We start from the raw sequence: 57,671 nt of genomic DNA, 5'->3' as shown, positions 1-57,671 counted from the left end.
TTGGAATTTTGACCGAATGTTAGGCGGTTAGTCATGGCATGCCTCCTCTGCGATCACAGAAAAGACGCGGTCATTCTGGTTAAATAAAATCACTTCTTCACGTTCTAGTGAGATGTGAATTTCCTCGCCATCTTTAATGGTTGTGCGAGCTGGTGCTTTAACGATGATGGTTTGATCATTTGCGAGGCGGACATGGGTATAGGCTTCTGAACCAAGATGTTCAATCAGTTCTACCTTGCCGATAATGTCACCACCAGATTCGACGATGTGCATATGTTCTGGGCGCACGCCCATTACAACGCTATCAGGTAGCGGCCCGCGAGTTCGAGCAACAGGAAAGTCGATGCTGGCATTGAGCAGTTGTAGATGTAAGGTATCGTTTTCTCGAACCACATTATCTAACGCAATCAAGTTCATTTTTGGCGTACCAATGAACTCTGCCACAAAGCGGCTGTTTGGTGAGCGGTACAGCTCTAAGGGAGTGCCCACTTGCTCAATTTGGCCAGCGTTTAAAATCACCACACGATCGGCCAAGGTCATGGCTTCTATTTGATCGTGGGTTACATAAATCATCGTGGTGCCGAGCTTCTTATGCAGGCGCGCAAGCTCTAAGCGCATTTGTACACGAAGGGCAGCGTCTAGGTTTGAAAGCGGCTCGTCAAATAGGAAGACTTTCGGTTGACGAACAATGGCGCGGCCGATCGCCACACGTTGGCGCTGACCACCAGAGAGCTCTTTAGGTTTACGCTCTAACAGTTTGTCCAATTGTAAAGAAGCGGAGACTGATTTGACCTTCTCATCAATTACACTTTGCTCTTCTTTTGCTAACCTTAAGGCAAAGCTCAGATTATCAGCCACAGACATATGGGGGTACAGCGCATAGGACTGAAACACCATGGCCAAATCACGTTTTGAAGAAGCCAGTTCGGTAATATCGCGACCGTCCAACTCGATGTTGCCACCAGTGCTGGATTCTAAGCCGGCAATGGTGCGAAGTAGAGTGGATTTACCACACCCAGATGGCCCCACAAAGACTATAAATTCGCCTTCCTCAATTGCCAAGTTGATACCACGTAACGCGTGGTAATTATCGTAGTGTTTCTGCAGATCGGTAATGTTTAAGTAAGCCATTATTGTTATTCCTATAGACTATTTCACAGCGCCAAATGTAAGGCCTTGTACCAGTTGCTTTTGGCAGAACCAGCCAAAAATGACGATTGGGGCACAGGCAAGCGTTGAGGCAGCAGACAGTTTTGCCCAGAACAAGCCTTCAGGGCTTGAGTAAGAGGCAATCATCGCCGTTAATGGTGCGGCTTCTGACGCCGTTAAATTGAGTGACCAGAAGGCTTCATTCCAGCATAAAACGATGGACAATAAGCCCGTTGAGGCAATGCCACCAACGGACAGGGGTAACACGACTTTGATCATTTCATCCCATGGTGTCGCGCCGTCCATACGGGCCGCTTCTAGGATTTCTTTAGGCAAATCTTTGAAGTAGGAGAACAGCATCCAAACAATGATTGGCAGGTTCATTAGAGTAAAGATGATCACGAGTCCTAGCTTTGAATCCAACAGACCGTAATCACGAGACAAAATGTAAATCGGCACCAGAACCCCAACCGCAGGAAGCATCTTGGTGGATAACATCCACAGTAAGATGTCTTTGGTACGTTTGCCCGGGAAAAATGCCATGGAGTATGCCGCGGGAATAGCGATGATCAGCGCTAGAATCGTCGCGCCAAATGAGGTGACGACTGAGTTCCATGCGTGTTTTAGGTAGTCACTGCGCTCTTGTACCACGGTAAAGTTTTCAAGCGTTGGTTCAAAAAACAGCTGTGGTGGAACGGAAATGGCCTGCAATTCCGTTTTAAAGGATGTGATAAACATCCAGAAAATTGGAAAGAACAGCAGTAATGCAACGCACCAAGATGCTAATCCGACCAGAAGGGTTTTGAGTTTACGTTGTTGCGTTAAAGTCATAATAATTACCTCACACTGTTAGGTTTTTGCCGACAGCGCGGATTAAGAAAAAGGCAACGATGTTGGCCAACAGTACGGCGAATAGACCACCTGCTGAGGCGACGCCCACGTCGTATTGCAATAAAGCTTGGTTGTAAATTAAGTAAGCTAAGTTGGTGCTGTCGTAACCTGGGCCACCCCCGGTAGAAACATAGATCTCTGCGAAAACGGCCAATAAGAAAATCGTCTCGATCATGACCACTACGGCAATAGGGCGAGCCAAATGAGGTACCGTTAAATAGCGGAAGATATGCCAACCATTAGCGCCATCCATTTGTGCTGCTTCTTTTTGTTCCGTGTCTTGAGATTGAAGCGCGGTGACAAATACTAAAATGGCGAACGGTAGCCACTGCCAACTCACCATAATAATGATCGACATAAGAGGGTAGTCAGACAGCCAATCGATGGGCTCTAACCCTAAAGATTGAGAGATCCAAGCGAAGATTCCATAGACCGGATTCATCATCATATTCTTCCAGATCAATGCATTGACGGTTGGCATGATGAAGAAGGGGGAAATCAATAAGACGCGGACAACGTTTCGTCCAAAGAACGGCTTATCAATCAGTGCCGATAAGGCGACTCCGAGCACCACGGTAATCAGCAGTACTGAAATCAACAGAATGAGCGTATTGGAAATGGCAATCCAGAAACCTGGGTCGGTAATAAAAAACTCAAAGTTCATCCAGCCAACGAAGTTATTACGACCTGGGTACAATAGGTTGTAATTGATGGTGGAAAAATAAATGGTCATGGACAATGGCACCAGCATCCATGCTAAGAGCAGTAGCACAGAGGGGGCCATTAGTAAGCGAGTAATGGAACGCTTCATAGGATTTTCTCTCGTTATTATAGCTTTATGAGCGCGTCTCACGACGGAGGATCTACACCGAAAGGTTAATAACCTTTCGGTGTAGAGGCTCTACTTTGCGAGTTTAGTAGTAACCGGCTTGACGCATTTGACGATCAGCAGAACGATTAGCGGATTCCAGTGCTTTATCGACAGATAAGCTGCCAGCTAAGGCTCCGGAGATCATTTGTCCTGTTGTTGTACCAATCGCTTGGAATTCAGGAATGGCCGCAAATTGAACACCGACGTAAGGTGAAGGTTCCAGCGTGCTGTCGTTTGGATTGGCTGAATTGATGGCCTTAAGTTCAGCTTCAGCAAACACGGCTGCGTCACGGAACTTAGGATTATCATAGGTTGATTGACGTGTGCCTGTTGGTACCGCGCCCCAGCCATTTTTTGCGCCGACAAGCTGAATGTACTCTTTGGAGGTGGCCCAGCGTACGAATTTTTGTGCGGCATCGGCATTTTTAGTCGCCGCTGGAATGCCTAGCGCCCAAGACCAAAGCCAGTTAGCACCTTTCTCTGTAACGGCATAAGGCGACTGAGCAAAACCAACTTGATCTGCAACTTTTGATTGTTTTGGATCGGTAACAAAAGAGGCGGCAATCGTGGCATCAATCCACATACCACACTTACCTTCATTGAACAGTGCTAAGTTTTCGTTGAAGCTGTTACCACTGGCGCCCGGTGGCCCATAGTTATCAAGCAAATCGACATAGAATGATACTGCACTTTTCCATTCGTCCGACGTTAGCTGCGGCTTCCAATCCATGTCAAACCAGCGAGCACCAAAGGAGTTGGCCATCGCGGAAAGGAATGCCATATTGTCCCCCCAGCCAGCTTTACCACGCAGACAAATACCGTACACGCCATTATCAGGATCGTTCATGGCCGCAGCGGCATCACGAATATGCTCCCAGCTATCGCGGTCGCTAATCGTTACGCCAGCTTTCTCAGCGAGGTCTTTACGATACATGACCATTGAGCTTTCCCCATAAAAAGGGGAGGCAAACATAGTGCCATCATAGGAAAGACCGCCACGGATAGAAGGTAAGATATCCTTTACATCATAAGAGCCGCTGGTATCAATGGGCTCTAACCAGCCACGCTCTCCCCAAATAGGTGCTTCGTACATACCTATGGTCATCACGTCATACAGGCCACTACCATTGGCAATGTCCTGCGTCACATTCTGGCGCAGCACGCCTTCTTCGAGTGTGACCCATTTTACTTTGATATCAGGGTATTGTTTTTCGAATTCAGGTGTCAGCTTTTGCATCTCGATCATGTGACCGTTATTTACCGTTGCAACGGTAATTTGTGTTTCAGCAAACGTATTAAAAGTGGCGAGCGTAACAGCGCAGGCGATGGCTGTTTTGGTAAGACTTTTCATAGGTTCTCCCATTTGGGTAAGTTTCTTTTTATTGTCGCACCTAAAAGGCTTGATCGATTGTTGATCAAGTAAGGTAAGAATAGGACAAGTCTTAATTGACTCACTAGTACATTAATAATGGATAGTGGTACTTTTTTGTTTCTTTAGTGGCTATATGTATAAAAATGTAGTCAAAATAATACTCTTTTGACTGTGCAGATTTTGCCGTCTAAATAAGCAAAATCTAAAGATTCATATCAAGAATGCATTACTTTGCTATGTCGGCTGGTTTGCCCAGACTAAGGGAGGGGCTATAATGGCGCCTCTATATTGGGGAGACCTTTCATGACTGATCAAATTGAATCGAAGGATTCACCAGGCTTTAAGCGTTTAAAATGGCAATGCCGCCGTGGAATGTTGGAGCTAGATGTATTATTTGAGCCTTTCTTAGAGGATGTGTTTTTATCACTAGAAGAAGAGGATAAGCAGCGTTTTTACAAGCTTATCGAATGTGAAGATCAAGAAATTTTTCCTTGGTTCATGCAGAAGGAAGTACCTGAAGATCCAGACTTAGCTCGTATAGTCCATGTGATTGTGACTCGTGTACAGCCAGAAAACTATCGCGCTTAAGCCTTCTAGGCTTGCTAAAGTAATCTCATTGCTATGGTTTATAGCTGTGACTGCTTTAGTAATTTTGTTGCAATGGTCAGCAGCGGCTCAATGCCTCTGCTGGTTAGTCTTAGCGGCTATATTTGTACGACAAATGCGTCAACCTGAGGTCATCGTCGAATGTTATGAAGACCGAGTGGAGTGGACTCAAAAGCAGGTTTCTGAATACTGTCAGTTACACTATCTGACGCAACATTGGATGGTTGTTAAAATTCCGATGGCGCAGAAAAACACTTTTTCTGAAAAGCTCATCACTATGATTAACCGCTATCGTTTGGTTTATAAAGACCAAATGACGACAGCGGATTACCGTTATTTACGTTCTAGGCTATGTGTGGACAAGCTGATGGGTTTTCCAGCTCAGAAGAGCGAATCCTCGGTTTTAAAATAGTCGGGGTACTGTTTTCGTGCTTGTCTGGATAGTCCAAGGTAAAGTGCAGACCACGGCTTTCTTTGCGGGCCATAGCTGACTGAATAATCAAATCTGCAACAACGGCAAGGTTTCGTAACTCAAGTAAGTCGGCCGAAACGCGGTAATTGGAGTAGAATTCTTCGATCTCGGAAAGCAGCAAGTCGACTCGGTGTTTAGCTCGCAATAAACGTTTATTGGTGCGCACAATTCCGACGTAATCCCACATGAAACGACGCAGCTCATGCCAGTTATGGGTGATCACGACGTCTTCATCGGAGTCGGTGACCTTTGAGGAGTCCCAATCAGGTATTTGATAATCTGCGCGAGGCTCGTTATCCGCCAGCATTTTTTGTGCTGCAGAGCGTGCGTAAACAATGCATTCAAGTAACGAATTGCTGGCAAGACGGTTAGCGCCATGCAAGCCAGTATAGGACGCTTCTCCAATCGCGTATAAATCGGTGACATCTGTTGTGCCATGTTGGTCTACTACCACACCACCGCAGGTGTAATGCGCTGCAGGAACAACAGGGATGGGGCCTTTGGTCATGTCGTGACCATAGTTTAGGCAGCGCTTATAGATGGTTGGGAAATGTTCCTTAATGAACTCAGGGTCCTTGTGGGAGATATCCAGCAATACGTGCTTAACGCCTAAGCGTTTCATTTCATGGTCAATGGCGCGCGCAACGATGTCGCGCGGTGCGAGTTCACCGCGCTCATCGAAATTAAACATGAAGCGAGTGCCATCGGGAAGCAACAAACGGCCTCCTTCGCCACGCACGGCTTCAGAGATTAAGAACGTTTTTGCCTTGGCGTCATACAGGCAAGTCGGGTGGAATTGGTTGAATTCCATATTGCCAACACGACAACCAGCACGCCACGCCATGGCGATCCCGTCACCAGAAGCCGTATCCGGGTTACTGGTGTATAAATATACTTTACTGCTGCCACCTGTCGCGAGGGCAACACGGTGAGCATGAAACACTTCTACTGTGTCTGTTTTTTGGTTCAGCGCATACAGACCGATCACTCGATTTTGTTCACTTAGTCCAAGCTTCTGAGTCGTAACCAGGTCGATCGCAACGCGATCTGGATAAAAATGAATGTTTGGATGAGCCAATGCATTTTTGACCAGTGTTTGTGATATCGCTAAACCGGTTGCATCCGCAGCGTGGATAATACGTCTATGACTGTGACCGCCTTCTTTAGTTAAGTGATAATCATCACTTTCGCCATTTCGAGTAAAGGGCACACCTTGGTCAATTAGCCAGTCGATGCTTGGTTTGGAGTTCTCTACCGTGAAGCGAATAGCGTCTTCGTTCCCCAATTCCGCCCCAGCATTAATGGTATCCTGAACATGGGAATCCACGGTATCTTTGTCAGACATGACCGCCGCAACACCACCTTGAGCGTACAACGTAGAGCCTTCTGAGATGTCGCCTTTCGTCAAAATTGCGACTTTATGCTCGTTAGCAAGCTCAAGTGCAAGGGTTAGACCGGCTGCGCCTGCGCCGATGATAACAATGTCGTGGTGAAGATGTTTGCTCATGTTGTTGTTCTAAATAGTGTTAAACGAAACTAATATTACACTTCTTTGGGGTCCCAATGAATACCCCAGTGCGACACTCAAATCGTACATCAGGTGAAATAAATAGAATACAATGCTTCTTAAAGGTACAAAATATCTTTTCATGGAACTCTCCAAACCGCACGTTGTCCATATATGCAACAACTTGGTGGGCACAGTATGTTAATGAATTATGAGGTGCCTATGCAGCACGAAACGTCCAGTGATGAGGCGTTAGTTAAGCGAGTTCAGAACGGAGATAAGCGTGCATTTGACTTGTTGGTATTGAAATATCAGCACAAAGTGGCCGCTTTGATATCCCGTTATATTCAGGACAAGCATGAAGTGCTGGATGTGGCTCAAGATAGTTTTATCAAAGCGTATCGGGCAATTGATAGCTTCCGAGGGGAAAGTGCGTTTTACACTTGGCTCTATCGTATCGCGGTGAATACAGCAAAAAATTACCTTGTTAGCCGCTCTCGTCGGCCCCCTTCTAGTGATGTCGAATTGGATAACGAAGACGTCCATGCAAACTATAGGGAGCTTTCCGACGGTGGTACGCCAGATGCAAACTTGAACCGTGACCGTTTAGAATCAGAGATTCAAAGTGCGATCAAAGATCTACCGGAGGAGTTACGAGGGGCATTAACCTTACGTGAGTTTGATGGTTTGAGTTACGAAGATATTGCTCAGGTCATGGATTGTCCTGTAGGTACTGTTAGATCGCGTATTTTTCGCGCCCGTGAAGCTGTGGAAAAACGTATTCGTCCCATTTTTGGGGGAGGAGAGTAGTTATGTCAAAATTCTATGACAAACACGGCTCGGGCAATGATGATAGTTTATCGGCATTTTTAGATGGTGAAGCCACACATGCTGATATTGATGTCTTGTTAGCGAAAGATAGGCAAGAGCTAGCAAGCCAAGTGGATCGTTATCACCGAATTCATCAAGCGATGCAGCCTGAGCAAGCGTTATTGATTGACGATGGGGGATCCTTCTTAGATCAAATGCATCGTAAATTAGACGAAGGGAAGCAAGACACAAATGTAGTGGCATTTCCAACGCAAGGCCAAGCTTTATCAAAGCCTGAAAAACTTGAACAAGTAACATTGCCCAACATGACGTCAGGATCAAGCCTGTCGAAACGTTCGGTATTTTCGGGGCTGGCGGTCGCCGCAAGCGTAGCGTTTGCTGTTGTCCTAGGTGGTAATATTTTATTGCAAGGTGACAATACGGCTCAAACACCAGTGTTTGCTGCGGCACCCTCTGTGCAGCAAATGCCTACTGAATCGTTTAATGCGCTCAGCGCTGAAGAGGCGCTGCAAAACAATGAGCGCCTGCAGAACTACTTACGTCAACATGCTCAGCAAGCCTCGATGACAGTAGGTCAAGGCATGATACCGATGGCGAGAGTCGTGGGTTATCCGCAAGGCAACACGCAATGATTCGTGGGTTAGTCCTTTCACTTTTGGTGCTGACAAGCAGCACTCTTTGGGCTGCCCAGTCCGGTGTGGATTGGCTGGCCCGCATGACGGAGTCGTTTGATTCTGTTGCCTACGATGGTGTGTTTGTCCATCAAGAAGCTGGCATGATGAACTCTATGCGTATTCGCCGGGGCTTAATTGGAGGCGTAGAGTACGAAAGTTTAGAGGATTTAGACGGTCAGCGTATTACGGTCATTCGAGTCGATGACAGTGTTATTTGTGTTTTTCCTGATAAAGAAGATTACGTCGCTGGATTTTTACCAGCCGAGCCGTTTCGACGCTTTCAAAAGCTGGATAAAGACCGCTTAACCCAAGCTTATGATATTGAAGTGGTGCATAAAAGTCAGCGTATTGCGTCGCGCAATGCGGTGAAATTGACGTTGATTCCAAAGGATGAATTTCGCTACGGGCATGAGTTTTGGGTAGATAAAGAGAATGGCTTTTTACTGAAGCATGATGTCTTAAGTTCAGATAACAAACTGCTCGAGCGAATTCAGTTTACTTCAGTTGAGTTCTCGCCTGACTTGAAAGAAAAAGACTTCACCCCCAGTGATGACTCCTACACCCAAAAATTTGTAGAAATTGAGCCTGAGGTTGTGCCCCGCCATTGGCACTTTGACTGGTTGCCCGATGGGTTTGATCTTGTCTGGAAGGATGCACGTCGTATGAATGACACCACCAACATGTTGTTGCTGTCCGATGGTATGAGTACGGTGTCAGTCTTTGTCGAACGCACCGATAAAAAGCGTCCGCAGACCCTAATGAATCTAGGTGCGACCATTGCGGGCGAAAAAAGTATTAAAGTGGGTGATCAAATGTTTCTTTTAACCCTTGTTGGTGAAGTGCCTGCGCAGACTATCCAACGTCTTATGACAGTAATGATGCCGGGTTCAAATAATGATTGAAGAAAATGGTACGGTGTTGTCTATTGAAGATGGCATTGCAGAAGTGGAAACCATTCGCACCAGTAGTTGTACCAGTTGTCGTGCGCGTCATGGGTGTGGTCATCATACGATTGCAAAAGTCTCTAACAGCAACCGTATGTTGATGAAAGCTATTGCTACGGATGATCTAAAAACCGGGCAAAGCGTGGTGGTTGGTATCCCAGAAGATACATTGTTGCAGGCCTCTTTGTGGATGTATGCCGTACCTCTACTTGGATTAGTGCTTGGCGCATCATTACCTTCACTGGTTACGGAACAAACGCTTGTTTCGGTTGTCGGAGCGATAAGTGGATTTGCTGGTGGTTTGTTGGCGGCGAAATGGAAGTCGTCTCAAGAAACTAAGAATCCAGATTACTATCCGCGAGTTCTGAGAATCAATACAAATCAGGCCCAGATCATTCCGGTGGTTCAAAAAGCCTGAAAAATCCCTCTTCACCTGACACTATAGCAACATACTAACTTTGGTACGTCTGAGGAGACCAATACATGAACAGATTGCTAAAACGTGTGAGCTGGGTCAGCATCAGCTTATTGATGCTGCTCTCTTCACTGGCAAATGCAGCGAACCTTCCTGATTTTACAGAGCTGGTAGAAGATGCTTCTCCAGCAGTGGTGAACATCAGTACCGAGCAAGCGCCTTCTTCTGACAAGCGTCAGTTAAGCCCTGATGCGCGTGAGCTGAACGAGTTTTTCCGTCACTTCTTTGGCCAACAACCCTTTGGTCAACAGCAGCAACAACCGCAACAGCCGCGTCAGCAACAACGTAGCTCACTTGGTTCAGGTTTTATCATCTCCCATGACGGTTATGTATTGACCAATAATCACGTCATTGATGGCGCGGATGTGATTCATGTACGGTTAAATGACCGTCGCGAATACGAAGCGACATTAGTGGGTACCGATGTCCGTACTGATTTAGCGTTGCTTAAGATTGAAGCGGACGATGACTTGCCGATTGTAGATATGGGTGATTCAGATGACCTGAAAGCAGGGCAATGGGTGTTAGCCATCGGCTCTCCTTTTGGCTTTGATTACACCGTCACGGCAGGGATTGTGAGTGCCATTGGGCGTAATTTACCTAGTGATAACTACGTGCCTTTCATTCAAACAGACGTTGCGATTAACCCAGGTAACTCAGGTGGTCCACTCTTTAACTTGGATGGCGAAGTAGTGGGTATTAACTCACAAATTTACACGCGCTCCGGTGGCTTTATGGGGGTGTCGTTTGCGATTCCATCAAATGTTGCCATGTCTGTAGTTGAACAGCTTAAGTCGGACGGTAAAGTTTCACGAGCTTGGCTAGGCGTGTTGATACAAGATGTGAACCGTGATCTTGCTGAATCGTTTAATCTAGATCGACCACATGGTGCGTTAGTCAGTCGTGTAATGCCGGATTCGCCAGCGGAAGAAGCAGGCTTGAAAGCAGGCGATATCATTATGGCATTCAATGGTAAGACCATTGAACACTCTTCTGAATTACCTTATTTGGTTGGCGAGCTGAAAGTTGGAACCGATGCCAAAGCGCAAGTATTCCGTGATGGTAAAGAGCAAACGATTACGATAGGTCTGGCTAAACGCCCTGATAACGCTCAAATTGCACAACAGAAAGCCGATGAGAATCGCTTGGGCATGACCGTCACTGAAGTGCCTGAAAACATGGATGTCGATGCCGGTGTTATGGTTCAGCAAGTCCTAGGTGGCGCTGCAGCACGTAATGGCCTCCAGCAAGGTGATGTGATTACAATGCTTAATGGCGAGACCATCGAAGGTGTGGCCGAGTTTAATCGTATTGCCCAGACTATTCCGGCGAACCGTTCCGTACCGATGCGTGTTATCCGTGATGGTTACCCAATGTTTATTCCGTTTAAAATAGTGGAATAACGAATTATTCAGAACCTAAAAGCCCGCTATTGGTAACAATAGCGGGCTTTTTTTTGCATAAAACTTGAATGTAAAGGTTAGTCGTGTAAGTATTTTTACGCATTGTTTTGCGTTTAATTGAGTCTGTCTCATGTTCACATTACATCTGGAGGGGTCGTGGAGACTGTTGAAAAGGGGATCTGCTTTCGCTTGGGAGAAGAGCGTTATATTCATCCGCTTCATTGTATAAAAGAAGTTCTTAGCTACCAATCTCCAGCACCTGCACTAGGCAGTAGTCCAGGCGTTGAGGGGATGATCGAGGTTCGCGGCAATATGGTGACGGTATTATACGGTTCGCACTTATTAGATATTAACCCTAACCAATGCGATCAAGAAGGTCATATTGTTGTGCTTGATTTGCCGACAGGTTACTTCGGCGTGCGCGTAGAAAGCGTTGAAAGAGTCATGGATCTCCCTGACTCGCTAGAAGTCGAGAGTATGGTGTATCGCTCTCATCAGTGTATACAGGGAACTATGCTGGAAGAAGGCGAGCTGTACATTATGGTCGATTTTTCAGATTATTGTTCGACGCTGAATTAACGTTAGCAATAGACCAGCGATATCGATACCGCTGGTCTGTGTGATTAAAACTAAAGCTTTTTCGCGAAAATCTTAGAGTTACGCTGATAATTATACAGTGCCTGTTTTTTCGCAGGCAGAGATTCTAAGCTGGTTTCCTTAAAGCCTCGCTCGATAAACCAATGTGCGGTCCGTGTTGTCAGTAGAAAGATGGTGTCCAAGTTTTGTTTCTTCGCTTCGGCTTCGATGCCTTTAAGTAAGCGTTCACCTCGGTTGGAGCCTCGGTACTCTGGAGAGACGGCTACGCAAGCTAGTTCTCCCGCACGCTCTTGTTCAAACGGATAGAGTGCGGCGCACGCGACAATCGCGCCATCGCGTTCAATCACAATAAAGCGCTCGATCTCATTCTCTAGTAGCTCACGGGAACGGCGGACCAAAATGCCTTTGTCTTCCAGTGGTGTTAGCAATTGCATCATGCCGCCCACATCTTCAATGGTCGCTAAGCGCAGTCGTTCATAGCTGTCTTCATCAATCATGGTGCCAGAGCCTTCACGTGTGAATAGCTCACTTAGTAGGCCACCGTTTTCATTGAATGAGATGATGTGCGAGCGTGGAACTTGTGCCCGTACGGCCATCAGGCAGGCTTCTAGAGCATTACGTGTTTCTGGCGAAAGACTACCTTGCGCCAAAATCGTGTCCGCTTGATGCGCCAATAACTCAGAAAACAACTCGTCTTTTTGGTCAAAAATACCCTCATCTTCGGTAAAGATGATGAGTTTGTCGGCTTTCAGTTGAATCGCTGCTTGGGTCGCGACGTCTTCTGCTTTGAGGTTGAATACTTCGCCTGTGGGTGAAAACCCTAAATGTGGCAAAAGCACCATGTTGTCATCTTCTAGAAGTCGGAAGATAGCGTCACGGTCAATGCGGCGCACTTCCCCCGAGTGGCCGTAGTCAATACCATCAACCACACCTAACGGTCGTGCCACAACGTAGTTGCCGCTGCAAACACGCAAGCCAGCGTTGGCCATCGGTGTATTCGATAGTCCCATCGACAACTGTGCTTCAAGCTGCACACGCACCGCTGAAGACGCTTGAATGACATCGATGAGCTGGTCTTGCGGCGTGACTCGATAGCCGTCTTCAATACGAGACGACAACCGTCGGTTACCCAGCGCTCGGTCAATTTGTGGTCGTGCACCCTGCACGAGCACCAGTCGAATGCCCAAAGAATCCAGCAGGGCTAGATCATGGATAATGTTGGAGAAGTTAGGGCTTTCAAACGCTTCACCAGGAATTAAAATCACCAGCGTTTTACCGCGGTGTGCATTGATGTAGGGTGAAGAGTGGCGAAACCAGTCTACGTAATTGAGCTCGTCAGACACGCGATGCCTCATTTTCTGTACTCGGGGTTAAACAATAGCGTTCCACTAATCCTTTGATGACGTGTTGCATGGGCGCGATTTGGTCGAGCGCCATAAACTCGTTTGGCTGGTGGGCTTGGTCGATGGATCCTGGGCCTAGTATTAATGTTTCCATACCTAATTGGTTCAAAAACGGTCCTTCTGTTGCAAAGGCTACTGTAGCGGCATCTTTTTGTGTGAGTCGCTCACACGCTTTAATAATATCGGACTCTTTCTGAGTTGAAAACGATGGCACATCTGGAAACAGGTGGTGCAACTCGATTTGAGTCCCCGTATTTTGCTGAATGCGAGGCAGTAAAGCGGCGATTTCTTGATACAAAGACTGATTATCCATCCCCGGTAAAGCGCGAATATCGAATTCTAATTCACAGCGCCCACAAATACGGTTGGGATTATCGCCGCCATGAATGCAACCAAAGTTCATGGTTGGATAATCAATCACAAAGTTGGCATCGCGGTAGGTTTGTTTTAAGCCGTTTCGGTAGATCATCAGTTCTGACATAACGGCGTGCATGGCATCCAATGCATTGCTACCCAGCGCCGGGTTTGAAGAGTGCCCCGCTTGGCCAGTGATACGAATTTTCTCCATCATGATGCCTTTATGAGCGTGAATAGGCGTCAATGACGTGGGTTCGCCAATCAGCGCATAGCGCGCTTTAGGGCGGCCTTCGCTGACCAAGGCACGAGCACCGTCCATGGAGCTTTCTTCATCCGCTGTCGCGAGAATGATCAAAGGTTGTTCAAGTTTGCTTAAATCCATGTCTTTGATGGTATCAATCACGATGGCAAAAAAACCTTTCATATCGCAGGTGCCTAGGCCGTAAAGCTTGTTATCGCGTTCATTCAGCTTAAATGGATCACTCTGCCAGCGGTCTTCATCGTACGGGACGGTGTCCGTATGCCCAGACAGCACTAATCCGCCAGCCCCTTGACCGATCGTAGCGATCAGGTTCACTTTGTCTGGTTGTCCTGGCAATGGCATGATTTCACATTGGAACCCCAGTCCTGACAGCCAGTCCTCCAATAATAAAATGACACCTTTATTTGACTGATCCCAACTTGCTTGGCTACAACTGATAGAGGGCGTGGCGATCAGTTGTGACATCATGCTCAGTAATGAGGGAAGTGAGGTCATTAAGAGACTCCTGTTGCGTACAGTGAAATTTATCTTACACACGTTCGCTTCTGGTAAACTTGCTTCTTTGCACAGTTGTTTCCGGCAAATCCGGAAGTTATGAGGTTACGAAATATGGCTACCGAGCTTGAACTAAAGTTAATGGTTCACCCCGAGTATCTCAAGTCTGCATGCGATTTTCTCGATGAATTTTGTGAAAAAAACGTCAGTTCAAGCAGTGCCCGCCAAGCGACGCTCGATTTAATGAATGGCTATTACGATACTGCAGATGGTTTGTTATTGGAAAACGGCATTGCTTTGCGTATCCGTGCTGTGAATCAAGCCTATATTCAAACAGTCAAAACACGCGGCAGTAGTCGTATCGGTATGCATGCCCGAGGTGAGTGGGAATGGTCTTTACCTTCTGACGCGTTAGATTTAACGCTATTGAAAGAGGTACCGTTGTCCGATGCTTTACAAGATATGGCATGGTCACGGGATTTAATAGAAGTCTTCCGTACCGATTTTAAACGTCATGTCTGGTTAATCCATTTTGAAGACGCCGTCATTGAGGCGGTTTGCGATGAAGGTGAAGTGTCCTCAACGTTTGGCCGAGACAGCATTTGTGAGTTGGAGTTAGAGCTTAAATCTGGCCCTGAGACCGCTTTGTATAGTTTCGCAAAATACATCGCCACAGATATTCCAGTTCAAGTCAGTATCGTGTCTAAAGCCCAAAAAGGCTCGCGCTTGAAACACCGTCGGATAGAGTTTCCGAAAAAACCGAATGCGCAAGCATCGATGATGAGCTTTGCAGAGTACTGGTACGAAACATGGTTAGTGTATTGGGAAGCTATGTTCTATCTAAAAGACGAAGCCTTGCTGCAACCCATTCGAACGGCCTTACAACAATTAAAACAATGTGTTCCTGCACAAATTTCCGAGCAGTTGGAATCGCTAGATCAACGATACGATACCTTTTTTAAAGCCAATGACGAGTCTTTGTTGTCGGGATTGGCAGGCACGCTAGAAACGGGAATAATAATGCTAGAGACGGGGCAGTGGCTGAACAAGCAGCTTGACTAAATCATGCCCGTCGCGTGAATAAAAATAAGGATGATAACTTGACGCTGACACCGATATCCCAAGTACATGCGCTCTTTACCCAAGAACAATTAGACATCAAAAACCAAGCCATTAGCGATGCAATTGCACGTCGCATGGGGCTGGAGGTGCCTAATGGTGTATTGAGTCAAGCTGAGCGAATTTGGCTGTTGAGCGAATACGTGCATAAACAGCTGACCCGTTTTCCTCACTGGCTGGAAAGTTTGCTAGAGCCGGCTCAAACATTAGCGCCGCCAACGGTTGAACAACTCTATGCCGGGGAAAAAGCCTGGGGGCAAGCCGTTAGCGAAGAGGTGCTGTTGCCCGATTGGGATGAAGCCATGCTGATGCAACAACTACGTCGTTATCGCCATTGGTGGATGACGCGCCTGATTACAAGCGATATTCAGCAAACAGTAGACTTGCAAACCCTGACGGCCCATTTAAGTAAGTTGGCTGACGTGGCGGTGAATGTTAGCCAACAATGGTCCATGCGTCAGTACCAAAACTTATACGGCCAAGCGCTCGACAGTGCTGGCGTGGCACAAAAACTGATCGTCATTGGTATGGGTAAACTCGGTGGTTATGAACTCAATCTATCTTCTGATATCGATTTGGTGTTTGCGTTCCGAGAACACGGCGAAACCCAAGGCGGGAAGAAGGCCATATCACATCAAGAATACTTCACCAAAATCGGTCAGAAACTGATTCAACATTTGGATCAAGTGAATGCGGAGGGTTTTGTCTTCCGCGTTGATATGCGCTTACGTCCGTTTGGTCAATCTGGTGCATTGGTCATGAGCATGGATTCTTTGGAAAACTACTACCAAGATCAAGGCCGTGATTGGGAACGTTATGCAATGATCAAAGCGCGTGTAATGGCGGGTGATGCGCAAGACGTGCGCGAGTTTGAATCGATTCGCCGTCCTTTTGTGTATCGCAAGTATCTTGATTTTGGTGCCATTGGTGCGTTGCGTGATTTGAAATCCATGATTGCCAAAGAAGTGCGCCGAAAAGGTATTGAACACAATATTAAACTTGGCGAAGGGGGCATTCGTGAAGTGGAGTTTATCGTGCAAGCATTGCAAATACTGCACGGTGGCCGAGATCAAAGCCTACAAAAGCCTGCCTTGTTTAAGGCGCTTCCAGTATTAGGTCAAGATGGCTATCTACCAGATGATCAGGTAAATAGCTTGTTATCTGCGTACCGTTATCTACGTCGTGTTGAGCATGCTCTTCAGGGCGCAGCGGATGAGCAGACTCAGTTGTTACCAGAAGAGGATCTGGCGCGCACTCGGTTAGCGTATCAAGTTGGCGAGCCAAGCTGGCAAGCGTTGTTGGATACGCTTTGGCAACATCGACACAAAGTACACGAATGCTTTCAAAATCTGATTGATGATGGTGAAGAAAACTCCAGTGACGAGTTGACGCAAGAAGCATGGCGGGTGATTTTGAAACAACCGCATGAGCAAACATTGATCGAAGAAGCGATCGATGCAATTGCATGGCAAGATGCAGAAGCCGTTGTTCAAGTGCTAGCTCAGTTCTTGGGGTCACGTGCCGTGGCTTACATGCAGCCGATTGGGCAGGAGCGATTAGCTGTCTTTTTAGCGGCGTTGATGACCTGCTTGGAAGAGGAAGCCTTTCCCGATGTGGTACTACAGCGCATCATTCCCATCATGGAAGCGGTGACTCGCCGAACCTCTTACCTTGTTTTGCTGTCGGAAAATCAAAGTGCCATCGTACATTTGATGGGGTTGTGTCGTGAAAGTGTTTGGTTTTCTGAGGCGATCTCAAACTCCCCCGCATTGTTAGATGAGTTATTAGACGCTAACACACTGTTTTCGCCACCCTCTAAGTCGGGTATGGCGCAAGAGCTACGACAGATCTTAGTTCGACTACCAGAAGAAGATGAAGAAGCACACATGGACGCCATGCGTCGTTTCCGTCGCTCGATAATCATGCGTATTGCCGCCTGTGACATCACCGGGATATTGCCACTTATGAAAGTAAGTGATCACTTAACTTGGCTGGCGGAAGTATTGTTAGAGCAAGTATTGCAGCAGTCTTGGCATTATTTAACACAGCGTCATGGCTATCCCATGCAAAATGGTGAGCCTGTAATGACACCTGAGTTAGTGATTGTCGGGTACGGAAAGTCGGGGGGTATTGAGCTTGGTTACGACTCGGATCTGGACTTGGTGTTTATTCACAATGCCCAGATAAAAAGCAGTACCAACGGCGAACGTAGTGTAGATAACTTGGTGTTTTATACACGTCTCGGTCAACGTATCATTCATTTGCTCACCAGTTTCACTTCGGCTGGACGCTTGTACGAAGTGGATATGCGTTTACGCCCATCAGGTAATTCAGGCTTATTGGTGGCCAGCTTAGAGTCTTTTCAAGATTATCAGCAGAACGAGGCGTGGTCATGGGAGCACCAAGCGCTATGTCGTTCACGTGTGTTAGCGGGTGATGCTCAATTGGCTCAGCAGTTTGATGAAACCCGAGCAGCGGTTCTGAGCCGAAAGCGTAATCGCCCTGAGCTGAAAGAAGAAGTCATCAAAATGCGTGAAAAAATGCGTTCGCATCTTGATACCAGTGGTCGTGACAAAGGCTTCGACCTTAAGCAAGGGGCGGGTGGTATTATTGATATTGAGTTTATGGTTCAGTATATGGTGCTGGCTTGGTCGTATAAGTACCCTAACTTAATAGAGTTCTCAGACAATATTCGCCAACTTGAAGCGGCGGCCGAAAATGGTTTATTAGCGGCGGACGTTGTCGCAAAAATGAAGGACGCCTATACCTTTTATCGTGCGACGGTACATCGACAAGCCCTGCAAAAGCAAGGGCGTTTAGTGCCGGTAGACACCTTAGAAGAAAACCAAGCTCTAATTTCCCAGTACTGGGATGATTTTTTAGAGCAGCCGTGCCAGTAAATAAAACACTAAAAACCCCCACCTGACATCAGGCGGGGATTTTAGTGATCACTAACTATTATTCGTTATACGGCCTCAATCAGAAAGCAACATTCACTTTCGCTTGATAGCGGCGGCCATCCAGAGTTTTTTCGTAAGTCTCTTGATCAATGGTTTTATCGAACAGGTTGTAAATACCCGCGTAGAACGTTACGTCATCCGTTGCTTTGTAGCTTAAGCCTGTATCAACGAGTGTGTAGTCTGGAATTTCAGCCTGCATGCTGGTACGGCCTAGTCCTTCGGTCGTTTCCCCAGTGTAGTTTGCTTCCCCCCAAATATTCAGCTTCTCTGTCGCATCCCAAGATAGGTTAGAGTGTACTCGGTGCTTTGGAATACGGTTTAGAGGCTTACCTTTGAATGCTCCCGACTTTTGTTCTGAGTCGGTAAATGTGTAGCCGATATCCCATGCAAGGGTGGTTGTGATGGGCATGGTGAAAGAGGCTTCAACCCCTTGAGTAACGACTTCGTCGACATTGTATCGAGTACTTACAAAGCTCCAATCTTCACCTCGATACGAGCAATCAAGCACACTTAAATCGCCACTATCACAAATGCGATCTTCAGTGATTTTATCATCAAATTTAGTGTAGAACGCCGTCAGTTCAGCCTGAGTGCCGCGGTGGTCAGTCCAAGCTATACCAATTTCGTGACTGACACTTTTTTCTGCTTCAAGCGCTGAGTTACCAAGCAGAATACCATTACCGCGCCCTGTAATTTGTCCCCAGCCGTCTGTGGCTTGGCGTAGGTCTGGCGAGCGATAACCTGCACTAATACCGCCTTTAAGAGTTATGTTTTCGGTAGTTTGCCAGACACCGTAAATACGAGGTGTAATGGCGCTGCCGTAGTTTTCATCTTCGTTATAGCGAAGCCCTGTGGTTAATGAGAAAGAGTCCGTCAGGTAGTACTCATCTTCTGCGAAGACTGCTCCTTGCCAGCGATCAAGATTGTCCACATCTGCATCTAGCTGGTTGCCAGAGTCGCTGAGTTGTTGGTTTTCAAACTGACCACCGATAGTTAAGGTATGGTTGTCGAAGAATAAGTGGCTTTGATGGTTCAGTACGGTCGACTCATACTGCATTTCACGAGACGTGTTATCGTTGTCTTCGTAGCTAAGATACGTTGTATGTTGTCCATTCTCGGTTTTTAACTCATTTGTTAAAGAGAAATGGTCGCGCTGATATTCGGTATTACTGACGGTTGCTGGGTTACCTGTGCGGTCGAGTAGGCTAACCGATTTACCCGGTGTGCTGTTACGGTCTTGAGTTTCTGTACCTGCTTCAAATTTAATAGACTGCTGATTATTGATTTTCCAGGTTACTTTACTGGTTAGATTTTCCATTGACTGTTCATTGTAGCCATCGACAAAGTTGTCTTCATCTCGTTCAGAGATTTGACCGAAAAGCTCCAAACCAAGCTTATCTTTTACAAGAGGGCCGGCTACATAAAAGTCACTTTGAAGGCTGTTGCCTGAGTCGCTGTCTTCTTGAATAACAGTGCCTAAGCTCATCTCACCATGCCAGTCGTCTTGGACTTTCTTGGTAATGATATTGATGACACCGCCTAATGCATCAGAGCCATAAAGTGATGACATAGGGCCACGAATAACCTCGATACGTTCGATGGCAGAAATCGGCGGTAACCAACCTTGTTCAATGCCAGGACCATCAGAGTTCGGGCGTGTTTCGCGACTACCTTGGCGCTTACCGTCGACCATGATAAGAGTATATTTGCCTTCCAATCCACGCATTGTAATGTCTGATGAAGATCCACCGCCTGTGACGAAGACGCCTGGCACCGCTGTAAGGGCATCGGTGACATCGCGATAGCTTTTTTTCTGAATGTCTTCAGCGTTAATAACGGTGATCGATGCTGCAGCGTCCTGTGTGCTTTGCTCATAGCCTGAGGCACTGACAACCAGCTCATCTAGGTTGATCGTTTCAGCGTGAACAGAGTGGGCAAAAGCGATGCTTGCAGCAATAAGCGAGAATGAAAACGAACGCATGAACTTAATCCTTCAAATATGTACAAATAATGCAAATTTAAATAGTAATCTTTATCATTTGTATTCTCTAATATTTGTGTAGGATTGTCTTGAGATGATGCGTTGCATATTTTACAACGGTGACAATGTAAGAGAGAGGGTCTGTGTACGATTTAAATGATTTGAAAAGCTTTGTATCTGTTGTGGAGTCAGGCAGTTTAAGCACCAGCGCGAAAGAATTAGAGGTTTCAAAGTCAACCTTAAGTCGACGTATCTCACATTTAGAAAATGTGATGCGGCAACCTCTGATGCGTCGCCAAGCAAATCGTATGATTATTAATGATGCTGGCAAAGCGTTTTTGCCATTTGCAAAGAGCATTTTAGAAACCGTAGGAAGAGCACATCGAACCGTCGATGAACTCAAGGAAAGTGTGTCGGGAAAGCTAACCTTTGCATTGTTTTCTGGGTTAGGGCGCTCTTGGGTGAACGGTCAGTTATTCCGTTATCTAGCTCAATATCCAGACATTAATGTAGACATGTATACCATTTCTCGAATTGATGAACTTAAGGCGGAAACAGATGTAGCGATTTGGATGGGAGGTCTTAGAGAAACGCCGTTTAAAACCGAACTATTAGGTGAAATGAGCTGCAGTTTGTATGCCAGTAAAGACTACATCGAAAAACAAGGTGAGCCAACAAATGTTGAAGAATTAGAGACCCATAATTGGGTCAATCTACACAGCTTTTATCCAAACGAAAGCAGCTTGTCTCTTTATCATCCTGAGATAGGCTACCATGACGTTTCCATGCCTTGCTCACGTTTGAGTACGGATCTATTAAGCTTTCAAATTGATGGCATTGTAAATGGCCATGGTATTGGTGTTATTCCAGACGAGGTGGTGGCGGCTAGAGCCAAGTATCACCCTGGCGATATGGTAAAAGTGCTGCCCTCATGGCAAGCACCAAGTATCCCATTATACTTATTATATTCTTATGGCCACCTGCCCAAACGGTGCCAAGTATTATTACAACAACTTAAAAAGGCCTACCTTAATCACGACTAAGCTTCAAAAAGTTATGAAAATGCCATGTCGCACTTGGCTTTTTTTGACGCTGCTGATGTTTTAGCTGTGACCGGTGCGCCACTCCGACGAACATTGATTAAGATCGGGGTGCCAGTACTCGGGTCATCGAGTAAGTCGCACTGAATGCCATAAAGTTCTTCGAGAATGCTTGGCTGAATCACTTCTTTTGGTGTGCCTTGAGCGATGATTTCACCGGACTTCATCGCAATTAAATAGTCTGAATAACGGGCTGCCATAGCCAGATCATGTACCACCATCACAATGGTTTTACCTTGTGAGGACAGTGCTCGAATTAATTCAAACACTTCGATTTGATGACCTAAATCTAGAGCAGAGGTTGGTTCATCCAGTAACAGCAGCGGCGTTTCTTGAGCCACGGACATCGCAATCCATGCTCGCTGACGTTGACCGCCCGAAAGCGTGTCTAACAGTCGCTCTCCTAAGTCTTCTAGATTGGCGGCTTTCAAGGCAAATTCAATCGCCGTGCGATCATCCATGCCCCATTGTTTCAAAAAACTTTGATGAGGGTGACGACCAAAACGAATCAACTCTCGAACGGTAATACCATCAGGCGCCGATGTTTCCTGTGGTAGCAGAGCCAATTTTTTTGCGACTTCCTTAGCTGGCATTGTATGGATGTCTTTGCTTTCAAGAATGATGTGCCCCGATGATGGACGGTGTACACGAGACAAACCATTCAGTAGAGTCGATTTACCACAGCCATTGGGCCCGACAATGGCGGTGACTTTCCCTTTTGGGAAGGTCACACTTAAGTCTTTAATGATCGTATGATCGGCATGTTTTAACGTGATAGTTTCTGTGCCTAATGGCGCTTGAGAAAGCTCGCTCATAGGGTGCTCCGCTTAGGTTTGCGAATTAAGATCCAGAGTAAGAATGGGCCACCAACGATAGCGGTGATCACACCAACAGGAATTTCAATGGGGCTAAATAGAGTACGTCCTGCTAAATCGGCTAACACCATCACAATAGCGCCACAAATAGCACTCGACAGTAGTGGTAGCCCTTTATGCCGAGCAAAGGCGCGTGCCATTTCTGGTCCAACCAGAGCAACCAAACCCACTGGACCTGCAAGAGCAACAGCGAAGCCAGTTAGCACTATGGCAATGACGACCGCCGCAAAACGTAATCGATTTGGTGTATGCCCTAAGGCTGTGATGACTGAGTCTGAGAACGCCATCAGTTGAAATCGATAGCAAAGTACTAGACCAGATAGCACGCCGATGAGCGTAATTAAGCCCATAACAGGAATTTGTTCTTCAGGACGACCAGATAAACTGCCTACCGTCCATGGATAGGCTTCGTTCGCGACATCAATATGCACTTGAGTTAATAGCAACTGCGACACTGCGGCTGACACAGAGCCAATGGCTAAACCCGCAACAATAAATCGATAGCCGCGGGTACCGCTACCGCCGCCGATCATAAAGGCCAAAGCCGTTGCCGTAGCTGCACCAGTAAGCGCCATGGCTGATGGAGCAAAGCTGACTCCAACACCCACTACGGAAGCAACAGCAAAGGCCATAGCAGCATTATCGATGCCAATAATGCCCGGTGTCGCCAGTCGATTACGTGCCACCGTTTGCATTAAACAGCCCGCTACGCTAAATGCAGCGCCGGTAAAAATACCAGCTAACAAACGATTCAGACGCAATTCGTTGATCACAAATTGCGTCATGCTGTCACCTTTGCCTAATAACGCGAGCAATACATCGTAAGGTGCGAGGGATAAGGTACCCATACCCAAACTGAGTACACTGATGGCGAGTAATGCCACAGAGAGAAGAGCGTTGCGCTGTATCGCTCGTTTGTCTATTAAGACACTGTAGCCGGCAATGGCGACTAGCCAATGACCCGTTGGAGCAGGTACGTAAGAACGAGAAGTCGAATCAAAAACAGACAAAAAGTGACTCCTAGGCCAAGGTGGGAAGACGCTTAGCGCGCACAATCATCATCAATACTGGCGCACCGATTATCGCGGTTAAAACGCCCAGCGGCATTTCAGTAGGTTGCGCGATTATACGTGTCAGAATGTCCGCACTAATGATCATCAAAGGGCCAATCGGTAAACACATGATCATCGTACGACGAATGTCAGGTCCGACTAACGCACGCGCGGCGAAGGGAACCACTAAACCTACGAACATAATAGGTCCTGCGATCGCCGTTGCTGAACCTGCTAGGAGTGCCACGCTGAGCATAACCAAGTAACGTATTGTTCGTGGATTGTGGCCTAAGCCAAGCGCGACTTTTTCACCCAAAGCCATGGACGCCAATGGGCGAGCAACATATAAAGTTAAGAGGGCGGCGATGACAAAGTAGGGCATGACCGCCATGAGATGATCGAGCGCGCGCCCAGCCACACTGCCTGTTACCCAGAAGCGAATTTCATCTGCAGCACGTTGGTCATACATTAGTAAAATAGACGTTAAAGCCGTTAATAATGAGCTCAGCGCCGCACCCGCTAAAATAAGGCGCACAGGATCTTTAAATTGACCTTGAAGGCGAGCCGCAGCCATAACAAAAAAACAGCCGATGAGTGCGCCAATTTGAGCAACGCCTGCCGCAAGGGTGGCCGCACTTGCGCCCAATAAAAGCGCTATAGCTACTGCAAACGATGCACCAGCACTGACGCCGAGTAAACCGGGTTCCGCCAGAGGGTTGCGAGCAACCGCTTGCATTAACGCCCCAGCAATACCGAGTGCCATGCCGACGACTAAGGCGACTAATGTCCTAGGGAAGCGTAACTCTCGGATGATAAAGGTGGCTTCCTCAGTGCCTTGCCCAATCAGCGCTTGCCATGATTGGCTGATATTGACACTGCCTGCCCCGATAAGAAGAGACAGTAGTATGCAAGTCAGCAATATAAGACAAATGAGCGTAAAGCAAACTGATAAAGGGCGCTGCGAAGGCGCCCTTTGAAAAAACTGAACGAGGAAGGGCATTATTGATGGCTATCCAATAACTGTTCGATGTCATCCAGTACCACTTGTGCTGCCAGCGGGCCAGATGTGCTGCTCCACACTTGACCATCCACCGTTTGTACGCGGTCTTGCTGTACTACGTTTAAACGTGAAAACGCGGCCGACTGCTTCGCGGCATCGTACGCTTTTTTACCATCTTGATTAAGGGTTGCCATAAATAGCCAGTCTTGATCGATCACAGCGATATTTTCTAAACTTAATATGCTGGAGTGTGGGCGGCCTTCTTTTAAAAGATCCCCGTCTTGCGGTTCAAACCCAGTTGATCTCAGTAAGCTACCCGTGAATAAGTCTTTAGACATGATCATTGGGCCTTGGGGCATCCAGCGTGTCACAAACACTTGACGCTGGTCGGCAGGAACCTGTTGCTCAACACGTTTTTTAAGCGTCGCCGCACGCTTATCTACCGCGTTGAGGGCACGCTCTACATCAGCACTGTGACCGACGGCTTTGCCGAACAGACGTGCTTCATTGCGCCATGCGTCAGGTGAGCTAAAACTCCACTCAGGCACAATAGTCGGAGCAATTTTTGATAAAATATCGTACTGCTCTTTTGATAGGGCGTTTGATGCAAGAATGACATCCGGGCGCTCTTTAATGACCGCTTCTAGGTTGGTTTCACGTGCCGTACCAACGATTTGAATACCGGGTTGCTTGTCTGCTAAGTAGTCCGATACTGTGTCGCTACCTCGAGTAGCGACTGAGCCCGCCACTGGGACGTCAATTGAAGACATCACGTCTAAGGCACCTTCATGCAGCGTTACGATACGTTTTACGTTGTCTTTAACGGTGACGGAGCCGTATTTAGTGTCGACGGTAACGTCTGCAAAGGCAGTGTTGGCAGACAAACCTAAAATGGCTGAGCACAACACAAGAGGGCGCATAATAGACATAATATCTCCTTAGTTAAAAATGAATCTCTAATATTAATGATAATGTTTATTATTAGTCTTTAATATGCAGTTGCACTGGATTTACTTAGTTATAAGGGCAATGAAGTGTTGCGAATTTTGCAACCTATTTGCGGGAACTAATAGAAAACCTGTTTGTTATTTTTTGTAAAACTGACCGTTTTTTCAGCGGTTTATGTAATTTTGCGTTAAAGTACTCTTATGCTTTGCCGTAAAGGTAGAGTGAGTAAAGCTCGGAGAGCTTTGCTTGTAGATACCAGACTTGGTAGGGATACCACCCAAAAAGAGGGTTGACTATGAACAGTGTCACTAATGTCAGCACGTCGTACGCGATGGAAATGATGGGTGTGGCGATGGCGAAAACGCAACAAGAGGAGCAAGGGCGTCAGGCTTTGCAACTACTTGATGGTGCTGCGTCGTCTTCCAAGCAAATTCAGTCTAGTGCGCCTGCTACTGGCAACCTTGGTCAAAACATCAACGTCAAAGCTTAGTATTTGATAGATGTTTAAAAAGCCGTTCACGTTTACCGTGAGCGGCTTTTTGCTTTTTAACGGCTTAAAGTTGGGGCCAATACCGTTTTTGCGGGTTGTCCGGGGATTTCTTTAGCCAATTTAGGCATCAAGTAGCCTGGTAATTTCTCTGCGACTTGCCCCATGAGTCGTTGCGCGAATGACACCGATAGATCAAAGTGCGCTCCCCCTTCAATGGGGTCAAAGGTGAACATGTAGTACGGTAAAATTCCGGCTGAAAATAAACGTTCGCTTAGGTCTACCTGCGCTTCAACCGAGTCGTTAACCCCTTTTAACAAGACACCTTGGTTTAATACGGTGACGCCTGCTTGTTTCAGTAAGGCTACTTTTTCCGCTACTGCTTGATCGATTTCATTGGCGTGGTTACTGTGCAGTACCAAGATAATGTCTAGACGGCTGTTATTGATCCACTCCAACAGTTCGTGGTTGATACGGCTAGGGATCACTATGGGTAAGCGGGAATGAATGCGTAGGCGTTTAAGTTGTGGCAAAGCGTTCAGCTTTTCAATGTGCGGGCCTAACTGACTGTCTTTGAGCATCAATGGATCACCGCCACTGAGGATTACTTCGTTTACTTCTGGGTGCTGCGTGAGGTAATCGATCACACTGTCCCATTCTTTTTGTGCCAATTGGTTATCCCCATAAGGGAAATGACGGCGAAAACAGTAGCGGCAGTTGACCGCACAGGTGCCTGTGGTAATCACCAAAATACGGCGCTCGTATTTATGTACGATGGCTTTTTGTGGATTGTGATTGCCTTCTTCTAACGGGTCTTTGCTATAGCCTGCGCTGGGTAGCATCTCAATGTCATCGGCTAAAACTTGTCTGAGCAGCGGGTCATTAACGTTGCCATACTCCATACGCGCAACAAAAGGTCGTGGTACCAACATTTTAAAAGAGGTCATGGCTTGCGTTGCAGGCGGCAGTGTTTGCTCACTTAAACCAAGTAGTGGCATAAGCTCCGCTGGGGATTTGATGGCTTGAGCCAGCTCAGTCGACCAATGAGGGGCCGTAGTATTTTGAATCGGGATCACGTCAAATATCTGCAAAATTAAGTTAAATTGGGTTATTATGGCGGCCAATCTTTGGCCGTTTGGCCAACGGCTCTAGCGAGTCTCGCAACATTATCGAGCGATTGACTCCTTGAACAAAGACTTGTTCGAACAGAGCCTTTATCTAAATCATGACATTGTGAGGATTTATGGCGAGTTATTCTACCAGCGAATTGCGCAGCGGTAACAAAGTAATGGTCGATGGCGACCCTTGTGCAGTATTGGACAACGAACACGTAAAGCCTGGTAAAGGCCAAGCGTTTAACCGTATCAAACTACGTAACCTAAAGTCTGGTCGTGTATGGGAACGTACGTTTAAGTCTGGTGAATCATTAGAAGCTGCAGATGTAATGGATACGGATATGGAATATCTGTACACAGATGGCGAGTTCTACCACTTCATGTTAACGGATGGCTCGTTTGAGCAGCACGGTGCCGATGCAAACGCTGTAGGCGAGACGTCTAAGTGGCTAAAAGAGCAAGAAACGTACGTTGTCACGCTGTACAACGGTGCACCGTTGGCCGTTACGCCACCAAACTTCATTGAACTTGAAGTGACAGAAACTGACCCGGGTTTGAAAGGCGATACCGCAAACGGTGGTTCTAAGCCTGCTATTCTTTCGACCGGCGCGATGGTGCGTGTGCCATTGTTTATCAACATTGGTGAAGTATTACGTGTTGATACTCGTACTGGTGAGTACGTATCACGCGCGACAGGTAAGTAATTAGCTCTGTTAAAAAGCCCTCAAGCTGCGTGTTTGAGGGCTTTTTTTGTAGCTAAAATAGAGCAATCAAGGCGAACTGAGCAGCATGTACAATAAACAGATTTGGCAACCCACAGCGGATTTAACTACGCTGCAGTATCGCGCAAAGGTGTTCCATAAGATTCGAGCCTTTTTTTACGAGCGAGAAGTATTAGAGGTGGACACCCCTTGCTTGTCGTTAGGCAGCATCAGTGACCCGCATATCGAAGTCTTATCTACTCAAATAAAGACACTCGGCAAACACGTTACCTATTACCTACAAACCTCTCCTGAATACGCCATGAAGCGTTTGTTAGCGAGTGGTGCACCGAGTATTTACCAATTAGGTAAAGTGTTTCGTGCTGAAGAGATCGGCCGTCGTCATAGCATTGAGTTCACTATGCTAGAGTGGTACCGCTTGGGGTTCGATCATTGGCAGTTAATGAACGAAATAGACGACTTACTCAGCGTACTGACGAATGATGTGATTATCTCGGAACGTTTAAGTTATCAAGACGCATTTTTACGCCATGTAGGATTGGACCCTTTTTCTGCATCGTTGTTAGATTTACAGCAATGTTGTCACCAACACACAGAATACGGTCTTGAAGAAATGGATCGTGATACGTTATTAGAATTGCTGTTTACGACACTGATAGAGCCTCAAATTGGGCAAAATCAACCCTGTTTTATTCACTCGTATCCTGCCTCACAGGCAGCCTTGGCAAAACAGCAAATTGAATCAAGCGGAGCGCGAACCGCAGCACGTTTTGAGTTGTATTGGCGTGGTATGGAACTGGCCAATGGATACTTCGAGCTGACAGATGCGAAAGAGCAACAGCAGCGCTTACAAGAAGACATGGCGCAAAGAGCCGAACACCATAAAATGTGGCGCCAAGTCGACGAACGTCTAATTCGTGCGTTGGAAAAAGGACTGCCTGATTGTGCTGGTGTCGCCTTAGGTGTTGATCGTCTGCTAATGTTATTGCTTAAAGAAACACACATCGATGCGGTCATACCGTTTGCCGGTGCCCACGCCTAAACGCTAACAGAGAGCTTTGAATGCCACGATTATTTGCTACCTTCAGTGATTGGTTATCTTCGCCTCAAAGGAGCTTAGATCCAAAGCGATTTGCTTGGTTGTATGTGGCGGTGTTTATCATCTGCTTGTTGACGCTGTGGCGGGGGGGCGATGCACTCAAACAGCAGCAAACTCAAGATCTAGCCATCGATACTCAAGAGCAGCTGGATCAGTTAGCCAGCGTGGTGGAAAGTGTCATTGCGAAGTATCAGCATATGCCGACGCTATTAGCGTCGAATGATCGAGTTCGCAAAGCATTACGTGACGGGCTGCCATCTGATATCAACCAGCTTAACCGCGAGTTGGAGCAAATTAACCGCATTACCGAAGCCTCAGATAGCTATATTATTGATACCAACGGCGACACCATTGCGGCCTCTAATTACCGTCTAAGTACATCTTTTGTCGGTGGGAACTTTGCTTTCCGCCCTTATTTTAAAGACGCCATTGGTGGTAAGCCGGGACGATACTATGCACTTGGCACCACCTCAAATCGTCGTGGTTATTATTTTTCCTATCCTGTTTTTGAAGGGGATAGCATCATTGGCGTGGCGGTCGTGAAGGTTGATCTGACCCAATTTGAAAAGCGTTTTAGTAATCAAACGTATGACTTTTTAATGCTAGACCCAGATGGCGTCGTTTTTAGCTCATCACGCTTCCAGTGGCTTTATAAAGTGATGGGTGAGCTGTCCCATGAGGAGTTGATCCGGATTGCCGAATCTCAGCGTTATTTCGATCAAGCCATTGAAACATTGCCGATTGTCAGTCGTCGAGAGTATAGCGAACACGCCAATATTATCGAAATGTTGGATAAAGTTACTGACAATTTAGGCAATCAATTGGTCGAGAGACATCGATATTTGGTCATGAGTCGACCGATACAATTGCTGAATTTTCAAGTGGCCGTGTTGGTTCCTCTGACATCTATTGAAGAGCAGATTGCGCTATGGCGAGCCATTTTTGCCGGTGGTATTACGATTACCGTACTTATTTTTGGGCTCGCACATTTACGCTCTCGAATGCTGAAAGAGCGCTCCGATGCGATTGAAATGGCTCGTCATAATCAAGCGTATATCCGAGAAGTGATTCAACATACACAAGCGGGCCTAGTGACGCTTGATGACCGTTATCGAATCGAAGCGTTGAACCCCGCGGTCGAAACGCTTGCTGCGCGACCTCTTTCTAGCTTAATTGGTCGGCCTTTGTCTGACTTGTTTCAAGTCTCTGAAGTCGATCGCGAGCGTTGGATGGCGGCTTTATCTACCACATCGACAGACAGTGAATTAAGGCTGACGACGGTTGAAGGTAAGTTCGATATAGAGGGCGCGGATCAAGATGTAGTCGTTGAAGCAACATTATGTGAACTGCAATTGCCGAATCGTCGCAGTCATTTGGTGACATTTCATGATATGACTGAGCGCAAGCGCTACGAACAAGAAATTACGGACGCGCGGCGTGCATTGGAAATTCGAGTCAAAGAGCGTACATCGGAACTTGAAGAAGCGAATCAACGCCTACGTCATGAAATAGCAGAGCATAAAACGACCCAACAAGAGCTAATACAAACGGCCAAATTAGCGGTGTTAGGTCAGCTAAGCGCAGGGCTTAATCACGAATTAAATCAGCCGTTAACGGCTATCCGTTCGTTTGCAGACAACGGATTGAAATTTCTTGAGCGCGAAAAGTATGACCAAGCGAAAGGCAATTTACAGCATATTAGCCAGCTGGGCCATCATATGGGGGACATCATTGCCCGGTTTAAAGTGTTTGCCCGCAAAGGCAATGTGGCGCATACCCCAATAGATGTGCAAACCGCGTTGAATGGGGCGATGAAGATCATGCAGCCACGTCTGAAAGAAGCCGATATTCAAGTCGACATGCCAGATAATATTCAGGTCGTCGTTTTAGCTGATATGGTGTTCTTAGAGCAAGTGCTAGTGAACTTATTAGCCAATGCCAGTGATGCCATTTTAGAGGCAAAAACGAGTGACAAACGAATCTTTATCCGAGTTCAACCGTTCTATAGTAAAGTACATATTTATGTACGTGATAGTGGTACGGGGTTGAGTGAGAATGCCATAGAGCATCTATTCGAACCGTTTTACACTTCCAAGGTCTGTGGTACAGGTCTTGGCCTTGGTTTGTCTATCAGCCAGAGGATTATGGACTCGATGAATGGCGACTTGACGGCTCGAAATCACCCTCAAGGTGGTGCTGAGTTTTGTGTTACTCTAAACGCCTACGAGCTAGAATAATAATAAGGATTTTGCCATGTCAGAACTTGATCGCGTCATTGTCATAGATGATGAACAGTCGGTCCGAATGGCCATATCACAAACCCTACAGCTAGAAGGCTTTGACGTGGCGGAATTCGCCAGCGCGCAAGGCGTTACGGAGCAGGTGTCGATAGACTGGCCTGGTGTCATCGTTAGTGATATCAATTTGCCGGGTATGAACGGCCTTGAGTTGTTCGAACACGTCAAAAAGATTGATGCTGAGATTCCATTTATTCTGATTACGGGTCATGGCGACATCAGTATGGCAGTCAATGCTATTCGGGATGGTGCTTACGATTTTATCGAGAAGCCGTTTTCTAACGATGACTTTATTGAAGTGGTGCGCCGTGCTTGCGAGAAGCGTCGTCTGACCTTAGAGAACCGTAACCTTCGTTTAGAGTTGGCTGCACATAATGCGCCCGGCCCACGCATTATTGGCAACACTCCTGGTATTCACCGTTTGCGTCAAGCGTTACTGCATGTGGCCGATACCGGTGCGGACATCCTTGTGCAAGGGGAAACGGGTACCGGTAAAGAAATGGTGGCGCGTTTTATACACGAGCACGGCTCGCGACGCAGTCATCCGTTTGTTGCCATTAACTGCGGCGCTGTACCGGATTCGATCATGGAATCAGAGCTTTTTGGTCATGAGAAAGGCGCGTTTACCGACGCCAAAACTCAGCGGATCGGTAAACTCGAACACTCAAACGGCGGCACATTGTTTTTAGATGAAATCGAAAGCATGCCCATGTCCATGCAGGTTCGTCTACTGCGCGTATTAGAAGAGCGCAAAGTTGAACGACTTGGTTCAAACAAAGGCGTTGATTTAGATTTACGCATTCTAGCCGCCACCAAAGTCGACCTAAAAGAGCTGAGTGAAACGGGTATTTTCCGTGAAGATTTATACTATCGCTTAAACGTTGTACGCGTCGATATTCCACCTCTGCGCGCGCGCAAAGAAGATATTCCACTCTTATGGCAACACTTTTGTTTGGTTGCTACCGCCCAATATAAGCGTGAATCAGAACCTTTGACTGCTGAGCGAATGCACAGCTTGATGAGCTATGATTGGCCGGGAAATGTCCGCGAATTACGCAATCTTGCAGAGCGTTATGTATTGATGGGCGAAGCGGGTTCGTTTGAGTTTGACCAAATCATTACCAATGAAACTAACCCTGGCATTATGACCCTGCCGGAGCAAATGGAACGTTTTGAGAAAACCTTACTAGAACAAGAGCTAATGCGTCAAAAAGGCTCCATTAAGGACACTATGGATGCGTTAGGTCTACCACGTAAAACCCTCTACGATAAAATGCGTAAGTACGACCTCGATAAGGATTTGTATAAGTCGTAATTCAATTTTCTCCTAAGCTATTGAAAACACCGCGATTCATCAGATCTATGATGAGATCGTGGTAGCATCGTATATCAATCATGTATGCGGAGTAATCATGGCTGACGTTTTCTTAAACGGCTTATCGCCAATCGTTTTCATTTTGTTAGTTGTTACGGCAGGACTAACCTCATTATTTACCGCAAGTTTTGGTGTGGGTGGTGGCGTCATGCTGTTGGGTGTCATGGCGCAGATACTTCCGCCGCAATTGATTATCCCATTGCATGGGGTTGTACAGCTGGGCTCGAACGCAGGTCGTTCAGCCATGAGTTGGCGCCATATTGATTGGCCTCTGATCGGAACTTTTTTACCCGGAGCTATCATCGGTGCTTTGATTGGCCAGTTTGTATTGGTGGCGTTAGCGCCTTCCGTGATGTACTTATCGATCGCTGTTTTCATTCTATTTCTATGCTGGGGACCGAAATTACCGAAATTGGTATTAGGTAAGTTTGGAACCGTGTTAGCAGGCGGTATCACGACGTTTTTAACATTGTTTGTCGGCGCCACTGGGCCTCTTGTCGCTGCGTTCATTAAACAAGTTTTTGTTGATCGATTTCGTACAGTGGCGACGTTTGCCACCGCCATGTCATTACAACATGTGTTAAAAATAGCGGTATTCGAACAAGTGGGTTTTCCAATTACACCATGGTTGCCACTGCTTCTGTGCATGGTCATCAGTGGCGCCATAGGCACTTGGATTGGCCTAAAGGTGCTAAGAAAAGTGTCAGATCACCATTTTAATCGTATTTTTAATATCATTCTAACGCTGCTGGCTGGGCGTCTGTTTATCCAAGCGTTTTATCTTATGTAGACCACTGTTCTAATAGAATTTCGATAAAGAGATCTGCCGAAGGGGAAACAGGTGTCGCGGTTCGTTTAATTAAGCCAATAGAGCGGTCAATTTGTTCACCCGCTAAAGGACGAAACGTCAAGGCGCTATTGGTGCCTAATGGCATTGCCAGTCGCGGTACAATGGATAATCCTAATCCGGTTTCTACTAATCCTAATGAGGTTGATAAGTGTTGAACTTCATAAAAGCTGTTGAGGTTGACTTGATCGCGGGCGATGGATTTATCGAGTAGCAAGCGGTTACCACTGGTACGACTCACGCTGATCAATTTGTAATTTTCTAGGTCTTTCCAAGTGACTTCTTCCAGTGCCGTGAGTGGGTGATCCTGTCGCATACAGACGACAAAAGGGTCATCGATAAGCGGCGTAAAACTCACTTCCGAATGCTGCGCAATGGCCATGTTAATGCCAAAATCTGCGTCACCTTGAATGACCGATTCAAGCCCTTGGTTGGCACTTTCATCAAGAATTCTAATGCGGATGCCGGGGTACTTCTCGTTAAAAGGCTTGATAACGGATGGTAAAAAATAGAAGGCGGCGGTCGGAATACAAGCAATCGTGATGGTGCCTTTTTGCTGGCTTGCCATGTCCTTTATGCCCAGCACAGAAAGCTCAAATTCTTCTAACATGCGTCTTGCTTTGGGGAGGAATTCTCGACCTACCGTCGTTAGTTTGGTTTTCCTAGTGGTACGCTCAAATAGCGTTGCGCCCAAGACGTTTTCTAGCTTTTGTATACGTCGACTAAGGGCTGGCTGAGATAAAAATGTGGCTTCAGCTGCTTCATGGAAGTTGCCCGTTTCTGCGACCTTAACAAAGATGATGAGGTCTTTGAATTCAATTTGATGCATAGGTTTACCAGCTCTATTGATGCGTTTCTTGCATTGATTATGCTCTATATTTGCATTTGATGCATCCGTTGGGGCGTGTAATTCTTTAGCCCAAAGAACAACAACGGATACTTACGTAAATGGCGGAACTTACTATACCTTGCATGTTAATGAGAGGAGGTACCTCAAAAGGGCCTTACTTACGTTTGACTGACATGCCAGAAGACCGTGGGCAGTTAGCTGAATTGCTAATGAAAATAATGGGAGCTGGGCATGAATTGCAAATTGATGGTCTTGGGGGCGGGAACAGTCTAACAAGTAAAGTTGCTATGGTTGGTCCTTCAAGAACGCCAGATGCAGACGTTGAATATTTGTTTGCGCAAGTAGGCATTGTAAATAGGTCAGTCGATTTTTCTCCGAACTGTGGAAATATGTTGGCTGGCGTCGCTCCCTTTGCCATTGAGTCAGGTCTTGTGTATGCGACGGAAGGACGAACCACAGTTAGAATTAAGAACTTGAACACTAATAAGGTGATCCACTCAACGGTTCAGACCCCCAACAGACGTGTTGAATACGGTGGCGAGTTTATGATCAGCGGCACCAATACACCGGGCGCACCGATCGAATTAACTTTTTTAGATGTCGCTGGTTCTAAAACAGGCAAGCTATTCCCCACAGGGCAAAAGGTCGATGATATTGATGGCATTCAAGTGACCTGTATTGATGCAGCGACACCGGTAATGATTGTTAACGCTTCGAGCCTTGGTAAAACGGGCCATGAAACACCCAGTGAGTTCGATGCGGATGAAATTTTCATGCAGCGCCTTGAAGAACTACGCCGTAAAGCCGGCTTACTGATGGGCATGGGCGATGTCTCTAATATGGTGATACCAAAACCTATTTTGGTATCACTACCGCAAACTCAAGGGGTGATTTCTGCTCGCTATTTTGTGCCAGATCGCTGTCATAAAGCGCTAGCGGTGACAGGTAGTATTGCCATCGTCAATGCACTTTGCAATGAAGGCACTATTGCACAAACACTGGTTCAGTCTGCTCAAGGTAGAACTGGTTTTAAGTTGGAGCATCCCACAGGTTTTATTGATTTAACCGTCAATTGGCTAAATGGTGAAGTTCAATCTGTTTCGTTAGTGCGGACAGCGAAGCCGATCTTTTCCGGTCTGGTCTACTTAAACTAGGCTAGTTTAATATAAAAATAATAGGTAACTACTATGAAAAAACTAAAGCATATTGCCATGGGAGTTGTGACAGCTCTCTCAATTTCAACCGCTGTTGCAGCAGACAATGTTGTGCCTGACACAGTTGATTTTACCATTCCATTTGGTGTCGGAGGTGGGACAGACGTTTGGGCACGCTTCATGGCCCCAAACCTGTCTAACTTTATTGAAGGCAATCCAACGGTTGTGATCAAAAACCAGCCAGGCGGTGGTTCGATAACAGGGGCGAACTTGTTCTACAAGCGCGCTGAGAGTGATGGTTCCGATATTATTGGTACCTCTGCGTCGACATTGTTCCCATACATGCTGGGTGACAAACGCGTGCGCTTTAATCTAGATGACTGGTCTCCGATTCTAGCCAGTCCAACAGGCGGTGTGATTTACGTTCAGCCTGATTTAGGCATTTCCGACAGCAGTGATGTTAAGAAATTAATGGATCAACAGCTTAAGTTTGCATCGCAAGGTCCAACTCAGCTTGAACTACCAGTTTTGATTGCGTTGGACTTGATGGGCGCAGATATTAAGCCCGTTTTTGGTATGAAGAGCCGTGGCGCGGGTCGTTTAGCCTTTGAACGTGGCGAGGCAACAATCGATTTTCAAACATCTTCAGCTTACAAAAACTCTGTTCAAGGCTTGGTAGATGACGGTAAAGCTATTCCTGTGTTCAGTGTTGGTGTTATGAACAAAGAAGGGAAAATTGTTCGTGATCCTGCGTTCCCTGATATTCCAACATTTGAAGAAGCTTACCAAACAGTTCATGGTAAACAGCCTAGTGGCATGCAATACGATGTGTACCGTAAATTCTTGGCAGCAGGCTTTGCTTTCCAAAAAGTTATCTTCGTCCCTTCTGATGTACCAGGTGAAGTACTGGCAGAATACAACAAAGCGGTACGTGAGATGATTGCTGACCCTAAGTTTCAGGAGGAAGCAGCAGAGCAAGTGGGTCCATATGAAAATGCCGTTGGTGTCGACATTGCGATGTACCTAGGTGATGCCGTAAAGATCTCTCCTGAAATGTATAAATGGATTAAAGACTGGTTGAAATCTGAGTTCAACTACTCGCTGTAATTGGTTGATCTTATAGATTTATTGGAGAGTTTATGTCTGTTTTATTCAGTGCCCTAGATCAGGTGATGTCTGTTATGCATCTGTCATACCTGATGCTTGGTGTCGTCATAGGTCTAATTGTTGGGATCATCCCAGGATTAGGCGGTATTGCAGGGATGTCTTTGCTGTTGCCGTTTATTTACGGTATGGATGCTTCTGTTGGTTTAGGGATGCTGATGGGACTGGTGGCCGTCGTACCCACGGGGGATACATTTACCTCAGTCTTAATGGGGATACCCGGCTCCAGCTCTTCGCAGGCAACAGTCATGGATGGCTTTCCATTAGCAAAAAAAGGACAGGCTGCGCGCGCGCTGTCCGCGGCTTTTTTATCTTCAATGATTGGCGGTGTGGTGGGTGCCGTTATACTGAGTGTGTTTATCTTGGTTGCGCGCCCCGTCGTACTCGCCTTCTCTTCCGCTGAGCTGTTTATGCTCACCTTGCTCGGTCTGAGTGTGGTCGCTTCGCTCTCGGGTGGCAGTGTTTACAAAGGTCTTGCTGCATGTGGCATGGGGTTATTGATTGGTACTATTGGTGGTGCGCCTGCAACAGGTGATTTCCGATTTACCTTCGATGTTGACTATTTATATGATGGTATCCCTCTGATCGTCGTTGGTTTAGGCATCTTTGCGTTACCAGAAATTATTTCGTTATTGATAAAAAATAAGTCCATTGCAACAAAAGGCAATCAGCTTGGACAAGGTTTAGGTCAAGGTCTGAAAGACGTTATGCGCAATTTACCACTGGTTGGACGTTCATCCGTTTTTGGTAGTCTTGTCGGTGCAATCCCGGGACTGGGTGGTTCGGTTGTGGACTGGATGACCTACAGTTTTGCCATGAGTGCCAGTAAAGATAAGAGCCAGTTCGGTAAAGGTGAAATCAAAGGTGTTATTGCGCCAGAGTCTGCGAATAATGCGTGTTCCTGCGGTAGTATGATTCCGACTATTCTGTTTGGTGTTCCTGGCTCAGGGTCTGCAGCGGTCTTTTTGGGTGGTATGTTGTTACTAGGGATTCAGCCTGGCGTATCCATGGTATCGACTCACCTTGACCTGACCTATACCATTATCTGGTCTTTGGCTTTAGCGAATATTTTAGGTGCGGCGTTATGTATTTTCTTAACACGTCCTATTTCGATGCTGACGTACATCAAATTCTCTATTCTAGCGCCCGTTATTTTAACCTTAATTCTGTTTGCCGCTTATCAAGCCACTCGTAGTTTTGGTGATTTCCTAGCGTTAGGCGCCATTGCCTTAATCGGTGTGTTAATGAAGAATGCAGATTGGCCTCGCCCCGCTTTTTTAATTGGCTTTGTATTATCTGCCGGTGCTGAAAACTACTTTTTCCAAAGTATTCAGTTTTATGAATACAGCTGGTTTACACGTCCTGGTGTGTTAATCATTGGGGCATTGATTCTATGTGGTTTATTCCTACCTACTGTATTCCGTAGAATGATGCGTAAACGCCAAACCCCTGAAGAGGCAAAAGCTGCTGCAGACACTGCCATTGTCACTAACTTCAGTTTGGATATATGGATTGCAGGTTTGTTTTTGCTGGTAGCCGTTGTATTTGGTTACCAAGTTTGGGGCGAACAAACGCTAACAAGCGCTTTCCCATTGATTGCGGTGACCTTATTGGGCGGCTCTTCGCTAATGGTCATTATTAACCATCTGCGTCATCGTGGACAAATTGCAACGGCTGAGATTCGACAAGGACTGTTCTATATAGTGGGCTTTTTCATCATGGCTTTCTTGTATTTCGAACTCGGTTTCTTAACCACTACCTTCGTGTTCTCGCTGTCGTTCATCTACTTCTTTGCCCGTGCAGGAGTAGTAAAATCGTTATCAATTGCCTTCGGTTTGTTGGTATTCCTTTTGGTGTTAGGTCGAGTCATGAGTGTCGACTACCCTGAAGGATTGCTAGACGGCTATGTATTGGCAATAGCGAATCTGGTTTAACAAGTATTCGCTGACCCCGCGACTTGTTTGATGCCCGCCTATTTAGGCGGGCATTTTTTTGTCTGTTACATAACCTATAAAAAGCCCCTTTTCTGTTCGCAAAGGGGGATCGAAAATAGTATTTAAGAGATTTTCAAAACCGTAGTCTTTGTCGAAAATGTCGCTACCATCGAGCCTTTTGTCGCTGCGTTCATTAAACAAGTTTTTGTCGATCGATTTCGCACTGTAGCGACGTTTGCCGCCGCTATGTCATTACAATGTGTGTTTAAAAAGTGTCAGATCATCTTTTTAATTGTATTTAATATTATTTAAACGCTGCTTGTTGGGCGTCTATTATGGCAAGGCATGTTGTTTTAGTGGGGGACTAGCAAAAAAAAGCGCCCCGTAGGGCGCTAATAACATGACAATAGTTAATGTCATAAAAGGGTGTTACTGGACAATCTCTGGTCCCATGATTGCATATGGAAGTGCAGTCGATAGAGAAGGAATGTAGGTGACAAGGATCAAGAAGACAAACAATACCGCAACGAAAGGCATGGCTGCTTTTACTACTCGAGCCAAGCTCATCCCGGTGATCCCTGAGGTTACAAAGAGGTTGAGACCTATTGGCGGCGTTATCATCCCGATCTCCATGTTGACCACCATGATGATACCTAGATGAATTGGGTCAACACCCAGCTCCATCGCGATTGGGAACACCACAGGTGCAACAATCACCAATAGACCAGATGGCTCCATAAACTGACCACCAATCAACAATAGAATGTTGACAGCGATTAGGAACGTGAACCAGTTGAAACCAACACCTAGCATCCATTCTGTAATCGCTTGCGGAATACGCTCAGCGGATAAAGTATGTGCGAACAGCAATGCGTTAGCGATGATAAACATCAGCATGATGGTTGTCTTGGTACCATCTAGCATGGTTTTACGAGTCTCTTCGCCAAATAAAGCAGGGAAGAAGCCACGCGCCATCAGTGAGAAATTACGACCCCAAATAGGCATACCCTGAGCAATACAGCTCACTAAGCTTGTTTCAAGCTTAGCACCACGTTTGGACACGTAGAACAGAGCCAGTAAAGCACCTAGAACCAAACCAATAATAGCTCGTACACCAGCGGTCATTGCTTCACTGCCAGACAGCGCGAAGAAAGACATGATTTCCCACACTAGGAAAAATGACACACCGTAAACCGTACCATTGAAACCCACACGTGCTGCGGGTGCATCCGTGTCTTTGGTCCATGTCTCGCCTTTAAGTGGCCCCATGTCACGATAAACGAATAGTGCGATGAAGATCGAGTAAATCGCGGCTACCACAGCGGCTTCTGTTGGTGTAAAAGCACCACCGTAGATACCGCCCATGATGATTACGATTAGAAATAATCCCCACCCCGCGTCTTTACCGCCACGGATTAAATTACCAAAGCCTTTCCACTCTTCCGCTGGTAGATTTTTGATACGTGCAACCACATAGATTGCCAACATCAACATACCACCCGCCATCAAGCCTGGGATCACGCCCGCTAAGAACATACGACCAACAGATACGTCCGTCGCAGCGGCGTAGACCACCATTACGATGGAAGGCGGAATTAGGATACCTAAAGTACCCGCATTGGCGATGATGCCGGAGGCAAACTCTTTTGAGTAACCGACTTGGCGCATACCCGCAATGGCAATAGTACCGATCGCTACCACGGTTGCTGGCGATGAACCAGACAGTGCTGCGAACATCATACATGCCAATACGGAAGCCATTGCCAAACCACCACGGAAGTGACCGACAGAAGCGATGGCAAAGTTAATCAAACGCTTTGCCACACCACCAGTAGACATGAATGACGACGCCAAAATGAAAAACGGAATCGCTAAAAGTGTGTAGTGTTGACCTGCGCCAAATAATGAGATTGCTACCGATGACAAAGAGTCATGGGAAAAAAATGTAATAAACAGAATGGACGTTAAGCCCAAACAAATACCAACTGGTAGCCCGATAAAGAGCAGCGTTAGTACCATACCAAATAAAATTAATGCTTCCACGATACGCTCCTAACCAATTAGTCTTTCAATGCACCTTTGTTCTCTTCAACAAGGTCTTGCGCTTCGTGACCACTGATCAACATATCACGCTTGCCTGTTGCGATGGCTATAAAAGCCTGTAGAGAACGGTACGCTAGTAATGCCAAACTGATTGGCAGAATCACAAGTACTAACCAGCGATGTACACGCGGTTGAATGTCGAACGCTTCGACCATAAAAGCAGGGTAGCGAAGTTCTTCTTGGCCTAGACCAATACGCCACATTTTGTACCAGTACTCAATGGCACCACCACGCACGTCTATGCCTAACATCGCAACCCAAGTTGAATCGAGTAAGATAAGACCATAGAGCATCGCACCTGCGGCACCGATCAGAGACAACACTTTTGCAGTCCCTTTAGGTACTGCATTCAGAAGAATATCGACCCCAAGATGCGAACCCGTTTTGATGCCATAGCTCATGCCCAAAAGGATCAGCCAAGAAAACATAACGGTATTGAATTCCAGCGCCGCCACCCAACCTGTGTTGAAAGCATAGCGCGCAATCACCTGGCCGAATGACACCACCATGATTGAAGAAATGACGAGAACTAATAGATTTTCTTCAAATCGTTCCATGAATTTCGGAAAACGTTTTTCCAGCACCCATAGGGCTAGAATAAATATCAATAAGTATAAATGAGGCCAGTATGCCATGGGGGACTCCTAAACATCGGAAGGCAGCGTAAAAAGGCCTTTCACACCAGAGCTCACGGGTGGGTTAACACGTATGTGAAAGGCACGAAAGGGCTAGTGCCATATGGCGCTAGCTTTGCTGCTCGGTCGTACTACGCTTATGCGCCAGCGGCTGCATCGATTAGATTTTTACCGATATCGCCTTCGAACTGTTTCCAAACAGGTTTCATTGTGTCAACCCATTCAGCACGTTGCTCTGGCGTTAGCGTATTGATCGTTCCGCCTGCTTTTAGGATATTTTCACGGTTAGCGGCTTCTTTTGCTTTAACGGACTCGTTCGCTTCTTGAGTGACTTCGTCAGCAATGGCGATGAATTGAGCACGATCTTCATCGCTTAGGCTCGCTAGAAAATCAGAAGATGTCATAAATAGGTAAGCCAACAACTGATGGTTGGTTTCCGTAATACTGTCTTGTACTTCGTAAAATTTCTTCGTGTAGATGTTTGACCAAGTGTTCTCTTGACCATCTACAACGCCTGTCTGTAAAGCACCGTATACTTCAGAGAACGCCATTGCTTGAGGCGATGCGCCCATGGCAGAGATCATTTGTTTCGCTACATCAGAGGTCTGTACGCGGAACTTAAGGCCTTCAGCATCGCTAGGTACCATTAGAGGCTTGTTCGCTGAGAAGTACTTCATACCTGACATCCAGTAACCTAGACCAACGAAACCGGCATATTCGTCCATCGCAGTTAGAAGTTCTTTACCTTCGTCTGTTTTGGTGAAGCGAATCGCATGATCCATGTCTTTAAAAATGAAAGGTAGATCAAAGACACCGTATTTAGGTGTGTAAGAACCGAATTTAGAAAGAGAAGGTGCTAGAAGTTGTACGTCACCTAGAAGCAGCGCTTCAAGCTCTTTGGAATCACCAAACAGTGTTGAGTTAGGGAAAACTTCGATACACAGTTTACCGTCCATCTCCTTGTTAACACGTTCCGCGAAGTTGTTAGCGGCAACCACTTTAGGGTGCGTTGTACCACCTGTTACGTGACTGAACTTTACAACGCGCTCACCTGAATCACAGTTTGCAGAAGCGGCAGTCGCAGACAGTGCAAGGGCAGCAGTGGTTAGTGCAAGGCTGATTTTTTTCATTTTCATGACTCCAAATTTTGAGTATTTATTATTGTTAGCTTGGGCATTGCCAAACATGCAACGCAATTTGGTTGTTGCTGTTCGTACTTGTTACACATTTTGTGCCAACTATTTAATAAAAATATAAGTGATTGAATTGTAAGGTAAAAATAAATTTTGGTGGATATTGCTATCCAGTCAACTTGGGAGGGATGAGTGACAATTCGCCCATGAAAAAAAGCTAATGGGTGGTTATTCACCCATTTAAGTTAAGCCGGTAAAAGTGCGTTTACAGTGGCTTTTAGAGCTTTAAAAAGATCTTTCTTGCCACTGAAATCTAAGTCATGAGCGTCTTTTTCAGTAAAGATATTTAGAGCGCAGCCCAGTAATAGCAAGTGTTGGGGGTTATTGGGGTGTAATTTTTTCTGTTCTAATAAATTGAGCGTAAAATGAAGTAATTGAGAACGCACGGAATCGTAAGGGCGGCTGTAGTTCGCAAAAAAGATCAAATCTGACACAGTTTTGTCTGTCAAAGAGGGAATGTGTGGATTCTCCCCCATGATACAACTGGCTGCAATGGTACTGATTAAAGCAGGGGATAATTGCTGAAGTCCAAGGGGTAAACTGCTTAACCAGAGCTGGCTGAACTGCTGGCACCAGAAATGATGACGTGAGTGAGCGATTTTAGATAAGGGCCTTAGCATCATTAAAGAGTAGGCTCCGCTCGCTTGGTCTTTTGCACTGCCCAAACGTACTGCACGGAAGTTGTTTTGTTGCCAGAATGACACCACTTCAGTGGTTGCAGCAAAACTAGTACAAAGAAAATCGATCGCTTGGCTATGAGCCGCTTGGTAGATACTCTCGATAAGCTGGCTACCTAAGCCTTGTCTCTGCGCTTCGGGCGCGATAGCAATACGGCTGATCCGCCAATAGGTGTATTGTCCTGCGTCTTGTATCCCTTCGTGGGCTAATAAAGACTGTGGTACAAGATGGCCTCTTGGGCGCCGTTTGCCTTGGGCAACTTGCTCTGATAAATCTTTAGGTAAACGGCCCTCAGCTGTCACCAATGCTACGCCTAATAACTTTTTATCGTGGTAGTGAAAAAAGGTGATTACGCTTGGGTCGTCAACCAACCATCTTTTATTTTCAGGCGTTGTTTGATAGTGGGCGCTTACTAATAAAGCAAATGCTTGATCTAAAAGGTTTGGGTATTGTAACCATTGAGCACCACACAATGTGTTTGGCGTGTCTTCTAGTTCTACATTCCTTTGATACTCTTTAAACAGCAGCTGATCGAGCCAAATTTCCAATGGGTCACTTTCCCCCCACCTTAAAGGCGTACTCAATGTGTACTCGTGACAAGGGGTTTTTAAGTGTCGAAGGTGTTGGCGAAAGCGTAGACCAAAGCCCCTACCGGAGCCTTCGTAGCCAAAATCGGTACTGCTGAATATCACGCGCTTCGCTTTCTGGGCCATTTGCTCCAGCATTGGTAATGGTATGCTAGCTGCTTCATCGACGACCAATAAATCAATGGGCGTGTGTAAGCGAAGTAATTCATCTGGTGCGATGAAAGGTGCTTGTGTCTCGGACAGCTCTTGAAAGTGCTGCACTAGCGTCGCTAAGTTATGAAGACTTGATGCCGTACAAAAACATTGTTGGTCGCGTGTCTTAGCTTGATATAGCAACTCAGCTAATGCATAGGATTTCCCTCTACCTCGAGCGGCGATCAGTATATGTGTGCTAGGGGGCCGCTCTAGCACTTGGCTTATAAATTGGTGTTGATCCGAGGTTAAGTTCTTCTCGGTGAGTTGATAGGGCGATAACGTTTGAGGCCATTGCTCTGTAAAAGGAGAGTTAGGTTGGCTAAGGGCTTGCCAAAACAGCGTTTTATAAGTGCTGCTCACCTGAGTACTTTCTAAAGGCCAAGGAAGAAAACGGGCTAACTCTTGATCTTCATTTGAACACCAGTGGGGGCCGAGATAAAGAACTAGAAGGCCTCCGCCTTTTAGTGTTCCGGCTACTATTGCTAATGCCGATAGATTAAGGCCCGCAGATAAATCGAGAAAAATAGCCGAGTAATTATTGCCGAGTTGGCGTTTCAGACCATTGAAAGTAGTTTGTGTGGTACCGGCTAAGAGTACCTCTTCACAATGCGAGACGACCAGTGTGTCCGCTAGCCTTTGGGTTAACGCTGCAAAGTTATTTAAGGCATTGCCACGAGTTTGCTGGCTGATCACACAGTGGCGATGAGGCGAATGAATACTGGTCATGAATGGCCCTACTTACATAAAAAAAGAAGCCTATCTATGTAGGCTTCTTTTTATCATACCTAGGTTCTTGGGTTCAGAGAATCTAGGATTCACATGAGTACTTTAAGTTGGGTCGTTTCGCGTACTGTTGAATTAGATAACCAATAGATCCATGAACTTATGTACGGCTGTTGCTTCAAGTTGTTGCTGATCTTTACATAAAGAGTAAATGTCGTTGCAACGAGCAGAGGGGAACCGAGTTGCTAAATTGGCTCTGAATTTCTTCTCGAGCAGCGGAATGCCTTGTTCGCGGCGACGTCGATGACCAATCGGATACTCGACTGACACTTCCTCTGTTGATGTGCCATCTTTAAAGAAGACTTGGATAGCATTGGCGATAGAACGCTTATCTGCCTCCAAGTATTCACGAGTAAAGCGTTCATCCTCAGTGATTTCCATTTTTTCACGCAGTTCATCAATAATGGGGTTCTGCATATGGAAGTCGTCTTCATAGTGATCAGCGATCAGGTTACCAAAGGCGAGTGGTACGGCCGTCATGTATTGGAGACAATGGTCACGGTCAGCTGCGTTCGCTAATGGGCCGACTTTGGAAATGATTCGAATAGCGGATTCGTGGGTACGAATCACAATCTTCTCGATTTGATCTAAGCGATCTTTCACTTGCGGGTGTAAGGTGACGGCGGCTTCAGCCGCCGTTTGTGCATGGAACTCCGCAGGGAAAGAGATCTTAAACAGCACATTTTCCATAACATAGGTGCCGTAGTCCTGAGTAAACTTGAAGGTCCGATCTTCGGGTGTTTTTAACTGCTGGTCTTTATTGGTTTTAGAAAAAGACACATCGTAGAACCCCCATTGCGGCGCGGTCAGTACGCCGGGAATGCCCATTTCACCCCGCAATGACATATCGGCTAGACGGACTGCTCGAGACGTAGCATCCCCCGCCGCCCATGATTTACGTGAGCCTGCATTCGGAGCGTGACGATAGGTACGTAATGCTGAGCCATCAACCCAGGCTTGCGAAATGGCGGCCATAATTTGCTCACGGTTGCCGCCCATCATTTTTGCTACAACCGCAGAAGATGCTACACGCACTAATAAAACGTGACACAGACCGACACGGTTAAACGAGTTCTCCAAGGCAATCACGCCTTGGATTTCATGGGCCATGATCATACCCTCTAATACTTCTCGCATGGTCAATGGCGCTTCGCCGTGAGAGACGCGTACTTGAGACAAATGATCAGCGACCGCCAAAATACCACCGAGGTTATCGGAAGGATGGCCCCATTCTGCCGCGAGCCAAGTGTCGTTGTAATCGAGCCAGCGAATAATGCAACCGATGTCCCATGCTGCTTTCACTGGGTCGAGAGTGAACGACGTGCCCGGCACACGCGCACCATTCGGTACAACAGTGCCTTGCACCATAGGGCCAAGGTGTTTAGTACACTCTGGAAAACGTAGGGCTAATAGGCCGCAACCTATAGTATCCATTAGACAGTTGCGAGCTGTATCGAGGGCTTCTTGGCTTTCAATTTTGAAATTTAAAACATAATCCGCGATGTCTTGGATGACCTGATCGTATTCAGGGCGGTTATTTAAATCGACGTTTGCACTCATGGTGGTTCCTCTAATTCTTATCTAACCAGCTCATGCTGGTGTATCTGTCTATTAATCTCGGTCTGCAATATCGACCCAAGTGGCTTTTTCAGGGCCCGTGTAATCTGCGCTGGGTCGAATTATGCGATTGTTTGCGCGTTGCTCCATCACATGGGAAGCCCACCCTGTCACACGTGAACATACAAAAATTGGTGTGAATAACTTGGTTGGAATGCCCATAAATCGATACGCACTGGCATGGAAAAAATCGGCATTACAGAAGAGTTTTTTCTCGCGCCACATAACGGCTTCGCAGCGTTCAGATACCGCATATAGATGTGTGTCACCGACTTCTTCAGACAATCGCTTGGACCACTTCTTGATGATGTCGTTGCGAGGGTCACGTTCACGATAGATTGCATGACCAAAGCCCATGATTTTTTCTTTGTTGACCAATTTATCGAGGATCGCAGCTTCGGCTTCGTCGGCACTTTGCCAAGGCTCGATCATGTCCATTGCAGCTTCGTTGGCACCGCCATGAAGCGGGCCGCGTAAGCTGCCAATGCCGCCGGTAATACAGGAGTGCATATCGGAAAGCGTTGAAGCACACACTCGCGCCGTAAAAGTAGACGCATTAAACTCGTGTTCTGCATACAGAATCAGCGAGGCGTTCATCACTTTTTCATGTAATGAATTAGGTGTGTCACTGTGTAGCATCGCTAGAAAATGCCCCGCTAGGCTGTTCACAGATGGGTTAAGCGTGTCGATACGAACACCGTCGTGACTAAAGCGATACCAATACAATATGATGGCAGGAAGCGTTGCCAATAGGCGATCGGCAACGTCTTGTTGCTGACTAAAGTCGGTTTCTGTTTCAACGTTGCCTAAAAAAGAGCAACCTGTGCGCATGACATCCATTGGATGGGCGTCTTTGGGAATTAATTCCAAACACGATTTTAGGGCTTGTGGCAGCTCCCGTAAGTTCATGAGCTTAGTTTTGTAATGATCCAGTTCCGTTTGGTTTGGCAGTTTGCCATACAGGAGCAAATGCGCCACCTCTTCAAAGCAGGCTTTTTCAGCCAACTCTTCTATGTCATAGCCTCGATAAGTGAGGCCAGAGCCCGTTTGGCCAACGGTACAGAGAGCGGTTTCACCTGCACTTTGACCTCGAAGGCCAGCGCCTGATAATTCTTTAGCCATTTCTTTATCTCCATTTTTATTGTTAGCGAGATAATCAGTTAAACACCAGCTCGTATGACCCGATTCCATCGGGGACATCGCACTTTTATCACTGAGCAGAGTTAGCTCGTAGGCCCCGACTCCATCGAGGGCAAAGCGTGGTGCATGACTGATAATATGTATGTCATCAACGGTTTCTGATCCTTATTAACGCTTATTTTCAGAGAACAACGCATCGAGCTTTTGTTCGTAATCGTGGTAATTTAAGAAGTCGTATAAATCCATGCGTGTTTGCATCGTGTCGACCACATTGCGCTGGTGGCCATCATTTAACAGGTGTTGATACACATTGAGTGCGGCTTGGTTCATCGCGCGAAAGGCACTGAGTGGATACAGCACCATATCGATGCCTGCGCTGGCTAACTCTTCACGACTAAACAATGGCGTGGCGCCAAATTCAGTGATGTTAGCCAATACCGGTACTTTTACAGCATCCACAAACTCGCGGTATTGCTCAAGAGTCAGCATGGCTTCGGGGAAGATCATATCAGCCCCTGCCTCAACGCAGGCTACGGCCCGTTCAATGGCGGAATCCATGCCTTCTACGGCTAACGCATCGGTACGAGCCATGATGACGAAGCTGTCATCGTTACGCGCGTCGACACAAGCTTTGATGCGATCCACCATTTCAGCTTGGCTGACAATGGCTTTATTCGGGCGGTGGCCACAGCGCTTTTGTTGAACTTGGTCTTCAATGTGTACAGCGGCAGCCCCCGTTTTTTCCATTTGTTGCACGGAACGGGTGATGTTAAATGCACCGCCAAAGCCGGTATCAATATCGACCAGCAATGGCAATTGGCTGGCTGCAGTAATACGGCGTACGTCTTCTAATACGTCATTCAGGTCGGTCATACCAAGATCGGGCAAGCCGTATGAGGCGTTGGCAACCCCACCACCTGATAAGTAAATGGCATGGTGGCCTGTTTGTTCCGCCATCATGGCGCAGTAGGCGTTGACGGTACCAACGACTTGCAATGGTGAATGGTCTTTTATCGCTTGGCGAAAACGTGCGCCGGGTGATGCTAACGTCATACGATCCTCACTTTTATTGTTATTGGCTCGGTTGGCCAGTGTTACCCTGAGAAATGCTGTTGTGCAGCATCGCTTTTTTCAAAAGACTTGCGGCGCGACTAATGTGGCGACGCATGAGCAGTTCGGCTAAATCGCCCTCGCGGTTGGCGATGGCGTCTAGAATGGCTTTGTGTTCGCGTAATGCCTGACGTGGGTCTGGACGCGAGTCGGCCGTGTAGCGACGATACATACGAATCGTGGCATACAAATCTTGTGTTAATACACGAATCAGTTTTTTGTTTTGGCTGGCGTGAATAATACGCAGATGGAAGTCCTCGTTGCCGTTTTGGCTGGCATAGTGCTCATCTTGATTGGCGTCTAAATGCGCTTGGTGATCTTCTAGAAGCGTATAAAGTTGTTCAATTTCAGCCTCACTAATCAATTCCGCCGCCAAACGTGCAGCCATTCCCTCCATCGCTTCGCGTAGCGTAAACGTGTCTAACAGGTCGGCTATATTTAGCTCAACCACACGAGCCCCAACATTGGCTGTACGTGTGATGAGGCCAAGGGTTTCCAGTTTTACTAAGGCTTCACGTAGCGGTCCACGAGACACGCCATAGCGTTTGGCGAGTTCCGGTTCTGAAATTTTACTGCCCAGTGGAAGCACCCCATCAATGATCTCAGCGGTTAAACGCTGAGTTAAATCATCCGGTAGTGTGGCAGACTTTAGAGTTGTGACCTTGTTCACGCTCATTTCCTATTTTGTTGTCTACAATGAAACCCGTTATAGAGTGAAAATGAGTATAGATCAATATAGATTGTCGACAATTCGACTTAGGTCTTAGTCTAAAAAGAAAGGCAAATCCTACATTGTCGACAATGTAGAGGGTGTTCAGGGGCGTGTTACCAAGTGATCGATTGGTGGTTCCAGTCCATATAGCTGGCTTTTCCGTCCATTTCTAAAGTATCGAGTAAGCTCAATAATTGCGAGGCGACAAACTCAGGTGTAAACAACTTCCCCTCAGGGACAGAGCGTTGGAAGGGTTCAGAAAGCGGTGTATCCGTTGTACCTGGGTGAAAAGCTAACAGTTTAACGTTTTTGGCACGCCTTGCGAGTTCCACTGAAAACGTCTGTACCATCATATTCAGAGCGGCTTTAGAGGCACGGTAGCTGTACCAGCCTCCTAATTGATTATCACTGATGCTGCCAATGCGTGCACTAAACAAAGCCACTTTACAGGGCTCATTGCTTTTCAAATGTGGGGTTAAGTACTTTAACCAAAGCGAAGGCGTGACTGTATTCGCTTCATAGACTTTGAGCATGTTGTCTGAGGAGATTGACTCAAACTTACGTTCTGGTTGTAGTTCGTCTTGGTGCAAGATCCCTTGGCAAATAAATACTTTGCCGACAGGAGCGGATAACGAAATCTGAGAGCAGGCTTGCTCAATGCTGGCTTCGTCGTATTGAGTGTTAATGGATGTGATTTTGGGATCAGAGAAAGCTTGTCCCCGGCTGATGGCAAGAATATGTTGGCAAGTATCTTCTTTTACTAATTTAGCGATTAATGCTTGTGCGATTTTACTTCCGGCACCGACAACAATGACTGTGTGTGGCATAGAGCCTCCTTCGTATAATAATGAAGCATACGCAGAAGGCGTGTGACTTGGATGACTAGCGAGGAGGGCAATGGTCTTTGCTGCAAGGCTCGCAGCGCTTTTCACCCGTTAACCAATAAGACAGTTTGTGGCGGTGTTTGGCAAATAATAAGTAGCCTTGGTCCGCAAACCAGCGAATGACCGGCCAGCGCAACACTTTAAGCCATTTATGTTTGCCGATGGCTTGCCAGACGGCCACATTGGCATCTAAACCTGTCACGAGTTGACCGTTGTCTAAAATAGCATGCAGTAAACGATCGGCCGCATGTTCATCAATTTGCGGATAAAGGTTGTTGAAGGTGTCACTGTGAATGTCCACTAGGTTTAGGCGCTGTGCGGTATCGTAGCGCTTTAGTAATGTGATTTCTTTTACACAAAGTGGGCAGTACCCGTCGTAGAACAACGTAATCATAAGGGGTAACCTAAATTTTTGGGTAGAGCATGAGCAAATGCATAGCACACACCGCTACCGTTAGACCAAAACGCAAATTTGGGTAATAACTTTGATCCGGACGAATTTGTTTTAACCAACGTACTTCCAACCAAAAGATGCTGATGTAGCCACATAACAGTAGCAGTAAAGACATGTGCGGCTGATCAATGAGTAATCCACACCATGCGATCAACGCTACCACATTACTGGCGATGAGCAGTATTTTACATTTCGATTGAAACGGCTGTTCCAGTACTTGTCCCCAAATTGCACCGCTTAGAAAACTTAAGATAACAGCGCTGTACGCGACGAAAACAGACTGAGCAAGCAGACCATAATGGTAAAAATTGAAGTGAAAAGCTAACGTACTCGCGATAAATGGGATAAGCCCTAAAACGCCAAGCGTTTTAATAAGCGAGCTTGAATTGTTACGCATTGTTTATCCTAAAAGTAAAAGCTGCTGACAATAATTGCGTATTATCTAACAGAATAGATCTTGAGGCATTTAAAAAAGTATCTAAGAGCGAACTTTTTCGCCCCATTGAGTAGAGCGAGGGCACAGAGTACAATGGTGAACTTATTTTATCGGCTACGCCGTTGCGCGCCAGCCGCCCCTAAATTAACGAATTAAGGTGTGTTGAAAAATGCCAGCTAAAACGATGGATGAACTCGTCTCCCTTTGTAAACGTCGTGGATTTATCTTCCAAGGCAGTGAGATTTACGGAGGTATGCAAGGTGCATACGACTACGGTCCACTAGGTATTGAGCTTAAAAACAACCTTAAAGCAGCATGGTGGCGCGCTATGGTCTATGACCGTGACGATGTTGAAGGTCTAGACGCTGCCATTATTCAAAACAAATATGTGTACAAATACTCGGGTCACGAAGATACCTTTACAGATCCGATGGTAGACTGCCACGAATGTAAATCGCGCTTGCGTGCTGACCACATGAAAGACATCAAAGTATGTGACAACTGTGGTTCAACCAACGTCACTGAGCCTCGTGATTTCAACTTGATGTTTAAGACGAACGTTGGCCCGATGGTGAACGAAGAGTCTTACACGTACCTGCGTCCAGAAACGGCGCAAGGCATTTTTACAAACTTCAAAAACGTCGTTGATTCAACATCGCGCGCATTACCATTTGGTATTGCTCAGATCGGTAAATCGTTCCGTAACGAAATCACGCCACGTAACTTCATTTTCCGTGTTCGTGAATTTGAACAAATGGAACTGGAATTCTTCTGTAAACCAGGTGAAGACGAAAAATGGCATCAAACATGGGTCGATCTTCGTACTCAGTGGTGGCTTGATCAAGGTTTGGCAAAAGAGAACATCGAGTTTGAACATGTGACTGGCGATGATCTAGCGCATTACTCAAAAGCGACGGTTGATATTTTGTACAAATTCCCACATGGCTTTGAAGAGCTGGAAGGGATCGCAAACCGTACCGACTATGACCTAGGGTCGCACACTAAGGCTCAAGAAGAGTTCGGCTTGTCAGCCAAGGTTAAACCAAATGCGCACTCAACGACTAAGCTAGCAGTACGTGATTTAGAAGAAAACAAAATGGTTGTGCCATTCTGTATCGAGCCTTCAGCAGGTTTGGATCGCGGTTTGTTGGCGGTGCTAACGGAAGCGTACACCGAAGAAGAGCTTGAAAACGGCTCAAGCCGTACCGTGTTAAAACTTAAGCCGCATCTAGCTCCGATCAAAGTTGCTGTTCTACCTCTTAAGAAGAACAAACCTGAAATCGTTGAAGCCGCAAAAGGCATTAAGAACCGTCTACAGAAACTTGGCCTAGGTCGTATCCTTTATGAAAATACCGGTAACGTAGGTAAAGGCTACCGTCGTCATGACGAAGTAGGTACGCCGATCTGTATCACAGTTGACTTTGATACGATTGAACAAGAAGGCGCACCAGTGACTGTTCGCCACCGTGATACCATGGAACAAGAAGTGGTTAACACGGTCGATCTTCCAAGCTTCATCTTGAACTACTTTGTAAATCAAGACTAAGTCAAAGTCGCGCTCTTAAAAAAATCAAAAGCCGATGCAGTGTGAACTGCATCGGCTTTTTAGTTTTTGACAAACAGACAGGTTCTGTAATGTGTCTATTAGGCTAAGGTTTACTTGCCTGCATTTCCTCTAGACCACCACCATTGATGACATTGACAAAGCCCATATCATACAGCTGGCGCTTTGCGTGGCCGGCACGGCTGCCTGATCGACAATAGACAACAATTGACGTGTCGCGGTCTATTGGGTTGGCCAATTTATTCAAACTGCTAAGAGGCATATTGACCGCTTCTTCTAAGTGACCAGACTTAAACTCCTGAGCGGTGCGAACATCAATTAACATGGCACCATTATTGAGGGCTTGCCAGGCAACATCTGAGCGTTTTGACGCCGTTGCACTGAGGCTAAACACACCGATAATCAAAGCAATTAACGCTAATATAGAAAACTTTATAGGGGTATTGGTATCTAGCGACAAACGTTCCATATTTTTTCTCCGTTAGTGTTGTCGAGCAAAAAAATCCGAGATTTCTTGGTCGATAGAGACCTCACTCGGAAGAAACCAAATCAAATTAGAAATCATGTCTACGTGCCCCATTTCTGGGAAGGTTTTTGTGGTGACGCGTCCTCGTTCAAGTTTTATTTTAGTGCTTAATAAATCGATATTGCGTTGGCCTACTAACGTATCTTCCTCTCCCCACATTAGTAGCATCGGTGGCTCATTGCCATCAATAAAGGTCGTAACCGTCATTTGAGGGTAGCGTTCTGGAGGGCCAAAGATATCTTTAAGATCCTCTTCCATAGGAATAAAGTCATAAGGCCCAGACAGCCCCGCAAATGCTTTAATGTTCTGGTTTGAGTGTCCTTTGCTAGATAAGTATTGTTCGTCTGCACTGATCAGCGCGCCAATGTGCGCCCCAGCAGAGTGCCCCATCACAAATAACTTATCAGGGTTTCCTTGAAATGAGCCTATGTTGTCCATGGTCCAGACAATCGCATCCGCACCATCTTCGACAAAGCTTGGAAACTTAACTTGGGGGTATTTGCGATAGTCAGGAATCACAACAATGTAACCACGATCAACAAAAGGCTTGGCCACAAAGGGGTACATTTCTTTATGACCGTCTTGCCAGCTACCGCCGTAGAAAAACACAATGACTGGATGCCGTTGGCCTGTTTCTTGTTGTGGCGTGTAGATGTCTAACGTTTGTTCAGGCAGGTTGCCATAACTTATATTTTCATGGCGTATAACATCCCCAAAATGACTCGGTATGTTAGCTACGTTTACACCCACTTGAGTGCATCCGGAGCTGATGACGGCCGCAACAGTCGTAAAAAGGGATGAAAGTTTGATAGGATCCACCTATAGATTTTTAATAATCAATTACCATACGTAAAGTGAAATCAATCGGATCTGTTTTTACTGAAAAAAGGAAGTATTTTTAAAATAACGGGTGTGGCTTGGTCTTACCATCTTCGCTGTCATAATGCGTAGCATGACAAAGATAAGGAGTTATTCATGAATTCTGTTATGACGTTGTTAAAGTCACATCGATCCATTCGAAAGTTTACCGAGAAACCGTTAGCGGTCGGAATGCTTGAGCAGTTAGTCAGCGCAGCCCAAGGCGCATCATCAAGCAATCACGTTCAGGCCTACAGCATTATTCGAGTAACAGACCCAGAGAATCGGGCTAAGTTGATGGCCCTCTCTGGTGATCAAGCCTACATTCAACAAGCTGCTGAGTTTCTTGTATTTTGTGCCGATATGAAACGTAATACAGAAGCAGCGGCTCGCACAGGCATTGAACCGACCATGGGCATGACGGAACAATTATTGGTATCGACCATTGATACGGCCTTGGTCGCGCAAAACCTAACCATAGCCGCTGAATCAGAGGGTCTTGGCGTCGTCTATATTGGTGGAGTGCGTAATAATCCAGAAGCAATCAGCGAATTACTGCGATTGCCAGAGCATGTCTACCCAGTGTTTGGCATGTGCCTTGGCTACCCAGATCAAGATCCAGACGTTAAACCGCGCTTACCCTTGGCAACAGTGTTGAAGCAAGACTACTACGATGCACAACATGACCCAGTATTAATTGAGCAATACGATTCAGAGATGGAGCGTTACTATCAAGCACGGACGGGCGGGAACAAATCCTCCAATTGGTCGCAAAGTATGGCGCCCATGTTCTCCGGGAAACTGCGCCCACATATGCGTGATTTTCTGATCTCGCAAGGCTTTGAAATGAAGTAATGGCACTTTGAGCCTTTTCTAATAATGGCGATAGAGTGATTGGGTGCTTAGTTGCTTGATTTGTCGGAAGAATTTTACTTAATGTTCTTGGCAAGTAGATGTGGTCTGGCTATAATAGGCGCCGATTTAAGGCCCCATAGCTCAGTTGGTTAGAGCATCCGACTCATAATCGGCAGGTCCCCTGTTCAAGTCAGGGTGGGGCCACCATATAAATAAGCCCTAGCAGGTTAATGTCTGCTAGGGCTTTTTTATTGCCAGCATTTGCTGCACCTCGTTTACCTAGGTAAATGTGATCTCGTACGAAATCCTTTCGCGATTGGTAGGGCCCCGGCCACCGAGGGAAACACACTCAGACCAAGCGATCCTATGAATAATACAGAGTAACGAGTTTCGGTGCTTACCAGCTACTTTGTTGCTTCATTCCATGTCATTTAATTTGCTTGCGCTAAGTCTTGCCTCGTACCTCGCCAGCGACGCGTCAGCACAAATCAAACGCATGGAATACCGCCGCTCCAGCAGGGCCTTAGGCTAAGTAATCTATTAAAAGCGTGGAGTAATGAGCTTGCTGAGGTCTGGTGTCACACCAGAGAGTCTATAGGAATATTAGAGTGCTGGTGTTGAGCCAGCCAATTTTCAAAGTCCGAAGCAGCAAGTGGCTTTGAGAAAAAGTACCCTTGGAAGATTGTGTATCCGAGTGATTGAAGTATTTGCAGTTGCTGTTCATTTTCGACGCCCTCTGCAATCACCGCTAAACTAAGGTTATGGGCAATAGATAAAATAGATTTGCTTATTTCTGTATAAATAAATTTTGGCAAGTTCAAAACAAAAGATCGATCAAGCTTTAGTTGCGATACAGGGATTTGTGCTAGCCGATTAAAGTTGGAAAAACCAATGCCAAAATCATCCAGAGATATTTTCAGGCCAGCATTATAAAGTTCAAAAATAGTTTTCTCTGCTTGGCTATAACAGTTTATTTCTTTGCTTTCTGTTATCTCTATTGTGATATTTTTAGGATGAACCTCGTTATATTTAAGCGTTTTTAATATTTTTTCACTGAGATACACATCGTTAAAGCTGGATGCCGAAAAATTGACGGCCGTCACGGGGAGTTCGATCCCCTTGCTTTCCCAGTCCGCTAACTGCTGGCTGACATGATCCAATACCCAGAGATCCAGCTCTGCGATGAAATTATAACTTTCCGCCAAGGGGATAAATGTATCAGGGGGGATTTGCTCGCCGTCTTGTCTTATCCATCTCACTAAGGCTTCTACGCCAAACAGCGTTTCATTTTCTGCATCGTACTGAGGTTGGTAGTGAACAAAAAGCCTGCCAGCGGCCAAATCACTGACCAATTCATCCATCAGCGTTACGGAAGGGGCGGTGTTGTGGGTAGTCAGTAAGCTCTCATTAACCAACTTGATGTTGAGATACTGGTTGCCAGATATTTCAATTTCTTCTGGCAAAAAACGTAATTCAATAGGAGCGTGATTTTTAACTTTAAAGAGAAGATCAACTTGTTGGCCACTTAATTTACGGAACTCACTTGGATGAAAAATACGCTGTTCCGATTCGAGCCAAAAGCAATCCAAAGATAAGAAATAACGATTGTGTGAAGGAGAGTAAGTCGCACCCGCCATAGGATTACAAAAAACCACTGAATCATTACGGTCCAACACAATAAAGCATCGAATCGTTTCTTGTAAGGCAAGCCAATCAGCCGCAAAATCTGTTTTGTTAGTGTTGATCAAGATCCTACCCAAAAATTTACTACAAGCTGAAAATTGCACCAGAATTGCAGACTCGAACTAACGAAACAACAAAACGTCTAGGACAGTTAGTGAAGACTAATATTGCCTTAAGGGCAATTAAAGTCAAGCAATTTGCCCGCACTGCGTTGCCTCAATGGCAATAAAATGTCGAGTAATTTGCCCTATTGGTTTTGCCTAGATGGCAAAAAAATACGGATAATTCCGCTATGAATATTGGCTATGTTATAAAAACCCTTCGAAAACAACGTAAGATGACGCAAGAGCAGATTGCACTGGAGGCAGAAATTGCCACCAGCAATGTTTCGCGCATTGAAAAGGGCTTAAGACAACCCTCTCAAAAGGTGTTGCAGAAAATATCAAAAGCCTTAGATATCACACCCTCAGTGCTTTACGCCGCATCTGAGCTGCCTATTGCAAGCATCCCAAGTTTCTTAGAAAACCATAAAAGCGCGGCATTGCAAGAACATAGCCACCCGATTGATCTTAATGCAGACACCAGCGCCTTATTAAAGCTTTTTCACGAACTCTCCCCGAGTAACAAAAGCTTATTGCTTGAGCAATTGAAAACCCTCCACCGTTGGCAAATTTCCACTGATGTGGACGTCGACAACCACACCTCTATACATCGTTTTAATTAAGCGCTCGCCAAGGTAGAACCCAGTCCCACAGTGCGTGGGAATAATACGTAGGAATCCTTTCGCGATTTGTAGCGCCTCGATCTTCGAGGGAAACACTCTCAGGCCAAATGATCCTATTTAAAACACAAAGCAATGAGTTTCAGTGCTTACCAACCGCTTTGTTGCTTCATTCCATGTCATTTAATTTGCTTGCGCCATGTCTTGCCTCGTACCTCGCCAGCGACGCGTCAGCACAAATTAAACGCATGGAATACCGCTAACCAGCTTTTGTACGAGCGAAATCCTTTCGCGATTTGTAGAACCTCGGTCTCCGAGGGAAACAGTCTCAGATCAAATGGTCTTATTAAAAACTAAGAATAACGAGTTTCGGTGCTTACCAACCGCTTTGTTGCTTCATTCCATGTCATTTAATTTGCTTGCGCCATGTCTCGCCTCGTCAGCTTTTGTACGAGCGAAATCTTTTCGCGATTTGTAGGAAATGAGATGGACCCGCCCTCCTAACTATGTGCCATGCTTAATGTGCAAACCAAGCAAACCGGCATTTAA

Annotated in this window: 52 protein-coding genes and 1 tRNA gene (1 of these 53 running past the window's edge); 24 read left to right on the top strand and 29 right to left on the bottom strand. The window is 46.2% G+C overall.

Annotated features, from left to right (window positions below; genetic code table 11):
• The 5 genes from AYW76_RS14365 to AYW76_RS14345 all read right to left on the bottom strand — a co-directional run.
• Positions 1-35 carry the start of a mannitol dehydrogenase family protein gene (locus AYW76_RS14365; protein ID WP_067221568.1) on the bottom strand. Its footprint begins 1,399 nt before the window's first position, so the window shows 35 of its 1,434 coding nt (coding positions 1-35); its start codon is at positions 33-35; the stop codon falls past the left edge of the window.
• A complete protein-coding gene (locus tag AYW76_RS14360; protein ID WP_067221565.1) occupies positions 28-1,131 on the bottom strand; it encodes an ABC transporter ATP-binding protein in 1,104 nt (367 codons plus the stop codon). The genes AYW76_RS14365 and AYW76_RS14360 overlap by 8 nt, the downstream gene beginning before the upstream one ends.
• 18 nt (positions 1,132-1,149) lie before the next feature.
• Positions 1,150-1,980 carry a carbohydrate ABC transporter permease gene (locus AYW76_RS14355; RefSeq protein WP_067095132.1) on the bottom strand — a complete coding sequence of 277 codons (831 nt, stop codon included), beginning with the start codon at positions 1,978-1,980 and terminating at the stop codon, positions 1,150-1,152.
• Positions 1,981-1,990: 10 nt separating this feature from the next.
• Complete coding sequence (locus AYW76_RS14350) at positions 1,991-2,851, bottom strand: carbohydrate ABC transporter permease (RefSeq protein ID WP_067221556.1); 861 nt, start codon at positions 2,849-2,851, stop codon at positions 1,991-1,993.
• Between the two features lie 103 nt (positions 2,852-2,954).
• Positions 2,955-4,262 (bottom strand): ABC transporter substrate-binding protein, encoded by a 1,308-nt coding sequence (locus tag AYW76_RS14345; RefSeq protein ID WP_156489086.1) that lies wholly within the window; start codon positions 4,260-4,262, stop codon positions 2,955-2,957.
• 324 nt (positions 4,263-4,586) lie between these two features.
• On the opposite strand from AYW76_RS14345, the gene AYW76_RS14340 reads away from it, so the two are divergent.
• Together AYW76_RS14340 and AYW76_RS19125 are read left to right on the top strand one after the other, a co-directional pair.
• Positions 4,587-4,871 (top strand): FAD assembly factor SdhE, encoded by a 285-nt coding sequence (locus tag AYW76_RS14340; RefSeq protein ID WP_067095140.1) that lies wholly within the window; start codon positions 4,587-4,589, stop codon positions 4,869-4,871.
• A gap of 46 nt (positions 4,872-4,917) precedes the next feature.
• Positions 4,918-5,301 carry a hypothetical protein gene (locus tag AYW76_RS19125; RefSeq protein ID WP_197467834.1) on the top strand — a complete coding sequence of 128 codons (384 nt, stop codon included), beginning with the start codon at positions 4,918-4,920 and terminating at the stop codon, positions 5,299-5,301.
• On the opposite strand, the gene nadB is transcribed toward AYW76_RS19125, so the two are convergent.
• Positions 5,234-6,868, bottom strand: coding sequence for an L-aspartate oxidase (nadB, locus tag AYW76_RS14335; RefSeq protein ID WP_067221551.1), 1,635 nt, complete (start codon positions 6,866-6,868; stop codon positions 5,234-5,236). The genes AYW76_RS19125 and nadB overlap by 68 nt on opposite strands.
• Before the next feature lie 222 nt (positions 6,869-7,090).
• Between nadB and rpoE the strand changes: the two genes are divergently transcribed.
• The 6 genes from rpoE (at position 7,091) to AYW76_RS14305 (ending at position 11,774) form a co-directional block, all read left to right on the top strand.
• The gene (gene rpoE / locus AYW76_RS14330) at positions 7,091-7,678 is read left to right on the top strand and encodes an RNA polymerase sigma factor RpoE (protein WP_197467833.1); all 588 of its coding nucleotides are present in this window, start codon (positions 7,091-7,093) and stop codon (positions 7,676-7,678) included.
• A 2-nt stretch (positions 7,679-7,680) separates the two neighbouring features.
• Positions 7,681-8,331 (top strand): sigma-E factor negative regulatory protein, encoded by a 651-nt coding sequence (locus AYW76_RS14325; protein WP_067221548.1) that lies wholly within the window; start codon positions 7,681-7,683, stop codon positions 8,329-8,331.
• Entirely contained in the window at positions 8,328-9,275 is a 948-nt protein-coding gene (locus AYW76_RS14320; RefSeq protein ID WP_067221545.1) for a MucB/RseB C-terminal domain-containing protein, read from the top strand. The genes AYW76_RS14325 and AYW76_RS14320 overlap by 4 nt, the downstream gene beginning before the upstream one ends.
• Positions 9,268-9,735 (top strand): SoxR reducing system RseC family protein, encoded by a 468-nt coding sequence (locus tag AYW76_RS14315; RefSeq protein ID WP_067221541.1) that lies wholly within the window; start codon positions 9,268-9,270, stop codon positions 9,733-9,735. Before AYW76_RS14320 ends, AYW76_RS14315 begins: the two co-directional genes overlap by 8 nt.
• Positions 9,736-9,800: 65 nt before the next feature.
• Complete coding sequence (locus AYW76_RS14310) at positions 9,801-11,195, top strand: DegQ family serine endoprotease (RefSeq protein WP_067221536.1); 1,395 nt, start codon at positions 9,801-9,803, stop codon at positions 11,193-11,195.
• 156 nt (positions 11,196-11,351) lie between these two features.
• Complete coding sequence (locus AYW76_RS14305; protein WP_067221532.1) at positions 11,352-11,774, top strand: chemotaxis protein CheW; 423 nt, start codon at positions 11,352-11,354, stop codon at positions 11,772-11,774.
• 50 nt (positions 11,775-11,824) lie between these two features.
• Here the strand turns inward: AYW76_RS14305 and argA are convergent, their stop codons facing one another.
• The gene (argA, locus tag AYW76_RS14300; protein ID WP_407943021.1) at positions 11,825-13,135 is read right to left on the bottom strand and encodes an amino-acid N-acetyltransferase; all 1,311 of its coding nucleotides are present in this window, start codon (positions 13,133-13,135) and stop codon (positions 11,825-11,827) included.
• Positions 13,128-14,309, bottom strand: coding sequence for an acetylornithine deacetylase (argE, locus tag AYW76_RS14295; RefSeq protein WP_067032525.1), 1,182 nt, complete (start codon positions 14,307-14,309; stop codon positions 13,128-13,130). Before argE ends, argA begins: the two co-directional genes overlap by 8 nt.
• A gap of 114 nt (positions 14,310-14,423) precedes the next feature.
• On the opposite strand from argE, the gene AYW76_RS14290 reads away from it, so the two are divergent.
• Together AYW76_RS14290 and glnE are read left to right on the top strand one after the other, a co-directional pair.
• Positions 14,424-15,371: a CYTH domain-containing protein gene (locus AYW76_RS14290; protein ID WP_067221525.1), complete on the top strand. Its 948-nt coding sequence runs from the start codon at positions 14,424-14,426 to the stop codon at positions 15,369-15,371.
• Between the two features lie 38 nt (positions 15,372-15,409).
• Positions 15,410-18,328, top strand: a complete 2,919-nt coding sequence (gene glnE, locus AYW76_RS14285; RefSeq protein WP_067221521.1) for a bifunctional [glutamate--ammonia ligase]-adenylyl-L-tyrosine phosphorylase/[glutamate--ammonia-ligase] adenylyltransferase — start codon at positions 15,410-15,412, stop codon at positions 18,326-18,328.
• 79 nt (positions 18,329-18,407) lie between these two features.
• On the opposite strand, the gene AYW76_RS14280 is transcribed toward glnE, so the two are convergent.
• Entirely contained in the window at positions 18,408-20,369 is a 1,962-nt protein-coding gene (locus tag AYW76_RS14280) for a TonB-dependent receptor domain-containing protein (protein WP_067221518.1), read from the bottom strand.
• A 143-nt stretch (positions 20,370-20,512) separates the two neighbouring features.
• On the opposite strand from AYW76_RS14280, the gene AYW76_RS14275 reads away from it, so the two are divergent.
• On the top strand, positions 20,513-21,412 hold the full coding sequence (locus AYW76_RS14275; protein ID WP_067221515.1) for a LysR family transcriptional regulator: 900 nt from the start codon (positions 20,513-20,515) through the stop codon (positions 21,410-21,412).
• An 11-nt stretch (positions 21,413-21,423) separates the two neighbouring features.
• Here the strand turns inward: AYW76_RS14275 and AYW76_RS14270 are convergent, their stop codons facing one another.
• The 4 genes from AYW76_RS14270 to AYW76_RS14255 are packed head-to-tail and all read right to left on the bottom strand — an operon-like array spanning position 21,424 to position 25,325.
• Positions 21,424-22,284, bottom strand: a complete 861-nt coding sequence (locus AYW76_RS14270; RefSeq protein ID WP_067221512.1) for an ABC transporter ATP-binding protein — start codon at positions 22,282-22,284, stop codon at positions 21,424-21,426.
• Entirely contained in the window at positions 22,281-23,354 is a 1,074-nt protein-coding gene (locus AYW76_RS14265) for a FecCD family ABC transporter permease (protein ID WP_067221507.1), read from the bottom strand. The genes AYW76_RS14270 and AYW76_RS14265 overlap by 4 nt, the downstream gene beginning before the upstream one ends.
• Before the next feature lie 10 nt (positions 23,355-23,364).
• Positions 23,365-24,396 (bottom strand): FecCD family ABC transporter permease, encoded by a 1,032-nt coding sequence (locus AYW76_RS14260; RefSeq protein WP_067221505.1) that lies wholly within the window; start codon positions 24,394-24,396, stop codon positions 23,365-23,367.
• The gene (locus tag AYW76_RS14255) at positions 24,396-25,325 is read right to left on the bottom strand and encodes an ABC transporter substrate-binding protein (protein WP_067221503.1); all 930 of its coding nucleotides are present in this window, start codon (positions 25,323-25,325) and stop codon (positions 24,396-24,398) included. The genes AYW76_RS14260 and AYW76_RS14255 overlap by 1 nt, the downstream gene beginning before the upstream one ends.
• A 314-nt stretch (positions 25,326-25,639) precedes the next feature.
• Between AYW76_RS14255 and AYW76_RS14250 the strand changes: the two genes are divergently transcribed.
• Positions 25,640-25,834, top strand: a complete 195-nt coding sequence (locus tag AYW76_RS14250; protein ID WP_067032498.1) for a hypothetical protein — start codon at positions 25,640-25,642, stop codon at positions 25,832-25,834.
• 56 nt (positions 25,835-25,890) lie between these two features.
• On the opposite strand, the gene epmB is transcribed toward AYW76_RS14250, so the two are convergent.
• On the bottom strand, positions 25,891-26,907 hold the full coding sequence (gene epmB / locus AYW76_RS14245) for an EF-P beta-lysylation protein EpmB (RefSeq protein WP_067221616.1): 1,017 nt from the start codon (positions 26,905-26,907) through the stop codon (positions 25,891-25,893).
• Positions 26,908-27,074: 167 nt separating this feature from the next.
• Here epmB and efp point away from each other — a divergent pair, with 167 nt between their 5' ends.
• The 5 genes from efp to AYW76_RS14220 all read left to right on the top strand — a co-directional run bounded on the left by efp (position 27,075) and on the right by AYW76_RS14220 (position 33,229).
• Entirely contained in the window at positions 27,075-27,650 is a 576-nt protein-coding gene (gene efp, locus AYW76_RS14240; protein WP_067032494.1) for an elongation factor P, read from the top strand.
• Between the two features lie 85 nt (positions 27,651-27,735).
• Positions 27,736-28,710 carry an EF-P lysine aminoacylase EpmA gene (gene epmA, locus AYW76_RS14235; RefSeq protein WP_067221500.1) on the top strand — a complete coding sequence of 325 codons (975 nt, stop codon included), beginning with the start codon at positions 27,736-27,738 and terminating at the stop codon, positions 28,708-28,710.
• Between the two features lie 20 nt (positions 28,711-28,730).
• Positions 28,731-31,004 (top strand): ATP-binding protein, encoded by a 2,274-nt coding sequence (locus tag AYW76_RS14230; protein WP_082866241.1) that lies wholly within the window; start codon positions 28,731-28,733, stop codon positions 31,002-31,004.
• A 16-nt stretch (positions 31,005-31,020) separates the two neighbouring features.
• Positions 31,021-32,379, top strand: coding sequence for a sigma-54-dependent transcriptional regulator (locus tag AYW76_RS14225; protein WP_067221497.1), 1,359 nt, complete (start codon positions 31,021-31,023; stop codon positions 32,377-32,379).
• Positions 32,380-32,476: 97 nt separating this feature from the next.
• The gene (locus AYW76_RS14220) at positions 32,477-33,229 is read left to right on the top strand and encodes a sulfite exporter TauE/SafE family protein (RefSeq protein ID WP_067221495.1); all 753 of its coding nucleotides are present in this window, start codon (positions 32,477-32,479) and stop codon (positions 33,227-33,229) included.
• On the opposite strand, the gene AYW76_RS14215 is transcribed toward AYW76_RS14220, so the two are convergent.
• Positions 33,222-34,115, bottom strand: a complete 894-nt coding sequence (locus tag AYW76_RS14215; RefSeq protein ID WP_067221493.1) for a LysR family transcriptional regulator — start codon at positions 34,113-34,115, stop codon at positions 33,222-33,224. The genes AYW76_RS14220 and AYW76_RS14215 overlap by 8 nt on opposite strands.
• Before the next feature lie 119 nt (positions 34,116-34,234).
• On the opposite strand from AYW76_RS14215, the gene AYW76_RS14210 reads away from it, so the two are divergent.
• Genes AYW76_RS14210 through AYW76_RS14200 form a run of 3 tightly spaced genes read left to right on the top strand, consistent with a single transcriptional unit; the run spans position 34,235 to position 38,388 of the window.
• Positions 34,235-35,290, top strand: a complete 1,056-nt coding sequence (locus AYW76_RS14210; RefSeq protein ID WP_082866240.1) for a 4-oxalomesaconate tautomerase — start codon at positions 34,235-34,237, stop codon at positions 35,288-35,290.
• Between the two features lie 33 nt (positions 35,291-35,323).
• Positions 35,324-36,397 carry a Bug family tripartite tricarboxylate transporter substrate binding protein gene (locus AYW76_RS14205; RefSeq protein ID WP_067221491.1) on the top strand — a complete coding sequence of 358 codons (1,074 nt, stop codon included), beginning with the start codon at positions 35,324-35,326 and terminating at the stop codon, positions 36,395-36,397.
• A gap of 32 nt (positions 36,398-36,429) precedes the next feature.
• Entirely contained in the window at positions 36,430-38,388 is a 1,959-nt protein-coding gene (locus tag AYW76_RS14200) for a tripartite tricarboxylate transporter permease (RefSeq protein WP_067221488.1), read from the top strand.
• 429 nt (positions 38,389-38,817) lie between these two features.
• On the opposite strand, the gene AYW76_RS14195 is transcribed toward AYW76_RS14200, so the two are convergent.
• The 11 genes from AYW76_RS14195 to AYW76_RS14145 all read right to left on the bottom strand — a co-directional run bounded on the left by AYW76_RS14195 (position 38,818) and on the right by AYW76_RS14145 (position 50,876).
• On the bottom strand, positions 38,818-40,431 hold the full coding sequence (locus AYW76_RS14195) for a TRAP transporter large permease (RefSeq protein WP_067032484.1): 1,614 nt from the start codon (positions 40,429-40,431) through the stop codon (positions 38,818-38,820).
• A 17-nt stretch (positions 40,432-40,448) separates the two neighbouring features.
• Positions 40,449-41,126: a TRAP transporter small permease gene (locus AYW76_RS14190; protein ID WP_067221485.1), complete on the bottom strand. Its 678-nt coding sequence runs from the start codon at positions 41,124-41,126 to the stop codon at positions 40,449-40,451.
• Positions 41,127-41,263: 137 nt separating this feature from the next.
• On the bottom strand, positions 41,264-42,256 hold the full coding sequence (locus tag AYW76_RS14185) for a TRAP transporter substrate-binding protein (RefSeq protein ID WP_067032478.1): 993 nt from the start codon (positions 42,254-42,256) through the stop codon (positions 41,264-41,266).
• Positions 42,257-42,504: 248 nt separating this feature from the next.
• Positions 42,505-44,505 (bottom strand): GNAT family N-acetyltransferase, encoded by a 2,001-nt coding sequence (locus tag AYW76_RS14180; protein ID WP_067221482.1) that lies wholly within the window; start codon positions 44,503-44,505, stop codon positions 42,505-42,507.
• A gap of 132 nt (positions 44,506-44,637) precedes the next feature.
• The gene (gene prpD, locus AYW76_RS14175; RefSeq protein WP_067221474.1) at positions 44,638-46,122 is read right to left on the bottom strand and encodes a 2-methylcitrate dehydratase; all 1,485 of its coding nucleotides are present in this window, start codon (positions 46,120-46,122) and stop codon (positions 44,638-44,640) included.
• Positions 46,123-46,173: 51 nt separating this feature from the next.
• Positions 46,174-47,301, bottom strand: a complete 1,128-nt coding sequence (prpC, locus tag AYW76_RS14170; protein WP_067221471.1) for a bifunctional 2-methylcitrate synthase/citrate synthase — start codon at positions 47,299-47,301, stop codon at positions 46,174-46,176.
• Between the two features lie 186 nt (positions 47,302-47,487).
• Positions 47,488-48,372: a methylisocitrate lyase gene (gene prpB / locus AYW76_RS14165; protein ID WP_067221469.1), complete on the bottom strand. Its 885-nt coding sequence runs from the start codon at positions 48,370-48,372 to the stop codon at positions 47,488-47,490.
• A 19-nt stretch (positions 48,373-48,391) separates the two neighbouring features.
• Entirely contained in the window at positions 48,392-49,099 is a 708-nt protein-coding gene (locus AYW76_RS14160; protein WP_197467832.1) for a GntR family transcriptional regulator, read from the bottom strand.
• A 155-nt stretch (positions 49,100-49,254) separates the two neighbouring features.
• A complete protein-coding gene (locus tag AYW76_RS14155; protein ID WP_067221465.1) occupies positions 49,255-49,968 on the bottom strand; it encodes an SDR family NAD(P)-dependent oxidoreductase in 714 nt (237 codons plus the stop codon).
• 55 nt (positions 49,969-50,023) lie between these two features.
• Entirely contained in the window at positions 50,024-50,419 is a 396-nt protein-coding gene (locus AYW76_RS14150) for a thiol-disulfide oxidoreductase DCC family protein (protein WP_067221461.1), read from the bottom strand.
• A gap of 10 nt (positions 50,420-50,429) precedes the next feature.
• Positions 50,430-50,876 carry a DUF3429 domain-containing protein gene (locus AYW76_RS14145; protein ID WP_067221458.1) on the bottom strand — a complete coding sequence of 149 codons (447 nt, stop codon included), beginning with the start codon at positions 50,874-50,876 and terminating at the stop codon, positions 50,430-50,432.
• 208 nt (positions 50,877-51,084) lie between these two features.
• Between AYW76_RS14145 and AYW76_RS14140 the strand changes: the two genes are divergently transcribed.
• Positions 51,085-52,461, top strand: coding sequence for a glycine--tRNA ligase (locus tag AYW76_RS14140; RefSeq protein WP_067221456.1), 1,377 nt, complete (start codon positions 51,085-51,087; stop codon positions 52,459-52,461).
• Between the two features lie 103 nt (positions 52,462-52,564).
• Here AYW76_RS14140 and AYW76_RS14135 read toward each other — a convergent pair whose 3' ends face one another.
• Together AYW76_RS14135 and AYW76_RS14130 are read right to left on the bottom strand one after the other, a co-directional pair.
• A complete protein-coding gene (locus tag AYW76_RS14135; RefSeq protein WP_067221453.1) occupies positions 52,565-52,948 on the bottom strand; it encodes a rhodanese-like domain-containing protein in 384 nt (127 codons plus the stop codon).
• Between the two features lie 12 nt (positions 52,949-52,960).
• Positions 52,961-53,755 (bottom strand): alpha/beta hydrolase, encoded by a 795-nt coding sequence (locus tag AYW76_RS14130; protein WP_231872620.1) that lies wholly within the window; start codon positions 53,753-53,755, stop codon positions 52,961-52,963.
• 225 nt (positions 53,756-53,980) lie between these two features.
• On the opposite strand from AYW76_RS14130, the gene nfsA reads away from it, so the two are divergent.
• Positions 53,981-54,718 carry an oxygen-insensitive NADPH nitroreductase gene (nfsA, locus tag AYW76_RS14125; RefSeq protein ID WP_067221449.1) on the top strand — a complete coding sequence of 246 codons (738 nt, stop codon included), beginning with the start codon at positions 53,981-53,983 and terminating at the stop codon, positions 54,716-54,718.
• 130 nt (positions 54,719-54,848) lie between these two features.
• Positions 54,849-54,925, top strand: a tRNA-Ile gene (locus AYW76_RS14120).
• 371 nt (positions 54,926-55,296) lie between these two features.
• Here the strand turns inward: AYW76_RS14120 and AYW76_RS14115 are convergent.
• Positions 55,297-56,466, bottom strand: coding sequence for an EAL domain-containing protein (locus AYW76_RS14115; RefSeq protein WP_067221447.1), 1,170 nt, complete (start codon positions 56,464-56,466; stop codon positions 55,297-55,299).
• 227 nt (positions 56,467-56,693) lie between these two features.
• On the opposite strand from AYW76_RS14115, the gene AYW76_RS14110 reads away from it, so the two are divergent.
• The gene (locus tag AYW76_RS14110) at positions 56,694-57,125 is read left to right on the top strand and encodes a helix-turn-helix domain-containing protein (RefSeq protein ID WP_067221445.1); all 432 of its coding nucleotides are present in this window, start codon (positions 56,694-56,696) and stop codon (positions 57,123-57,125) included.
• Positions 57,126-57,671: the final 546 nt, after the last annotated feature.

This window comes from Marinomonas gallaica, assembly GCF_001639745.1.
Lineage (GTDB): Bacteria > Pseudomonadota > Gammaproteobacteria > Pseudomonadales > Marinomonadaceae > Marinomonas > Marinomonas gallaica.
This window is presented reverse-complemented; position numbering and strand designations above follow the sequence as displayed.

Bases quoted from the DNA above. Each gene is read 5' to 3' on its own strand.
- AYW76_RS14360 (WP_067221565.1), bottom strand. From the start codon at position 1,131: ATGGCTTACTTAAACATTACCGATCTGCAGAAACACTACGATAATTAC.
- AYW76_RS14355 (WP_067095132.1), bottom strand. From the start codon at position 1,980: ATGACTTTAACGCAACAACGTAAACTCAAAACCCTTCTGGTCGGATTA.
- AYW76_RS14350 (WP_067221556.1), bottom strand. From the start codon at position 2,851: ATGAAGCGTTCCATTACTCGCTTACTAATGGCCCCCTCTGTGCTACTG.
- AYW76_RS14345 (WP_156489086.1), bottom strand. From the start codon at position 4,262: ATGAAAAGTCTTACCAAAACAGCCATCGCCTGCGCTGTTACGCTCGCC.
- AYW76_RS14340 (WP_067095140.1), top strand. From the start codon at position 4,587: ATGACTGATCAAATTGAATCGAAGGATTCACCAGGCTTTAAGCGTTTA.
- nadB (WP_067221551.1), bottom strand. From the start codon at position 6,868: ATGAGCAAACATCTTCACCACGACATTGTTATCATCGGCGCAGGCGCA.
- rpoE (WP_197467833.1), top strand. From the start codon at position 7,091: ATGCAGCACGAAACGTCCAGTGATGAGGCGTTAGTTAAGCGAGTTCAG.
- AYW76_RS14325 (WP_067221548.1), top strand. From the start codon at position 7,681: ATGTCAAAATTCTATGACAAACACGGCTCGGGCAATGATGATAGTTTA.
- AYW76_RS14320 (WP_067221545.1), top strand. From the start codon at position 8,328: ATGATTCGTGGGTTAGTCCTTTCACTTTTGGTGCTGACAAGCAGCACT.
- AYW76_RS14315 (WP_067221541.1), top strand. From the start codon at position 9,268: ATGATTGAAGAAAATGGTACGGTGTTGTCTATTGAAGATGGCATTGCA.
- AYW76_RS14310 (WP_067221536.1), top strand. From the start codon at position 9,801: ATGAACAGATTGCTAAAACGTGTGAGCTGGGTCAGCATCAGCTTATTG.
- argE (WP_067032525.1), bottom strand. From the start codon at position 14,309: ATGACCTCACTTCCCTCATTACTGAGCATGATGTCACAACTGATCGCC.
- AYW76_RS14290 (WP_067221525.1), top strand. From the start codon at position 14,424: ATGGCTACCGAGCTTGAACTAAAGTTAATGGTTCACCCCGAGTATCTC.
- AYW76_RS14280 (WP_067221518.1), bottom strand. From the start codon at position 20,369: ATGCGTTCGTTTTCATTCTCGCTTATTGCTGCAAGCATCGCTTTTGCC.
- AYW76_RS14270 (WP_067221512.1), bottom strand. From the start codon at position 22,284: ATGAGCGAGCTTTCTCAAGCGCCATTAGGCACAGAAACTATCACGTTA.
- AYW76_RS14260 (WP_067221505.1), bottom strand. From the start codon at position 24,396: ATGCCCTTCCTCGTTCAGTTTTTTCAAAGGGCGCCTTCGCAGCGCCCT.
- AYW76_RS14255 (WP_067221503.1), bottom strand. From the start codon at position 25,325: ATGTCTATTATGCGCCCTCTTGTGTTGTGCTCAGCCATTTTAGGTTTG.
- AYW76_RS14250 (WP_067032498.1), top strand. From the start codon at position 25,640: ATGAACAGTGTCACTAATGTCAGCACGTCGTACGCGATGGAAATGATG.
- efp (WP_067032494.1), top strand. From the start codon at position 27,075: ATGGCGAGTTATTCTACCAGCGAATTGCGCAGCGGTAACAAAGTAATG.
- epmA (WP_067221500.1), top strand. From the start codon at position 27,736: ATGTACAATAAACAGATTTGGCAACCCACAGCGGATTTAACTACGCTG.
- AYW76_RS14230 (WP_082866241.1), top strand. From the start codon at position 28,731: ATGCCACGATTATTTGCTACCTTCAGTGATTGGTTATCTTCGCCTCAA.
- AYW76_RS14225 (WP_067221497.1), top strand. From the start codon at position 31,021: ATGTCAGAACTTGATCGCGTCATTGTCATAGATGATGAACAGTCGGTC.
- AYW76_RS14220 (WP_067221495.1), top strand. From the start codon at position 32,477: ATGGCTGACGTTTTCTTAAACGGCTTATCGCCAATCGTTTTCATTTTG.
- AYW76_RS14215 (WP_067221493.1), bottom strand. From the start codon at position 34,115: ATGCATCAAATTGAATTCAAAGACCTCATCATCTTTGTTAAGGTCGCA.
- AYW76_RS14210 (WP_082866240.1), top strand. From the start codon at position 34,235: ATGGCGGAACTTACTATACCTTGCATGTTAATGAGAGGAGGTACCTCA.
- AYW76_RS14205 (WP_067221491.1), top strand. From the start codon at position 35,324: ATGAAAAAACTAAAGCATATTGCCATGGGAGTTGTGACAGCTCTCTCA.
- AYW76_RS14200 (WP_067221488.1), top strand. From the start codon at position 36,430: ATGTCTGTTTTATTCAGTGCCCTAGATCAGGTGATGTCTGTTATGCAT.
- AYW76_RS14190 (WP_067221485.1), bottom strand. From the start codon at position 41,126: ATGGCATACTGGCCTCATTTATACTTATTGATATTTATTCTAGCCCTA.
- AYW76_RS14185 (WP_067032478.1), bottom strand. From the start codon at position 42,256: ATGAAAAAAATCAGCCTTGCACTAACCACTGCTGCCCTTGCACTGTCT.
- AYW76_RS14180 (WP_067221482.1), bottom strand. From the start codon at position 44,505: ATGACCAGTATTCATTCGCCTCATCGCCACTGTGTGATCAGCCAGCAA.
- prpD (WP_067221474.1), bottom strand. From the start codon at position 46,122: ATGAGTGCAAACGTCGATTTAAATAACCGCCCTGAATACGATCAGGTC.
- prpC (WP_067221471.1), bottom strand. From the start codon at position 47,301: ATGGCTAAAGAATTATCAGGCGCTGGCCTTCGAGGTCAAAGTGCAGGT.
- prpB (WP_067221469.1), bottom strand. From the start codon at position 48,372: ATGACGTTAGCATCACCCGGCGCACGTTTTCGCCAAGCGATAAAAGAC.
- AYW76_RS14155 (WP_067221465.1), bottom strand. From the start codon at position 49,968: ATGCCACACACAGTCATTGTTGTCGGTGCCGGAAGTAAAATCGCACAA.
- AYW76_RS14150 (WP_067221461.1), bottom strand. From the start codon at position 50,419: ATGATTACGTTGTTCTACGACGGGTACTGCCCACTTTGTGTAAAAGAA.
- AYW76_RS14145 (WP_067221458.1), bottom strand. From the start codon at position 50,876: ATGCGTAACAATTCAAGCTCGCTTATTAAAACGCTTGGCGTTTTAGGG.
- AYW76_RS14140 (WP_067221456.1), top strand. From the start codon at position 51,085: ATGCCAGCTAAAACGATGGATGAACTCGTCTCCCTTTGTAAACGTCGT.
- AYW76_RS14135 (WP_067221453.1), bottom strand. From the start codon at position 52,948: ATGGAACGTTTGTCGCTAGATACCAATACCCCTATAAAGTTTTCTATA.
- nfsA (WP_067221449.1), top strand. From the start codon at position 53,981: ATGAATTCTGTTATGACGTTGTTAAAGTCACATCGATCCATTCGAAAG.
- AYW76_RS14110 (WP_067221445.1), top strand. From the start codon at position 56,694: ATGAATATTGGCTATGTTATAAAAACCCTTCGAAAACAACGTAAGATG.